Below are 55,659 nucleotides of genomic sequence, written 5' to 3' on the forward strand. Positions count from 1 at the left end.
GCCTCGGCAGCGGCGAGCGCCGCCTCGATACCAGAATCGATGACGGCCATCTCGCACCCCCTCTGACCAGCGACTTCACCGTCTTTTGGAACTTAAAGCCGACACTACCGCGAGGGTATGACAATCCCGCCAATCCGCTCTGGGCACCTTTGGGACAGCAGCCGGCCGGAGACAGCCGTCCGGGATACTCACAGTCGTGCGTTCGCCGCAGGGCCTACGGCGGCGCGAACGGTCGACGTTCGTCATCAATGTCAGTGCCGTGCTCTACCGTCATCGCCATGAGGATTTTGCATACGTCGGACTGGCATATCGGCCGGACGTTCCACGGGGTGGATCTGCAGATGGATCAGGTGCGCGTGCTCGCCGAGATTGCAGCGCTCGTAGAGAGCGAGCAAGTCGATGTTGTGGTGATTGCCGGTGATGTCTACGACCGTTCGGTGCCGAGTGCGGATGCTGTGCGTGCCTGTAACAGTGCGCTGGTGGCGATCAGAGACGCCGGTGCGATCATCGTCGCGACGTCCGGAAATCATGATTCGCCCGCCAGACTTGGCGCGGGGGCCGATTTCGCGGCGGCTGGGGGGCTGCACCTCTTTACCACCGTGGCCGGAATTGCAGAGCCGGTGCAGTTAGCTGACCAGCACGGATCGGTGCTGTTCTACGGGATTCCGTACCTTGAGCCAGACGTGTGCCGACGGGAAATGGGCGTGCCAGGCGCGCGTACACATGCGGACGTGCTGACCGCGGCGATGGAGCGAATCCGGCAGCATGCGGCGGCGCAGGAGCCGGGCGTGCGGTCGGTGGTGCTGGCGCACGCATTTGTGGTGGGTGGGGAGTCGACGGGCTCGGAGCGCTCTATCTCGGTGGGTGGTGTCGAGACTGTCGCCGCGGGAGTGTTCTCGGGCGTCGACTACGTCGCATTGGGGCATTTGCATTCGCCACAGGTGATCGATCATCCGGTGCGGTACTCGGGAAGCCCGCTGCCATATTCATTCGGTGAGCGCACGCACCGCAAAGGCGTGTGGATCGTGGATCTGGCCGCGGATGGGCTGGCAGACGTGCGCCTGGTTGAGCTGACCCCAGTGCGTGGCTTGAGCCAGCTGACAGGCACCCTCCCAGAGCTGCTTGCGGACCCAATCCACGAGTCCATCGAGGCGGACTATATTTCTGCGGTCCTGACTGATGATGTGCGGCCGGTAGACGCGATGCGGAAGTTGCAGGAGCGGTTCCCACATGCGGTCAGGGTCGAATGGGAGCGGCCTGGCGGCAATCCGGAGTTGCGGTACCGAGATCGTGTCCGAGGGCGCACGGACAGCGAGGTTGTCAGCTCGTTCCTAGCCGATGTGCGGAGCGAGGCCACCGCAGATGAGCTGAAGTTGGTTGAGGACGCGCTGTCCGCGTCGATGGCAGAGACGAGGGGCTGAGCATGCGGTTGCACAAGTTGGAGATCACCGCGTTCGGGGCCTTTGCGGGTACCGAGAAGGTCGATTTCGACGAGTTGGGCGCAGACGGCTTGTTCCTACTGCATGGGCAAACTGGTGCGGGCAAGACGACGGTGCTCGACGCTGTCGCCTACGCGCTCTACGGCACGGTGCCGGGATCCAGGCAAAGTGGTAAACGGTTGCATTCCGACCATGCTGCCCGTGATGTACGACCGCAAGTGGTGCTGGAGGCCACGCTCGGCGGACGTGATCTCCGGCTGACGCGTAGTCCGGAATTCATGCGACCGAAGCAGCGGGGTGAGGGGTTCACGCTCCAGCAGGCGAGTGGAACGCTCGAATGGCTGGACGGCAGTGGTGAGAATCTGAGCAGGCTCAATGACATTGGCGCCGAGGTGTTGCGATTGCTCGGCATGAGCGCGGAGCAGTTCTTTCAAGTGGTTCTGCTCCCGCAGGGAGAGTTCGCCAGATTCCTCAAGGCGGAGACGAAGGACCGAGCGAAACTCCTAGAGAAGCTGTTCGACACCAGCCGATTCAAGTCCGTTGAGGATTGGTTCGCGGATCGCAAGAGCGTGAGCGCTGCGGGCCTTGCGCGGCAGCGCCAGGCCATCGACTTGGAGTTGGCAGCCCTGGCGACGGCGGCCGGAGGAGATAACTTCGAGCCGACCGCAGAGCAGCCGTCCGCGTTGGGCTGGGCGGAGGCGTTGGTTGCTACTTGCGCGGCGGCGGTCGCGGCCTCGGAAGTCGTGCTGACGGCGTCTCGGGCCACGTCCAACGAGCACGCGAAAAACCTTGCGCGGTTGCAGGGCCAGGCGCGTGCGCAGCAGCGGGCGCGTGATGCCACGGCGCAGCTAGCCGCATACACGGCGTCGGCCGCGGAGCGGGTGCTGATGGCGGATGAGGCCGAGATGGCCGGCCGGGCAGAGAAGGTCGAGTGGGCGAACACGGCGTTGACGTCCTCGACGAAGTCGTGCGAGGCATTGGTTGGGCAGGTCGCGGTACTCGAGCGTGATCTCGATGGTGATGCCACCGCCGCCCCTAAATTGGCAGTTGCCCGGTCCGACCGCGGCGAGCTGAACCGTCCCTCCCTGCTGCACTCTGTTAGAGAGTGGGAGGCGGAGCTGACCCTTCTCGAACAGGCTCGCGGGCTGGAGGACGTAGTCACGCGAGATAGCCGGCTCCTCGCGGACACACGCGACAGTATCTCCACACTGACAGCGAAGGCCGATAGGAATAGGACAGAACTAGAAGCGCTTCCGGGGGAAGTTGCGACCATCGCGGCCAAGGTGGTTGCCGCGCAGGCCGCGAAAAGCGAACTCCCTGGGTTGACCATGATCTGTGACGAGGCCAAGAAGGCGGTGCGCGCGGCTCAGGACATGGTGCTGGCACAGGCAGAGCAGATCAAGTGCGACACCGCGGTGGCGACTGCGACGACGGCCTATAACGATGCTCGAGACATCGCGTTGGATCTGCGGGAGCGCCGGCTCAACGGGATGGCGGCAGAGCTTGCCGGCCAGCTGGTTGCGGGCGAGTCCTGTGCGGTGTGCGGCTCCGTCGAACACCCTGCGCCAGCGATTGCGGCCGACAATCTGGTCACCAAAGAAGCAGAGGACGCCACACAGAAGGTGGTGGTCACGACGTATGACGCGCTGGAGGGAGCTCGCGCGGCACAGGGTGCTGCGCAGCAGGCGGTGGTCCTGCACACGGCAACTTCCGGTGGGCTCGACCCTGCCTCAGCCAAGCAAGAGCTCGCGAAGGCCACCACCAGGTTGGGCGAGGCTGCGGAACTAGCTGGCACCTTGGTCGCGTCAGAGGCGAGGGCGACGACACTGCAGGTGCAGCGCGGGGAGCTGGAGAAGGACCTGGCCACCTTTGGCACCGACACGGCGCTAGCGGAGCAGAAATACGCACAGCTAGAACTTCACGTCGCCGACACGCAGCGGCAGCTCGTGGAGATTATCGGAGAGGACGCCAACGTCGCCGCCCGGTCCAGCCGGATCGCGGCGGCCCGTGACCGGGTGTCCGGGTTGGCGGAGCTGCGGGGGAAGGTCGACGCTGCTCGCGAGGCCGTCGAGAAGGACCAGGCTGTGGTTGCTGAGGCGGTCGCAGCGGCAGCTTTCGACTCGCTGGCCTCCGCATTGGCGGCGGTACGCACTACGGCCCGCCGTTCAGAGATCGCCACAGCGATCTCCGCCGCGGCCGAAGGCTCTGCGAGTGCTCGGGCGGTGCTCCAAGAACCGGAGGTTGTCGAGGTTGCAGGCCTTGATCCTGTCGGCGTTGCCGAGGCGGAAGCTGCGGCGGCGAGTGCAGCCGAGGAGTTAGAGCAGGCATTGACCGCGCACGATCAGGCTGATAATCGATCGCGTGCCGTCCTCGCAAAGTTCCACGGTCTCAAGTCCGAGGTGGCCAACCTGGCACCCATTGAGAAACGCCATGAAAGCCTTTCCGCGCTCGCCGAGGTGATGCTGGGAGACGGCCAGAACTCGCGCAGGATGTCCCTCGGGACTTACGTCCTGGCCGCGCGGCTGGAGGAGGTCGCGGTGGTGGCATCACGCCGACTGCGGGCGATGTCGGGCGGGCGCTTCGAATTCATCCACTCCGACGGCAAGGTCAAGCGAGAGCTCCGCGGGGGGCTCGCGCTGAACATCCTCGACGCCAACACCGGATCTATCCGGCCAACCAGCACCCTGTCGGGCGGCGAGACCTTCATGGCCTCGTTGTCCCTCGCGCTGGGCCTCGCGGATGTGGTCGCGGAGGAGTCGGGCGGTATCCAGCTTGAGACGCTCTTTATCGACGAGGGCTTCGGCACCCTGGACGCGGAGGCCCTGGATCTAGTGATGGGTGTCCTTGACGAGTTGCGTGCAGGCGGGCGTTCAGTGGGCATCGTCAGCCACGTTGCGGAGATGCAGCACCGCATCCCCAACCGATTATTCGTGAAGAAGGGGGAAACGGGCTCGACCCTGCACATGCACGAAGGATGATCGGAAGGTCCGCGCCCGCTGGTCGGGCGCGGACCCTAGATCATCGCCGCCAAAACGCGAGCTTGGTGATGACCGATGCGGAGTCGGGCCGCTCGTCACCTGAGTCGTCGGCATCGCTGTGATGGGCTTCGTCTCGCAATTGGGCAGCCTCGGCGAGTATGGCCTCAGATGGGTGGTCGCCAGCCTCCGACAGCAGGACGTCGGCGGACCGTTCGGCGATCTGCTCGTCCAAATAGCGGAAGAGGACCGCGATGACGGCTGCGAGAGGAACAGCGAGGAACGCGCCCACGATGCCCCAGAGGCTGCCGCCGCCGGCGACCGCGAGCAGGACGATGGCGGGGTGCAAGTTCATCGACTTGCTCTGCATCATCGGGCTAAGCACATTGCCCTCGACCTGCTGGACCACGAAGATCAGCAACAGCACGAACAGTGCGGTGGTCAACCCATTGCCGACGAGGGCGATGAGCACGGCCAGACCACCGGCGACGAACGCGCCGACGATGGGGATGAACGCTGCGAAGAACGTGATGACCGCCAGAGCGCCGGCCAGGGGCACACCGAGGAAGAACAGGCCTGCGCCGATGAACACCGCGTCGATCAGCGCCACCTGAGCCTGGGTGCGGATGAACCCGCCGAGGGTCTCCCACATGCGGGAAGCGACGGTCTCGAAATGCCGAGCGGCCGGACTGCCAGTGGTCTGGCGCAGCCAGGGCAGAAACCGGGGCCCGTCCTTGATGAAGAAGAAGACCAAGACCAGAACCAACAAGATGGTGACGATCATGGACCCCGCAGTGCTGACGCCACTGAACACGCCCGACGCCACCATCGTGGCGCTCGATTGCAACTTGCCGGTCAGGGACTGAATGGCCTGATCGATCTGCTCCGGATGGACGTTGAGCGGTGGCCCGGTGATCCACTCCTGCACCTTGTGGAGCCCCTCGACAGCCTTGTTAGCCAGTTCGCTGGACTGGTTCACGACCGAGGGCGCGATGGCCGCGATCACGCCAGCGAGCACCGCGAGGAAGCCGATCATGGTTAGGCCGGCGGCTAGGGCGGGGGGCACGCGTTTACGTTGCATCCAGCCGGCGATCGGCCACAGCACCGTGGACAGCACGATGGCCAGCAGGATCGGCAGCACCACAACCCACGCCTTGGAGACGACGATATCGAGCACCCAGATGGCGCCGACGATAAGGATCAGCCGCAGACTCCACTCTGAGAGCCATCGCCCGCCTGCTCCGATCACTTCGCCGCGGGCCCGCCGAACGGGTCCGCTGATGTCCTCTGGGATCTGGTGCATCGCCATCCTTGTGTGTGGAGAAGGTGAATTTAGCCCAATGATCGCAGAGGCGAACACAGTTCGCACTGTCGACGGTCATTGGGGGTCCCGGGTGAGCGCAGTGCGCGGTCGGCAGCGGCGCCGGAGTCTAGAAGTGCTCGGCGCTGGCCCGCTCCCAGTCCCGGCGCCAGGTGGACGGCGGATCGTTGACCAGGGCATTTTGAGGTAGCCACTCGTGCAGCTCCGCATATGTGGCTGTGCGGTGGACCGCAACCCGTCGGTTGAGCATGGCGGGAGTCAACTCGTCGAAACTGCCGAGCCCCATCGACGCGACGATCTGCCGGGCGCTTGCCACGGTCGAGCGCTGCAGGTTGTAGACGCGGCTCGCCTTGTCCGGCACATCGAGAGCGCGAGCACGACGCGGGTCCTGGGTTGTGACGCCGACCGGGCAGCGGTTGGTGTGGCAGCGCTGGGCCTGGATGCAGCCGACGGCGAACATCATCGCGCGGGCGGCCAGGGTGAAATCGGCTCCCTGGGCAATCCGCTTGACGATATCGCTCCCGATAGCGACCTTGCCGGAGGCCCCAACCTTGATGTGTTTGCGCAGGCCCGTGCCCACCAGGGCATTGTGGACCAGCATCAGGCCCTCGGTGAGCGGCATCCCCACGTGGTCCTCGAACTCCAAAGGGGCTGCGCCGGTGCCGCCCTCGGCGCCGTCAACGATGATGAAGTCTGGGCTGATCCCGGTGGCGCGGATGGCCTTGCAAATGCCGAGGAACTCCCGCCGTGCGCCCACACAGAGTTTGAAGCCGACGGGCTTGCCGCCGGAGAGCCTGCGCAGTTCGGCGATGAACTCGCAGAGCTCCCGCGGGGTGCCGAACGCGCTATGCGACGGGGGAGAGACGACAGTTTGGCCGACGGGGACGCCGCGCGTCTCCGCGATCTCGGGGCTGACCTTCGGGCCGGGCAGGACCCCGCCGAGACCCGGCTTGGCACCCTGCGAGATCTTGATAGAGACACATTTAACCTGTGCCAGCTGGGCTTTCGCGGTGAACAGATCCGGATCGAAATGGCCGTCTGCGGTGCGACAACCGAAGTAGCCGGACCCGATTTCCCAGATGAGGTCGCCGCCGTGTTTGAGGTGGTAAGGGCTGATTCCCCCCTCCCCGGTGTCATGCGCGAAGCCTCCGCGCGCCGCTCCGCTGTTGAGCGCTTCGATCGCATTGCCAGACAGGGCGCCAAAGCTCATGGCGGAGACGTTGTAGAGGGCCATGTCGTAGGGCTGAAGGCAATCGGGTCCGCCGATGCGGACTCGGGGGATGGCCTCGGGCGCTGCGCGGGCCAGCAGGGAATGCCGGAAGAATTCATATCCGACGGCGTTGACATCGCGCTCCGTGCCGAAAGGCTCCACATCTTTCAAGCCCTTGGCGCGCTCATAGACGGTGTCGCGTGTCTCACGGTCGAACGGGGTGCCGTCGGTGTTGCGCTCAATGAAGTACTGCCCGATCTCGGGGCGGATCGACTCGAGCAGGAACCGCGCATGCCCCAGCACGGGATAGTTGCGGAGGATGCTGTGTCTGCGCTGGAGCAGATCGTGGGCGCCGACAATGGCGAACGCGCACAGAGGCGCTGCGAACAGCAGCCACCACGGCGAGACCACGAACGCCAGGACCAGGGTGACAATCGTGCCCAGCCACACTGCCGCGACAGCTAGCCACCGGATCATCGCGAACCTCCTGGATTGGGATGGTTCCAGGCTCTCACGCTGACGCGGTTCACATGGCGAGATGGGGCGGTGCCACCAGTGGTTGGCGAGGATCCGCCCACGAAAGTGGGGCGCGTCGAAGGGTGGGCCTCACGCCGCGAAGGCCACTAGGTTAGCCTTCCCAAAGTTAGGTTTACCTATGAGGAGGATTCATGCGTCGCACTCCGGCTTCACGCCGTTGGCTCACCGCGCTCATCGCGCCGGTCGTCTTGGGACTCGCCGCCTGTGGCACGTCGGATGCCGGCAGCGCGGACGACAAGTCGGCAGGGGCCGAGATCGAGACTGTCAGCATCACTCATGCGCAAGGCAGCCAAACTTTCGATCGCGTGCCCAGCAAGGTCTTGGTCTTCGACTCGGGCGCGCTGGTCACCTTGAACGACCTCGGGGTGGAGATCGCCGGGGTGCCGGAGTTGAACTCGCTGCCAGAAAACCTCAGCAAGTTCGGCACCGACCAGTACGAGAAGGTCGGCACCCTCAAGGAGCCCGACTTCGAGAAGGTCAACGCATTGGCTCCGGACCTGATCATCATCGGCGGGCGTTCCGCCACTGCGTATGACGAGCTGTCGAAGATCGCCCCGACCATCGATGTCACGGTCGACAACGGCGATTTCCTGGCGAGCTTCCGCGATCGCACCGAGTCTCTGGGAAAGATCTTCGACAAGCAGGACGAGGTGGCGCAGCGACTCGACGCGCTGGACGTACAGAGCGAAACCGTGGCCGCGCTGGCCGCGGAGCGCGATGAGACCGGACTGATCGTGCTCACCACCGGCGGCAAGATCAGCGCGTATGGCCCGGGTTCGCGCTTCGGCATCATCCACGACCCGCTGGGCGTGCAGCCGGCCTCGGCGAACCTGTCCGTGGAGACCCACGGCGACTCCATCTCCTCGGAGTTCATCGCCGAGTCCAACCCCGACATCCTCTATGTGGTCGACCGCGATGCCGCGATCGGCGAGGAGGGCAAGGCCGCGGGCAGCGTGCTGGACAACGACCTCGTCGATCGGACGTCCGCCGCCAAGAACGGACGCATCGTGTTCCTCGACCCGTTCACCTGGTACATCGCGCCGACCGGGCTCAGCTCGGTTGAGGCCATGGTCCAGACCGTGGGAGACAGCCTGCAGTGATGCGCCCTGGCCCCAGCCCCGTCACCACGACGCTGAATCCGGAACCTCGGGAGGACTGCCCCGAGGAGAAGCCCGACGCTGAACGACGCGAACTTCAGCGCTCCAGCGCTATCCGGCCTTGGCATCTCGTGGTGGCGGGGCTGGTGCTGTTGGCGGGCTCGATCGCGTCGCTCTTCGTCGGTGTCAGCGCGATCAGCCCCGCAGACCTCCTGCGACTCAGTGACGACCAGGTGCAGGTGCTGCTCATCTCGCGGGTGCCGCGACTGGTGGCGATCCTGCTGGCCGGCACCGCCCTCAGCGTGGCCGGGCTGATCATGATGCACCTGGCCCGCAACAGGTTCGTCACGCCGTCCACAGCCGGCACCGCAGAGTCCGCCGGGCTGGGCATCCTGGTCGCGACGATGTTCTTCGGCTCCGAGTCGATCATGGCAAAAATGCTCATCGCCGTGGTGTTCGCGATACTGGGCACGCTGATATTCCTGCAAATCCTCAAGCGGCTCAGCTTCCAAGACATGATCGTGGTGCCGCTGGTGGGCATCATGTTCGGTGGGGTGATCACCGCCGTCACCACCTTCTTCGCCTACCGCGCGGACCTGCTCCAGACGCTGTCGACCTGGACGTCGGGCGACTTCTCCGGCGTGCTGGCCGGACGCTACGAGCTGCTGTGGGTCGCGGGCGGGCTCACCGTCATCGGCTATCTCTACGCGGACCGGTTCACGGTCGCGGGCATGGGGGAGAGCTTCGCCATCAACCTGGGCATCTCCTACAACCGCGTCATCAACCTGGGGCTGTTGCTCGTCGCGGTGATGACTGCGGTGACCGTGGTGACCGTCGGCGATATCCCGTTCCTCGGTCTGATCGTGCCGAACCTCGTCTGCATGGCGCTGGGCGACAATCTGCGCCGGGTGCTGCCGATCACGGCCCTGGCTGGCGCCTTCGTCGTGCTGATCTGCGATGTCATCGGGCGCATCATCCGATTCCCCTACGAGATCCCGGTTGGCACCGTCGTCGGCGTGCTCGGAAGCGCCATCTTCATCGTGCTCATCCTGCGTACCCGTTCTAAGGCTGCGTGAGATGACTGCCCCCGCCAAACAGGCCACGCTGGCGCCGCTCGCCGCGCAATCGCGCCGCCAACGCCGCATCCTGCTGATCCTGCTCGTCGCGGCAGTCGGCCTGGTGATCGCGTTCTGCACCTTCAAGATCACCGGCAACTGGGAGTACGCGGTCCGCCTGCGCTCGCGCAAAGTCGCGGCGATGATCGTCGTCGGTGCCGCCATCGCCTACTCCAGCGTGCTATTCCAGACGGTCACGAACAACCGCATCCTCACGCCTAGCATCATGGGCTTCGACGCGTTGTTCGTGCTGATCCAGACGGCGATCGTGTACTTCCTCGGCACGTTGACCCTCGCCCAGATCGACCCCCGGCTGATGTTCATCGGCCAGGTCCTGGTGATGGTCGTCTTCGCCAGCGCGCTGTACCGCTGGCTGTTCGGCAAGCAAAGCCAGGACCTATATGTGCTGGTGCTGGTCGGTGTCGTGTTCGGCGCCTTCTTCTCGAGCCTGTCGGCGCTGGGCGCGCGGCTGATCGACCCGAACGACTTCATCACCCTGCAGGACCGCTTCTTCGCCAGCTTCAACTCGGTGAACACTCAATTGCTGGCCTTCTCGGCGGTGGTGATGGTGGCCGTCGGGCTGTGGGGCCTGCGGCTTTTCCGCAAGCTGGACGTGATCGCGCTCGGCCGCGAGCACGCGGTGAACCTCGGCGTGGACTATCGGCGGGTGGTCAATCAGTCTCTGGTGATCATCGCGATCCTCGTGTCGATCTCGACGGCACTGGTCGGCCCCATCACCTTTCTCGGCCTGCTGGTGGCCAACCTCGCCCGTCAGATGACGGGCACGTTCCGGCACTGGATCTCGGTGCCGGCCGCGATGCTCATCGCGATCGTCACGCTGGTCGGCGGGCAGCTCATCCTCGAGCACGTGTTCGCGCTGAACACGGCGCTGAGCGTCATCATCAACTTCGTCGGCGGGGTGTACTTCATCGTCCTGCTCATCCGGGAGTCTCGCAAATGATCACCATCAGCAACACCACCAAGCGCTACGGGAAGACGGTGGTGGTCGACGACGTCTCGCTGACCATCCCGCGCGGCGGCATCACCGCGATCATCGGCGCGAACGGAGCGGGCAAGTCGACGCTCCTCTCCATCGTGGGCCGGCTCCTGCAGGCCGACGGCGGCACCGTCACCGTAGACGGGCTCGACGTGTCGAAGACCCGCAGCGAGGACCTGGCGAAGCGGCTGGCGGTGCTCCGGCAGGAAAACCACATGACGGTGCGGCTGAGGGTCCGGGAATTGGTGGCGTTCGGGCGGTTCCCGCACTCGGGCGGCCGGCTCAAGGCAGCCGACCACGCTGCGATCGAGGAGGCCATTGAGTTCTTCGAACTCGGCGAGCTCGCGGACCGGCACCTGGACCAGCTCTCCGGCGGGCAGCGGCAGCGCGCATACGTCGCGATGGTGCTCTGCCAGGACACCGACTACGTCCTGCTCGACGAGCCGCTCGCCAACCTCGACATGCGGCACTCGACACTGATGATGCGGCGGCTACGGGACCTCGCGAAGACCTTCGGCAAGACCGTAGTGCTGGTCATCCACGACATTAACTACGCGGCGTGCCACTCCGACCACATCATCGCCATGAAGAAGGGCGCGATCGTGGCTCAGGGCGACGTGCGCGAGATGATCAGCCCGGCCGTGCTGCGGGACGTGTTCGACTTGGACATCGAGGTGCACGATATCGACGGCCAGCCGATCGGCGTCTACTACGCCTGATTTCGCCGGCGCCTGTGAATTGCCATTCAGGTGTCCTGGAACGGGCACCGGGTGCACCTGTATAGGCTGCCGTATATGTCTAGTCGGAATGGCGTGGTTCGCCGCGATCTACGGTTCTTCGGGGCGGCGTCCGGCCGATGGCTGGGCGGCGCGAGCTATTTGAAGAAATGGCTTGTGCTCGGGATTCTCATCGGCGTAGTGGCGGGCTTGGGCGCCGTGGCGTTTTATTACGTGCTCTCGCATGCCACGCAGTTCCTGCTGACCGATATCGGCGGCTACGCCCCGCCCACCCCAGACGGCGAGGGCGGCAAGGCGGGCGACGGGGGATCGTTTTCCGACTTCTCCCGCCCGTGGGCGATCCCGCTCGTCGTCGCGCTCGGGGCCCTGGCATCGGCCACGCTGGTGTTCACCTTGGAGCCACAGGCGGAGGGCCACGGCACCGACGCGGCCATCGACGCAATCCACAAGAACCCGCGGCAGATCCGCGTGCGCACGGTGATTGTCAAGATCATCGCCTCGGCGCTCACCATCGGCTCGGGCGGCTCGGGCGGGCGGGAGGGGCCCACCGCGCAGATCTCGGCGGGCTTCGGGTCCCTGCTGACCCGCTTCTTCGACCTCAAGCCATCCGATGGCCGCATCGCGGTGGCCGTCGGCATCGGGTCCGGCATCGGCGCCATCTTTGGCGCGCCGCTCGGTGGCGCGGTGTTGGCGGCGTCGATCGCCTACCGCAATGACATTGACGAGCGCGCCCTCGTTCCCGGCTTCATCACCTCGATTACCGCGTACGCGGTATTCGGCTCCATTGAGGGCTATAAGCCGCTTTTCGGCTTTGCCGCCCGCGACTACCAATTCGACGACCCAGTCCAATTGGCCTGGTTCGCGGTGATCGGCATTTTGGCCGGGCTGGTTGGCATCACGTACTCCCGTACCTTCTACGGCGTCATGCATTTGACGAAGCGGCTGCCGGGAAATCGGACGGCGGGCCGGATCTTCAAGGCGACGATGGGCGGCCTGCTCGTCGGCCTGATGGCGCTGGGGATCCCCCAGGTGCTCGGCAGCGGCTACGGCTGGGCGCAGGAGGCCCTCGACCGCCAATTGCTGTTGGCGATGCCGCTGTGGCTGGTGATCATCCTGCCGCTGGCGAAGATCCTGGCGACCTCGCTGTCGATCGGCTCGGGCGGCTCGGGCGGAATCTTCGGCCCCGGCGTCGTGATTGGGGCGTTCACCGGCGGGGCCGTGTGGCGGGTACTGGAGGCGCTCGACGCGCCCGCGGTGCCGGAGAGCCCCGCGCCCTTCGTCATCGTCGGGATGATGGCCTGCTTCGGCAGCGTCGCGCGGGTGCCCCTCGCGGTGATGCTCATGGTCGCGGAGATGACGGGCAGCTACACGATCATGGTGCCCGCCATGGTGGCCGTGGGGCTGGCGTTCCTCATCGTGCGACAGGCTGGGGTGAGCATCTATGAGAAGCAGCTCGACAGCCGTGAGGACGAGTACAGCGCCCGGCTGGCGGCGGGCCTCCCGCTGCTGGACCGCGTGCGCGTGCAAGACGCGATGACGACCCCGCGGCTGGTTCTGGACCGGGACGGCACCTGCGGGGAGGCCGCCGAGCAGATGCGGGCGGCCCGGGTGCCGGGCGCGCCGGTGGTGCACCGCGGCCAACGGTTCGTCGGCTCGGTTCGGCGGGCCGAGGTGGAGGCGGCGGACCCGGCGACGGCGCTGCGCAAACTGGTGGACCCCACCGTGCCGACGGTGCCCGTCGACGACAACCTCGACGACGCTCTGGACGCGATGCACCAAGGCCACGGCTGGCTGACGGTGCTCGATGCGGACCGCCACGTGATCGGCATCCTCGCGGTGCGGGACATCGTGAACGGCTACCGTGCGGCCGTGGAACGCGACGTGAAGCGTTTCGACTCAGTCGGCTCAAATGTCGATCTGCGTGAGGTGCCGGTGACGTCCGACTCGCCCCTCGTCGGCCAGCCGCTGGGGCCGGAGTCGATACCCTCAGGGGTCATCGTGCTGACGGTGCTGCGGAACAACGAAGTGCTCCAGGGCAGTGCGCTGCTGCGGTTCGAGCAGGGCGACGTAGTCACGCTGCTCGGACAGCCCGACGAGCTGGACAAGGTGGGGCGCCAACTCGCCGGGAGCGACTAATTGAGCGGCTCGACGACAACGGCCGTGCCGTAGGCGCAGACCTCGGTGCCGGTGCCCTGGTACTCGTTGGTCTCGAAGCGGAATGCGACGACGGCGTTGCCGCCGCGCTCATGTGCCTCGGCGGCGAGGCGGGACAGGGCTTCCTGGCGGGACTCGTGCAGCAGCTTCGTGATGCCTTGCAGCTCGCCGCCGACCAGCGACTTGAAGCCCGCGCCGATGTTGGAGCCCATGTGGCGGGAGCGGACCGTGAGGCCGAAGACCTCGCCGATCGTGCGGGTGATGCGGGCGCCGGGGATGTCGTTTGTCGTCACAATGATCATGGGCATGAGAGTAGACCTGTGGGCTCCCCGCGGCAGCGTGATTGGAATGGCTATTTGTCCGCCCAGCCCGCGAATTCCAGGCCTCGGAAATCTGCGAGATCCTGGCCTTGCGTCTCCAGTTCCGACCACAGTGCAGGGCCCGCCTGCTCGGGCTCCCACAGGACCAGTCGAAGAGTGAGGGACTTCCCCTTGGTCCGAGGCCGCCACGTGCCCAGAACCTCAGCGTCGCAGGCGATTGCGCCCGGGCGGCCGAGCACAGGCCAGAGGGACTTGCGCAGGGGCTCGTCCTGCACGAGGCTCGCCCGGTCCTTAAGTTGCAGATACGGATCGTAAGGGCCCATGAGCCGGATGGCGCCTTCCGGATTTGGTCTAGAGATGAGCAGGTCTAGAGAGGATGCGAGGGCGGAGCGGACCTCGCTCTCACCGACGACCGCCACGTTGACCGTGTCCCTCGGCCAATGGGCCTTGACCTCTTTCGCCGGGCAGTCGATGAAAGCGGCCACCTGCTTGACCGTCGCCGGACCGTAGAAGCGTAAATAATTGCGGATGACATTGAGCGGCGCCAGCGCGTGCTCGGCGAGCAGTTCATAGGGACTGAATGTCCAGCCGGGAATCCGCTCAAGGACCGGGGGAGAGGTGCCGGGCTGCAGCCGCAGACCGGCGTGGAGAGCGGCCAGCCGGAACGGCATCTCATACGGGTGGGTGGCGTCGCACGGGCGGCAGAAGCGCAGATACGGCGCGGGCAAGGCGGCGGTCAGGGCGGTGGACATCGCACCCTTGACGATCGGCTCCGCGGCGATCTCCCGCATCTGATGTGCAACGTTCCGCAGTGCGGTCAAAACCGGAATGCCCGCGGCCTTGAGAGGCTTGCTCGCGTCGAAGACCCGCTTTGCGGCGTCGGGCTCTGAGAATGGGGCCGTCGCAATGGCGATGCCCGACAGTTGGGCGGTGCGGTGCGGTGCGGTACAGGTGCGGGGCGCCGCGCAGGGTCCAGGCCAGGGAAACATCCCCTGGATCTCGACAGCCGCGGATCCGCAGTGCCCACGCGGCGCCGTCGGGCCCGGTGTCCTGTACCCCGAAATCCAGGAGGTCGCAGTCTGTCGCGCTGTCAGCAATGGAGGCAGAGACGCGGCCGAGTTGCTGCGCACGCCAACGGTAGGAAAGGAGCTGTGCGCGGGAGACTTCCAACGTCATAGCGCCAGTGTAAAACCGGGTACGGGCACCGGTGGGGGCATCGGCCAGGACGGGGCACGTAGACTCTCTTAACCGTGAGCCTTACCCTCGGAATCGTAGGACTGCCCAACGTCGGCAAGTCGACCCTTTTCAACGCCCTGACCAACAACGATGTGTTGGCCGCGAACTATCCGTTCGCCACCATCGAGCCCAATGTGGGAGTCGTCGAGCTGCCTGATCCCCGGCTGAATAAGCTGGCTGAGATCTTCGGCTCCGAGCGGATCCTGCCGGCCGTCGTGTCCTTTGTGGATATCGCCGGCATCGTGAAGGGCGCCTCCGAGGGGGCAGGCCTGGGCAACAAGTTCCTCGCAAACATCCGTGAGGCGGACGCCATCTGCCAGGTGGTGCGCGTCTTCCACGACGACGACGTGATCCACGTGGATGGCCGCGTCGACGCCGCCGCCGATATGGAGATCATCGAGACTGAGCTGATCATCGCGGACCTGCAGACGCTCGAGAAGGCGCTGCCGCGGCTCGACAAGGAGTCCCGCAAGAACAAGGAGCTCAAGCCGAACTTCGAGGAGGCGCAGAAGGCGCAACTGCTCCTCGAGGACGGCAAGACCCTGTTCAGCGTGCAGGACAAGGTGAACTTCGAGCTGCTGCGGGAGCTGAGCCTGCTCACCACCAAGCCGTTCCTCTACGTGTTCAACGCCGACGAGTCCGTGCTGACCGACGACGCGAAGGTCGCCGAGCTGCGCGCCGCCGTCGCGCCGGCCGATGCCGTGTTCCTCGACGCCAAGGTCGAGCAGGAACTGCTCGAGCTGGATGAGGAGGACCGCCAGGAGATGCTCGACTCAATTGGCCAGACCGAGCCCGGCCTCGACGCGCTCGCACGGGCTGGTTTCCACACCCTGGGCCTGCAGACCTACCTGACCGCCGGGCCGAAGGAATCTCGCGCCTGGACGATCAACAAGGGCGACACCGCGCCGAAGGCCGCCGGCGTCATCCACACCGACTTCGAGCGCGGCTTCATCAAGGCCGAGATCGTGGCCTTCGATGACCTCCTCGAGGCCGGCTCCATGGCCGCCGCCAAGGCCGCCGGCAAGGTGCGCATGGAGGGCAAGGAATACGTGATGGTCGACGGCGACGTGGTGGACTTCAAGTTCAACGTGTAGATGCCGTGCGTGGTCTAGTTGCCCGTCGTCTCGGTGGGCGACTGCTAGTCTGACCAGGCAAATTCTTATAATCGAGGAGGACCCCCGTGGAATTGAGCATCGCTAAGGGCAACCAATTCGTTGAAGAAACGCAGTCTCCAGAAGGCGCCGCGGCCTGGAAGCAGCAGTTAGATGAATTCGCTCCAGGCGCGTCGGACTGGGTGGTCGGTGCGGTCTTCGGCGGCACCTACCAGCGCGAGGGGCTCGGGCTGCGCGATCGCCAGATGCTCAACATGGCGGCACTGGCAGCTACGGGGGGAACCGAACCGCAGCTGACTGGCCATATTAAGACGGCGGTTGACGTCGCCGGTATGAGCAAAGAAGAAGTCGCGGAATGCTTCGTGCACCTGATGCCTTACATCGGGGTGCCAAGAACCCTCGCGGCCATGCGCTGCATGAAAGCCGCGTTCGACGACTAATTGACTCAAAGCGGCATCCTAGCCGCCGAGACGGTGATCTCCCTCGCGCAGTATTGGTGTGGGCGGCGACGCGGTGGATTTCGAGTTCGACGCTTAGTTGGGCTCCGCGGCGGGCGTGACGAACACTCGGGGGAGCTGCCCGCTTCGGCCCGGCTATGGGCGTGACTATTAGGTGGAGCTGTTGATTGTCTAAGGCAGGTTCTTTTCCCGGCAAGCGGAGTCAGCGCAGATCTGCGGCGCGTCAACCTCAGCAGACGCCAGTCGGCTGGCGTGATCTTCATTCGAGAGGTTCCCCGACTTCGCGTCGGGTGAGCGCAGGGCCTTCCACCCCGACGAGAGAAGGGCCGTCGACCGAGAGGGCGGCTGGCAAGATCACCGTCGATGACGAGCACGCCGGCCGTAGACTGGACAAGTTTCTGCGGTCCCAACTCAAGGGCGTGCCGGCGGGACTGTTGTTCCGGCTTTTACGGCAGGGAAAATTGCGCGTCAACGGACGCAAGACGCAGCAGGACTATCGCATTCAAGACGGCGATATTATTGATGTCCCCGAGTTGCGGGTGGACGATGCCAGTGCGCCGGCGCGGAGGCTCCCATCGTCGCTGATCGAGCAGATGAGAAATGTCATTCTCTACGAAGATCAGGACCTGCTGATAATCAACAAGCCGGCCGGTGTGGCAGTCCATAAAGGCACAGATGTTCCTGGCGGCGTGATTGAGGCGCTCCGCCAACTGCGACCCGAACTGCCGGAACTAGAGCTTATCCACCGCCTCGACCGTGATACCTCCGGTGTGTTGGCCTTGGCGAAGACCCCCTCTATCCTGCGGTACCTTCACGACGTGCTGCGCGATCGGGAAGACGAGATCGAGCGGCACTACCTGGCCATTGTCGCCGGAAACTGGCTCTCGGGGGCGACGGCCTTACATGCGCCGCTGCAGCGCAGAGACACCCGGGTGGTCGTTGACGCGGGCGGCCAGCGCGCCGAGACCCACGTGTCGGTGCGGCGGCGAGTGGGGAACCGGGCCACCATCTTGAATATCCGACTGTTGACCGGCCGCAAGCATCAAATCCGTGTCCACCTGCAACATGCGGGCCACCCCATCGCTGGCGACGATCGCTACGGCGATCAGAACTTCAATAGCCGTGTGGCGAGGCTGGGCGGTGCCGGGCTCTTTCTGCATGCCGCGAAGATGGTCATCCCCATGCCCGACGGCACGGATCGAGTGGTCACGGCGCCGACGCCCATGCGGTGGGAGCAGTTGCTCAAGGCGGGGTTGTAGCCGACAGCGTCAAGCCAGGAACAGGCTCCTCGGCCAAGGCGCGTTCCTAGTCGCCGAAAATCGGCAACAGGTACGGGGAGGAAGCGTGGGTACGGGACCGGTGGTTTCCATGAGGTCGGTTCCGATCGACCTATGACGGCCAGTCGAAGTCCCTGCCCTGGCCGTAGGAGTCCCGGCGTGCTGTGTAAGCCAGGGCGGCATGGTCCCGTGCATCGTCGCCGATCAGCACCCGCAGTGGACGGTCGGGATTAGACAGGTGCGCGACCAGCGAGTCGGCCGCCAGGCGCGGGTCAGCATCCGTCGACGGTTCATCGGGATCGGCGGTCGGCCAAGGGATCTCCGTGGTGCCGAACATGGCAGTGCGGAGGTCGTCGTACTCCGGTTTCGGCGTCGCGAACGGCATGCTCGAGCCGGCCCAGTCGGTGGCGAACCCGCCGAGTTGGGCGATCGTCACCCGGATGCCGAACTGCGCGACCTCGGTGGACAACGCCTCACTGAATCCTTCGAGGGCCCACTTGCTCGCGTTGTAGAGCCCGAACATCGGCATCGAACCGATGGCGCCGACCGTCGAAATCTGCACGATGTCGTCACCACCGCTCGCCCGCAGATGCGGGATCGCGGCCCGCGAGAGCCAGAGTGCGCCGAAGAGATTCAGGTCCAGATGATCTCGGGCCTGCCGCTCGTCGACCTATTCGATAGCCCCGACGAAACCGGTGCCCGCGTTGTTGACGAGTACGTCGAGGCCGCCGAAGGACTGTGCCGCTTGATCGACCGCGGCGGTAACTGCGGCGGCGTCACGGATGTCGAGCAGGAGTTCCTGCACCGAGTCCGGATGGTCGGCGCGCAGTTCCGCCATTGCCCCAGGTCGGCGGACCGTCCCGACGACGCGATCCCCCTGAGCCAGGGCGGCCTGCGCAAACGCCCGGCCGAGTCCGCGGCCGGCACCTGTGATGAGCCACGTGCGAGTAGTGGATGATCCTTCGCTCATATCGGGATTCCCTCCAACGAGACGGTGAGTCTCGTCAGGATGCCAGAGCGGCATACTTGCCGTCAAGACGAATCGTCTCGTCTCGTACTGTTGTAGCTTGACTGTATGACCCCAACATCTTCGGTCCCCGCACGCTCAGTTGCGCCAGGCCCCGACGCTTCCCGGCGGAGCGATCGAGCCCGTCGGGCGATCCTCTCCGCGACGCGCAACCTCGTCGCCGACGTGGGATACGCCCGACTGAGCATCGAAGGAATCGCGGCTGCCGCCGGAGTTGGCAAACAAACGATCTACCGCTGGTGGCCATCGAAGGCGGCCGTGATCTTCGATGCGATCCTGGACGCCAACACTCAGGAAGAGGGCTCGGTGACGCTGCCAGACACCGGCGATCTCGAATCCGATCTTCGGCTCGTGCTCCGGGGGGCCGTCGCAGCGCTCACTGATCCAGCCAACGACCGCCTTCAGCGCGCGATCACCGCTGAGATCCAGACCGACCTCGCCGTCGCCGGTGAACTGGTGCGGAGGCTCCTTCGCCCGCAGCTCGATGCGACCGCCGCCCGCATCGCGGCCGGAATCCGGGCCGGCCAGGTGGACGAGTCCGTAGACCCGAGACTGGCGGTGGAGCTGCTGTTCGGCCCGGTCTTCCACCGCTGGCTGTTACGAACGGGTGACTTGGACAACCCGTTCGCCGATGGCGTCCTCGCCATGCTCATGACGGGCCTGCAGCCACGCTGAGCGGCAGTGCTAGGCGTCCAGGAACGTAAATCCTTCGACGAGCCGATCGCGTTCTGCAGTCTCGGTCCAGAGGCTGATTGGGTACAGAACTCGGTGGACTTCAAGTTCAACGCGTACGAATGCCTCTGACTAGGTATTTTGATCCTGTGACGAGCTAGTTGAACCGTCCCGAATCTCCAGGAGGGGTGAATGTTAAGCGACCTCCGGGAGACCCAGCGCAGTACAGACCGCCGCCGGATCGATGCCCGTGCCCGCCGGTTGTAGTAATGGCTGAGCTATTAGGGTGGTGAACGAGGGAGCAGATCAGACCCTTCCATACCCGATACAGGAGCCTTTGAGCCATGAGTTTCTCTGTCTATCTTTCCGGCGAGATCCACACCGATTGGCGTGACGAGATCCAGCGCGGCGCGGAGGCCGCCGGGCTGGACGTGGAATTCACCGCGCCGGTGACCGATCACCCTGCGAGCGACGCCGCCGGCGACCATCTAGGCGAGACCGAAAGCCAGTTCTGGCGTGATCACCAGTCCTCCAAGGTCAATGCCGTTCGCACGCGCACCCTGATCGAGAAGGCCGATTTGGTAGTGGTGCGCTTCGGGGACAAGTACAAGCAGTGGAACGCCGCCTTCGATGCCGGCTACTGCGCCGCACTGGGCAAGCCCTACCTGACCCTTCACGAGGCAGATATCGTCCATCCGCTCAAGGAGGTCGACGCCGCGGCTCAGGCCTGGTGCACGACCACCGAACAGGTGGTGGAGACCCTGCGGTACGTGCTCAAGGCGTAAATCTGTGGTCGCGGGCCGGAGGAGGTGTCCTCCAGCCCGCATGTGTTCCGGTCGCAGACTGAGCCGTGTTCGCCTGGGGGTCGGCGTCCACGCCGGGGGCTGCAGGGCTTCAAGGTGATGGTGATCTACCCGCCGAGCGCGCAGGCAGCCCCCTGAAGTACACCACGCATCCCGGGCGTGAGTGGTTCTATGTTCTCGCAGGCGCGGTCATCCTTGCACTGTCCGATCAGCGCACTGTCCTCGAAGCTGGTGAAGCTGCGGAGTTCGACACGATGACCCCGCACTTGATCGCGAACGCCCGCGAGGGTCGGCCCGCCGAGATCATTGCCCTCTACAGCGTGCAGGGCGAACGCCTCCACGTCATTGACGTCTAGGCAACCTGATTGCAATTCTGAAAGTAGGTTTGCAGTAGCGGAGGCGCGGCTGTGAAGGTTCGAATAGGAACACACATTTCGAAGGCTTCGTCATCGGCGCTGGCCCCGCGGGTCTTAGCGCCGCCCATAGGCTCGGACGTGCCCGCAGGAGTGTGCCCATACTCGACGCGGGCGAACTCCATCCGGGGGCATCTACCGCTCGGTGTGGCTCGACTCCAAAGGATGGACTCTGCGGCGGACAGGGGGGCGCGAGGACGCCCCGCCCTGCCATCGGGCCGAGATCCATGCCGAGAACCTCGATTGGCTACCGTCCGTCATTGCGGCCCTCGACTCCGAGGTGGTGATCGCTGTAGTTCCGCTGTTCAGCGTGCGAGGCTGCGGCGTACTGCGTCGAACGTCGTCTCGGGTGAGTCGTTGAAGCAGAACGGTATGCCTGGTTGGAGTGCGGCAACGGTGTTGATGGCCCGCTCGAAGACAAGCGTGTATTCGTGGGAAGTCCGCAATCCGGACCCGATCTCGACCACGTCGAAGGTGCCATCAGTGCAGATGTCTCTCACTGCCGTCTCGGCGGCGGCGGGGTCGTCCGGAAGCAGGCAAACGGTGACGTCGAATCCAGCGTTTCGCAGCACCGCTCCAGCGTCATCAAGGCGAGTGCGGAGACCGTCGGCGTCTTGACCTGGCCAAGGAGCGAAGTCGACCACCGCTGGGTCAATGCCGATCTGGAGCACCCGTGCACTCGCCATGCTGCCATGGTAGCCAGCACGATTGCCCCGTGCCCAGTGCCTCGTCTCGACGTGAACTCGAGTGCTCCGGTAGCCGGTACATCCGATAGCGAGATGGTTCTCGGTGTGACTATTAGGTGGAGCCATTGATTGTCTAAGGCAGGTTCTTTTCCCGGCAAGCGGAGTCAGTGCAGATCTGCGGCGCGTCAACCTCAGCAGACGCCAGTCGGCCGGCGTGATCTTCATTCGAGAGGTTCCCCGACTTCGCGTCGGGTGAGCGCAGGGCCTTCCACCCCGACGAGAGAAGGGCCATCGACCGGACAACCATCGTCGCTGATCGAGCAGATGAGGAATGTCATTCTCTACGAAGATCAGGACTGACTGACCGCAAGCATCAAATCCGTGTCTACCTGCAACATGCGGGCCACCCCATCGCTGGCGACAATCGCTACGGCGATCAGAACTTCAATAGCCGGGTGGCAAGGCTGGGCGGTGCCGGGCTCTTTCTGCATGCCGCGAAGATGGTCATCCCTATGCCCGACGGTCCGGATCGAGTGGTCACGGCGCCGACGCCCATGCGGTGGGAGCAGTACAGCACCACAATGTTCGCTGTGGAGTCTCTGCCCGCGGTGGTTCTCAGCAGCCAGTGGATCTCATTCGCCGCGTCGCCCGCACAATTCCCGCGATCCCGCCGACGGCCGCGCCGGCGCCGAGCACCATCAGCGCCGGCCCTAGGTAGTGCGGAAAACCCCACCCCGCACTGGTCAGGGCAGGTATCTCACTGACAAGCGTTACCGAGGGCTGCTCCCCAATCCGGTAGAGGACCGCCTGGCCGACAATCTGGTCTTTGGTGGGGAAGTCCTCGACCCAGCCTTGCGGCGAGTTGAGAGGCGGGTGGTACCGGGGAAAATTGTCCGTCTCCATTGTGTGCTCGTCCCCGGCTGCGCCAATGAATGTCAGTTCCGCATGCATCGCATGCAACATTCCATCGTTCGTGCGAACTTCGCTGGACCGCGCATCGATGACAGTGCCCGACAACCCAGATGATTGAAGGTCCTGTGCGGTAACTGCGTCACTGGACCCGATGCGGATCAGGTTCTGGCCAAACAGGAGAAGCGCCGCTGCGAAGGCGAGGCCGATTATCGATGCGGTTCGCAGTGTTCTCGCGGGGATCGGGTGGGCTGGTGCAGGCATGTACTGAGCGTAGTTACGGCGTGTCCGGGCCCGCGCAGCACGTTGGCAGCAACCTCGTTGGCCGCCGGTCGATCACGGCACGGGCATTTCGCTCAGCGTCCGCCGGGTGGTGAATCGGCGCGGCTGTCCCGACAGAGGATCGGTGAAGTCCACTTCCCGCGCGAGCAATTGGAGTGGGAGGGAATGATCGTCGGGCTTCTCGGGCAGCAGGTCGGGATACCAGCTATCGCCCAGAATTCCGACACCGAGCGCTGCCAGATGCACCCGCAGCTGGTGCATCCGTCCGGTGTGCGGGTGCAGAACGGTGTGCAGCACAGCACGCCCGGAGGCGCTCACACCGGCAGCTAGCAGCTCGATTAGGGTCTCGGAGTTGGGCTCGCGGGCATCGTCGACGATGGCCCGGAATTCGCCGCGTCGGGATTCGATGTGGTTGCGGCAGACGAGGGGAAGGTCCTGTCCGGCGAGTGCTGGCGCGTCCTGATCCCATTCGAGCGGTAGCGTCGAGACCGCCTCATAGACCTTTGTGACCTGCCGCTTCGCGAACAACGTCTGGTAAGCGCCGCGGGTCGCAGGGCGGGCCGAGAACATCACCAGACCCGCGGTGCCGCGGTCGAGTCGATGGATTGGCGTCAGGTCCGGGTTGTCGAGGCGTACCCGCAGGCGGACGAGCGCCGACTCGTGCAAGTAGCGCCCGCCGGGGATGGTCGGGAGGAAGTGTGGCTTGTCGACCACGACGAGGTCATCGTCGACGAGCAGGATCTCCTCGCGGAACGGCACCGGGATCTCGTTCGGCAGTTCGCGGTAGTACCAGAGGAACTCGTGCCCGCCGGCCTCTGTGCCTCGCGCGATCGGACGGCCGTCAATGCCGACGAACCCGCCGTCGTCGAACCGCCGGTACAGGCTGTCGGCGTCTAGGTGGTCGAACTTCGCCACGACGTACTCGGCGATCGTCGCCCATGGTCCAGACGTCGGGATGCGGAGGCGCGTCGGTCCCACCCCGTTCTTGACGGGCAACGGTGGGGGCATCGACATGACTGTCATCCTCTCATCGGCGCGAACCACCGCAGAGGGGGCGTCATCGAGGTGTTCGAATGTCTCTCGAAGCCGGTCTCAAGTGGTATCACATTGACGTTGCTTGCCGAGGCCTATGGGGTCAGCAAGCAGGAGGCGACTGTGCGAGCCATCTCGGAGGCGGCGCAGCGACGCCTGCGCGAGGGGGAGGTGCGCGAACTGTCCGCTGCTGACGTTGGCTCGTGATCTCGGAGTCGGGCCCCTCCCTGACCTGGGGTTGCTGGACTCGGCCGCCCATCGGCCGTCGGCTTCTGTTTTCGGGGACGAGGTGTACCAGTCCGTGGACGACAAGGCGGCCGTGCTGCTTGAGTCGATCGTGCGTAATCACCCGTTGGTCGACGGGAATAAGCGGCTGGGATGGCTGGCGACCGTGGTGCACTACGGGCTCAACGGAATAGATCTGGACGCGCCGGCCGACGACGCCTACGACCTCGTGATCGGGGTGGCAGAGGGCCGGATTGGATACGAGGAGGCCGCGGCGGTCCTACGCGAGTGGCGTTAGCGGTCCGTTAGAGCACGAAAGGCACCAGAGCCTTCCGCTCTGCGGGGTAGTCGGCGAACTTCTCGCGGTACCACTTGTGGGTGGCGATGGCGCGGGGGATCAGGTTGCCCGCGGTGATCAGGAAGATGACGACGCCGGCGAGGGACCAGGTCAGCAACGCGAAGCCGGCCCAGGCGATCATCTCGCCGAGATAGGCGGGACTGGTGACGTAGCGGTAGCCGCCGCCGAACGGGATCTTGTACTCCGTCGCGCCCGGGTTCGTCTTATCGCGCAGATTCCGCACGATCGACTCCGAGCTGAGGATGAGCGCGAATCCGCACAGGTAGACGACGACGCCAATGAGGAATCGGGGGTCCGTCAGCCACGAGGTCGAGTACTGGCCGAGGTAGTCGTGGCTGAAGAACGCGCCGTTGAGGTAGCCGTGCATGCAGGTCACGAGCATGCCCATACCGAGCACCGAGATGTTGAATGTGCCGCGCTTGCCGGGGACCTGGCGGATCGACAGCGGGAAGAACCAGCCGCGGTTCGCGTAGTGCAGCAGCCAGATCCCCGCCAACACCAGCGAGGTGGGCTCGAATCGGTCCGGGCCGGTGAAGAAGAAGACGAGGAAGAAGACCGTCGCGGGGATCTCCATCAGCCACCACCCCAGCTTCGGGTTCAGGTTGAGGCCGAGGTTGGTCGTGCTGAAGCGGCCGTACGAGCTCTGGGCGAAGAACCCGCCGATGATGACCAACGCGGCGAAGGCGAATGCGATGGTCAGGACGGTGTCATAGACGGTGTTGCCGGTGTACCAGTCCATCGGGATCCTTCATCAGGGGCTTAGGTCGCAGTCACGGCACGGTAGAAGACTGGAACTTGTTCTACCACAGATGTGGGCGTCCGGATCGTGTTGCCGCCTCGGCGCGGTCTCGGGAAGTGTCGGCAGCCTCCTGGTCGAGCTTCGCGCCTACCGCGGATACACGGTGTAACTGAGATGCGTCGTCCTCGGCGAGGGCTCTGCGCGGACCAGGTCAAGAGCCACTCGGCCCGGTTCGACACCCTCGAACAGGCGGATTCCCGAGCCGAACAGCACGGGTGAGAGCGCGACATGGAACTCGTCGATCAAGCCGGCATTGAGACACTGCGCAATCGTCTCCCCGCCGCCCGGGACCCGGACGTCTTGCTCGCCAGCAGCCTCGCGCGCCTGCTCAAGCGCGGACTCGATGCCGTCGCCGAGCTTGAGGTTCTCGCGGAAGAACCGCTGTGGGAATACCCACTGCTGCAACCCCATCCACTGTTGGCCCATAAGCTCGTCGGGGGATTCTGGCGCGATGAAGCCGTCGAGCGACATCGACACGCTGAAGAAGGCTTTGCCGGCCATCAGTCCTCAGTGCCCTTTCGTGCGACCTCCGCAACGTAGTCAGCCAGGTTGCCCAGGGTCTGCTGACCGCCCTCGATCGCACCGTGCTTCTCGATCGCCTCGTCGCGCAGTTCCTTGGTGGGGAACACTGTGCGCATCTCGATCCGGGTCGTCTCCCCGTGGGGCGTGAACGTGAGGACCGACTCGAACGCATTCGGGTCGCCGCGGTACTCGCCGTGGAGCATCGCGATCCGCTCTGGCGGGACTAGCTCAGTCCAGGAGATCCACTCCTCGTAGTCCGTCCCGTCCGGCCCACGCATCACGAATTCCCACACCCCGCCGACGCGGAACTCGAACGTCCGCGTGGTCGTGGTGAACCCATTCGGCCCCCACCACTGCGCCAGGTGCCGCACCTCGGTGAACGCCTGGAAGACCAGGTTCCGCGGGGCATTGATCACTCGGGAGATCACGGTCTCGCGGTCGGTGGTGTCCGCCTGCGTCGACGTTTCAGGTCCCATCGAATCCATCATCTACTCCTCTGTTCTTTCCTGTTTGAGTACTTGGACGTATGCGTCCAGCCGGTCAAAGGTCTCCTGCCAGAACTGCTCGAACCCGCCGGTCCACTCATGAACCGCTCGCAGTCCACTGGCGTCCAGGCCATACACGCGCTGCTTGCCCGCCTGGCGAACCCGCACAAGCCCGACCTCCCGGAGCACTCGCAGGTGCTTGGACGCGCCGGGTTGGGGCAGGCCCAGCTCCCGCGCCAGCTCGGTCACCGGCCGCTCGCCTGCTCGCAGCAGGGCGAGAATCTCCCGACGCCGAGGTTCGGCTATCGCGTTGAAGACATCCGAAGTCGTTGCTGCTCGTGCCATAGCATGATCATATGCCCATATCGGAATATGATTCAAGAGTCGCTTACAAACTGGGGCGGGGAGAGTCTTGATCGGTGTAACCGGCGCACCCGCGTGCGGTCGCCACGCGACTAGATAGAGGCAGGCGCCGATCGAGAGGACGGGGACGACCGGCACGCCCTTGATGGAACCGGGCACTCGGAATCCGCGTTCGAGGTCGGGCTGGCGCCGGCGCAGCAGGATCACCGCGACGGAGACAACGCTGAACGGATCTATCTCCTAGAGCGGGCGGCGAGTCGGACGATCTATCCTCCCACCTCCAGGAGAGGGTCCTGGCCAGGTGTGCACGGAAGCGGGGTGGCGCGCATCACATTGGCGGTAGCATCGGCCCCGTGACCGCTTCTGAGCCCGAACTTCGCGTCCTCGTCTACAGCAGTGACGCGCTCGCGCGCCGCAGTGTTATCGAGGCGCTGGGGCCGCGGCCGCATCCGGATTTACCGCCCATCCAGCACATCGAGGTGGCGACCGCGCCGATGGTCCTGCGGCTGCTCGACGCGGGCGGTATCGACTTGGTCATCCTGGATGGGGAGGCGTCTCCGGCCGGGGGGATGGGCATCGCGAAGCAGTTGCGGGATGAGATCGACCCCTGCCCGCCGATCCTGGTTCTCACGGCCAGGCGTGATGACGACTGGCTGGCAAGCTGGTCGCGGGCGGACGCCATAGCGTCGCGCCCTGTCGACCCGATTGATTTGGCGCGCACCGTGATAGATCTCATTAGGGCGTCTGCCCACGCCTGATTCCGGGGCGGCGGCTAGGTCGAAACCCCGCCGCGCCTGCCGAAAATGAGTACTGTGAGCCGTGCATCACACAGCAGGCTTAATGTGATGGGCATCTCGATGACGGGCGGTGGATTGCGATGAACGTGTACGCGCCGATTCTCGTCCTGGGCGCCATCGCGGCGGCCTTCGCGGTGCTCTCCGTCATCCTCGCGACGGTCGTGGGTCCGAGCCGGCGAAACAGGGCAAAGCTAGACGCCTATGAGTGCGGGATTGACCCGACACCCTTGCCGAAGGGCGGGGCCGGCGGCAGCATGGGGCCGCGGATCCCGATCAAGTTCTACCTGACCGCGATGCTGTTCATCATCTTCGACATCGAGATCGTCTTCCTCTATCCCTGGGCTGTGCACTTCGATGCCCTCGGGGTCTTCGGGTTCGCGGCGATGGCGCTGTTCATCTTCAACGTCTCGGTCGCCTACGCCTATGAGTGGCGCCGCGGAGGGATGAGCTGGGCGTAGGCCGAGGTAGGCGCATTCTGGCAGGCACACACGAAGTGGAAGGCGAGTCGAAAATGGGTCTTGAGGAGAAGCTGCCGAGCGGCTTCCTGCTCACCACGGTCGAGGGGCTGGCTGGTTATGCGCGCAAGGGCTCGCTGTGGCCCGCGACCTTCGGCCTCGCCTGTTGCGCCATCGAGATGATGGCCACCGCGGCCGGCCGCTATGACTTGGCCCGCTTCGGCATGGAGGCCTTCCGGGCCTCGCCGCGGCAGGCCGACCTGCTGATCGTCGCCGGCCGGGTCAGCCAGAAGATGGCCCCGGTGTTGCGGCAGGTGTACGACCAGATGGCGGAGCCCAAGTGGGTGCTGGCGATGGGTGTGTGCGCGTCCACCGGTGGGATGTTCAACAACTACGCCATCGTGCAGGGCGTCGACCATATCGTGCCGGTTGACATCTTCCTGCCGGGCTGCCCGCCCCGGCCGGAGGCGCTGCTGAACGCGATCTTGATGCTGCACGAGAAGATCCAGGAGACGCCGCTGGGCGTCAACCGCGAGGAGGCGGTCGCAGCCGCCGAGGCCGCAGCGCTGGGTTCGCCGACCACGTTCTCGCTGAAGGGTCAACTTCGGTGACGGGACAATCTCAGCGTGGGATGTTCGGGGTGCCCGGCACCGGGGACACCACGGGATTCGGCCGACTTGTGCGCCCGATCACGCTGCCGGGCAGCACAACCCGGCCCTTTGGTGGTTACTTCGACGAGCTGGCGGACAACCTGGCCGCGGCACTGGCGGAGCATGGCGTGGACTTCGCGGACGCAGTGGAGAAGATCGTGGTGCTACACGGCGAGATGACCATCCACCTGCACCGGGGGCAGCTGCCCGCGGTCGCCCAACGCCTGCGGGACGAGCCGGACCTGCGCTTTGAGATGTGCCTCGGCGTGAGCGGCGTGCATTACCCGGAGGACACTGGCCGCGAGTTGCACGCCGTCTACCAGCTGCTCTCGATCACCCACAACCGGCGCGTCCGGCTGGAGGTCGCAGCCCCCGACGCGGATCCGCACATCCCATCGCTGTGCCGCGTGTACCCGGCGAACGACTGGCACGAGCGAGAGACCTACGACTTCTTCGGCATCATCTTCGACGGCCACCGCTCGCTGACCCGGATCGAGATGCCCGACGACTGGGAGGGGCACCCGCAGCGCAAGGACTATCCGCTGGGCGGCATCCCCGTCGAATATAAGGGCGCGCAAATACCGCCGCCCGATGAGCGGAGGTCCTACCGATGAGCGGCCGTCACGAGAAGCCCAGCGAGGAGGGGACCGTCTACGTCGCGGGCGGCGAGGACTGGGATGAGATCGTCGCGGCGGTGCGGGAGAACCCGGAGGAGCGCATCGTCGTGAACATGGGGCCCCAGCACCCGTCCACGCACGGGGTGCTGCGCCTGATCCTGGAGCTGGAGGGGGAGACGGTCACCGAGGCGCGCTGCGGCATCGGCTACCTGCACACGGGAATCGAGAAGAACCTCGAGTACCGCAACTGGACGCAGGGCGTCACCTTTGTCACGCGGATGGACTACCTCTCGCCCTTCTTCAACGAGGTCGCCTACTGCCTGGGCGTGGAGCGGCTGCTCGGCATCACCGACGATATCCCGGAGCGCGCCAACGTCATTCGCGTGCTGCTGATGGAGCTCAACCGCATCTCGTCGCACCTGGTGGCGCTGGGCACCGGCGGCATGGAGATGGGCGCGTCGACGGCCATGATCTTCGGCTTCCGCGAGCGCGAACTGGTCCTGGATGTGTTCGAGGCGATCACCGGCCTGCGGATGAACCACGCATACATCCGGCCCGGCGGACTGGCCCAGGACATGCCCGCCGGCTCCGAGGACAAGGTTCGAGAACTCCTCGACATCATGCCCGGCCGCCTCCGTGAGCTGGACCTGCTGCTCACGGAGAACCCGATCTGGAAGGGCCGCAACGAGGGCGTCGGCTACCTCGACCTGTCCGGCTGTATGGCGCTGGGCATGACCGGGCCGGTGCTGCGCGCGACAGGTCTGCCGCACGATCTCCGGAAATCTGAGCCGTACTGCGGATACGAGAGCTACGAGTTCGACGTGGTCACCGCCGACGGCAACGACTGCTACTCCCGCTACTTGATCCGGATCCGGGAGATGACGCAGTCGCTGCGGATCGTCGAGCAGTGCCTGGACCGGCTCGAGCCCGGCCCGGTGATGATTTCGGACCAAAAGTTGGCGTGGCCGGCGGACTTGGAGATCGGGTCGGACGGCATCGGCCAATCCGCGGCGCACGTCCGCAACATCATGGACCACTCGATGGAGGGCCTGATCCACCACTTCAAGCTCGTGACCGAGGGCATTCGAGTGCCAGCCGGCCAGGTATATGTGGCGGTCGAGTCACCGCGCGGGGAGCTGGGGGTGCACATGGTCAGCGACGGCGGGACCCGTCCCTACCGAGTGCATTTCCGGGACCCGTCGTTCGCGAACCTGCAGGCCGTGGCCGCGATGTGCGAGGGCGGCATGATCGCGGACGTCATCGCCGCAGTGGCGAGCATTGACCCCGTGATGGGCGGGGTGGACCGATGACCGCCGCCAACAAGTCGGCTGAGGGGAAGGTGTGGATCGAGTTTGGCCGCCGCCCCGAGGAGCCGGACCGCCTGGTCAAGCCCGGAGCCAGGGCGTCATACCCACCCGAGGTGCTAGCGCGGCTGGAGGCCGACGCCGCAGTGGTGATCGGCCGGTATGAGGAGAGCGAAACGGCCGAGGATGACACCGTGCGCCCGGTCGGCACCGCCCGATCCGCACTGATCCCGCTGCTGCACCTGGTCCAGGCCGAGGATGGCTACATCACCCCGGCGGGCGTCGAGCTGTGCGCGCGGCTGCTCGGGCTCTCGACCGCCGAGGTCTCGGGTGTCGCCACCTTCTACACGATGTACCGCCGCAATCCGACGGGCGAGCACCACGTCGGTGTGTGCACCAATGCGCTGTGCGCGGTGATGGGCGGCGACGAGATCCTCGCCGCGCTGCGCCGCCACCTCGGGCTTGGCGGCGAAGGTGACACCGCTGACACGACGGCGGACGGCAAGATCACCCTCGAGCACATCGAATGCAACGCGGCCTGCGACTTCGCGCCGGTCATGATGGTGAACTGGGAGTTCTTCGACAACCAGACTCCCGACTCGGCACAGACCGTCGTCGACGCGCTGCGCGCCGGGGAACCAGCAGTCCCCACCCGGGGCGCGCCGATCGACGGTCTCGTCGGCAACTTCAAGGCGACGTCCCGTGTGCTGGCGGGCTTCCCCGACGAGCGGCCCGGCGTTCTAGTCGCGGGTGGCGGCGCGGGCGAGGCGGGTTTGGCCGGGTTGCGGGCCGCGCGCGAGCAGCCCGCGGGCCCAGTGCCGCTGACCCCGGTGCTCACCGCGCACTGGGACGACCCCGCGCCGTGGACCCTGGCCGGCTACCGCGAACGCGAGGGGTATCAGGGACTCGAGCGCGCCCTGGGCATGAGCGCCGACGAGGTCACCCAGGTGGTCCAGGACTCTGGGTTGCGCGGCCGCGGCGGCGCCGGCTTCCCGACGGGCCGAAAATGGTCCTTCATCCCGCAGGGGCCAGGGCCGGACGGCACCGTCAAGCCGCACTACCTGGTGGTCAACGCCGACGAGTCTGAGCCTGGCACCTGCAAGGACATCCCGCTGATGCTGGCCAGCCCGCACACCCTCGTGGAGGGCGCGATCATCGCCGCCTACGCGATCCGGGCGGACCGGGCGTTCATCTACCTGCGCGGGGAGGTCGTGCCGGTGCTGCGCCGTCTGCAGGCCGCGGTCGCGGAGGCCTACGGCGCGGGCTACCTGGGCAAGGACATCCTCGGCACGGGCTACGACCTCGAACTCGTCGTGCACGCCGGAGCGGGCGCCTATATCTGCGGCGAGGAGACGGCGCTCCTGGACTCCCTCGAAGGCAAGCGCGGCCAGCCTCGGCTGCGCCCGCCGTTTCCCGCTGTCGAGGGCCTCTACGCGTGCCCGACGGTGGTCAACAACGTCGAGTCCATCGCCAGTGTGCCGTCGATCCTGCGGGAGGGCCCCGACTGGTTCCGCACCATGGGCTCGGAGACCTCCCCCGGGTACACCATCTACTCGCTGTCCGGGCACGTGACCCGGCCCGGCCAGTACGAGGCGCCGCTCGGCATCACCCTGCGCCAACTCCTGGACTACGCCGGCGGAGTGCGGGCGGGCCATGAGCTGAAGTTCTGGACGCCCGGGGGCTCGTCCACCCCGATCTTCACCGCCGAGCACCTCGATGTGCCGCTCGACTACGAGGGGGTCGCCGCGGCCGGCTCGATGCTCGGCACCAAGGCGCTGCAGATCTTCGACGAGACGACCTGCGTGGTGCGCACCGTGCTGCGCTGGTCGGAATTCTATAAGCATGAGTCCTGCGGCAAATGCACGCCCTGCCGCGAGGGCACGTTCTGGCTGGTGCAGATCCTCGAGCGGCTGGAGGCCGGGCAGGGCACCGAAGCAGACCTTGAGAAGCTCCTCGACCTCTCGGAGAACATCCTCGGCCGTGCTTTCTGCGCGCTCGGCGACGGCGCGACCAGCCCCATCACATCCTCTATCCAATACTTCAGGGATGAGTACCTGGCCCACTTCGCGCACGGCGGCTGCCCGTTCGACCCGGCCGCGGCCACCATATTCGGAGGTGCCCGATGACCGGACAACAGAACGCGGGAACCCAGGACGCGGCCGGCCTGCCGCTGCCCACCGACCAGGTCACCTTGACCATCGATGGGACCGAGGTGACCGTGGCCAAGGGGACTCTGGTGATCCGGGCTGCCGAGCAGATGGGCATCGAGATCCCGCGGTTCTGCGACCACCCGCTGCTCGAGCCGGTGGGCGCGTGCCGCCAATGCCTGGTGGACGTCGAGGGCCAGCGCAAGCCGCTCACCTCCTGCACCACCACAGTCACGGAGGGGATGGTGGTGCGCACGCAGCACACGTCGCCCGTGGCGGACAAGGCGCAGCACGGGGTGATGGAGTTCCTGCTGATCAACCATCCGCTGGACTGCCCGATGTGCGATAAGGGCGGCGAGTGCCCCCTGCAGAACCAGGCGATGGCGCACGGGCGCCCGGAGACCCGTTTCGAGGGCGTCAAGCGCACCTTCCCCAAGCCGCTGAACATCTCCGCGCAGATTCTCCTCGACCGCGAGCGGTGTGTGCTGTGCGCGCGCTGCACGCGGTTCTCCGAGCAGATCTCGGGCGACCCGTTCATCGAGATGCTCGAGCGCGGCGCGCTACAGCAGGTGGGCATCTACGCCAAGGAGCCGTTCGAGTCGTATTTCTCCGGCAACACCATTCAGATCTGCCCGGTAGGTGCCCTGACCAGCGCCGACTACCGCTTCCGGGCCCGGCCATTCGACCTGGTGTCCAGCCCCAGCATGTGCGAGCACTGCGCGAGCGGTTGCGCCCAGCGCACCGACCATCGCCGCGGCAAGGTGATGCGCCGCCTCGCCGGCGAGGAGCCGCTGGTCAACGAGGAGTGGAATTGCGATAAGGGCCGATTCGCCTTCACCTATGCCACCGAGCGCGACCGGCTGGCCACCCCGCTGGTGCGGGGCGCGGATGGCGTCCTGGCACCGGCCTCTTGGCCGCACGCCCTGGCCGTGGCGGCGCGCGGACTGGCCCAGGCACAGGCGGGCGTGCTCGTCGGCGGCCGCTCCACCTGGGAGGACGCGTATGCCTACGGGAAGTTCGCCCGCCTCGCGCTGGGCACCAATGACATCGACTTCCGGGCCCGCGCGCACTCCGCGGAGGAGACGCGCTTCCTCGCCTCCTCGGTGGCGGGCCGGCGCTTCGAGGTCACCTACGAGAACCTCGCGGCGGCCCCCGCGGTGCTGCTGGTGGGCCTCGAGCCGGAGGAGGAGTCGCCCATCGTCTATCTGCGCTTGCGTAAGACGGCGCGGACGAAGGGGCTCAAGGTCTACTCGGTGGCTGCCTTCGCCACTCAGGGACTGACCAAGATGTCGGGCACCCTGCTGGCGAGCGCGCCCGGCGGGGAGGCGGCAGTGGTCAACTCCCTGGGGGGCGACAGCGCGCCGGGTGCCGCGCTGCGGGCGCCGGGCGCCATCATCCTGGTGGGGGAAAGGGCGGCGCTCATGCCGGGCGCGCTGTCCGCCGCCGCACGTCTCGCCGCCGATACCGGCGCGAAGCTGGGCTGGGTGCCCCGCCGTGCCGGCGACCGCGGAGCGCTCGAGGCGGGGGCGCTGCCGAACCTCCTGCCGGGCGGGCGGCCGGTGGCCGACGCCGAGGCGCGGGGACAGGCCGCGACGATGTGGAATGCGCCGACGCTGCCCGAGTCCACGGGCCGCGACACCACCCAGATGCTCGCCGCCGCACGGGCAGGGGAGCTCACAGCGTTGGTGATCGGAGGCGTGGAGCTGGAGGACTTGCCCGATCCGGAGGCTGCGCGCGAGGCCGTCCGTGCGGCCGCATTCACCGTCAGCCTGGAGCTGCGCCACAGCAGCGTCACGGATCTCGCCGATGTCGTGTTCCCGGTCGCCCCAGTGGTGTCGAAGGCGGGCACCTTCCTGGACTGGGAGGGTCGCCGGCGGCCGTTCGAGGAGGCGATCGCGGTGCCCGGGGCGATGGCGGATATGCGGGTGCTCGATTTGCTCGCGCAGGAGATGGGCGTCGCGCTCGAACTGCCCAACCTCGCGGCGGCGCGTGAGCAGCTGGCCGGACTTGCCGCGTGGGACGGTGCCCGCCCCACCCCGCCGCAGGTCGAGCCGGCCACCCCGACGCTGCCGGCGCGGGGTCAGGCGCTGCTGGCGAGTTTCCGGATGCTGCTCGACGCGGGCCGGCTGCAAGATGGCGAGCGGCACTTGGCCGCGACCGCGCGCACTCCGGTGGTCCGCCTGAGCCAGTCGACTGCCGCCGAGATCGGGGTGGCAGACGGCGACCTCGTGACGGTGGCCTCCGCGCGCGGGGCGATCACGCTGCCCCTGGTGCTGACGGACCTGCCCGATCGCGTGGTGTGGCTGCCGATGAACTCGCCTGGGGCGTCCGTGTGCCAGGAGTTGGCCGTCGAGCCCGGGGCAGTAGTCGACATCTCGCCTGCCCGGACCGCGGTGGCGGAGGAGCCGCAGTGAGGCCGGGGTTGTCCGCCTTCGGCCTGGACCCCTGGTGGCTGATCCTCGCGAAGTCCCTGGTCATCTTCGTGTTCCTACTGCTCACGACCGTCGTCGCGATCTATGTCGAGCGCAAGGTGATGGCCTGGATGCAGATGCGGGTCGGCCCCAACCGGGTCGGCCCCTATGGGCTGCTGCAGACGCTCATGGACGGCATCAAGCTGGCGCTGAAGGAAGGCATCATCCCGACGGCGGCGGACAAGCCGATCTACCTGCTGGCGCCGATCATCGCCCTGGTGCCCGCGATCATGGCCTTCGCGGTGATCCCGTTCGGCCCCTCGGTCTCGGTGTTCGGACATTGGACCCCGCTGCAGCTGACCGACTTCCCCGTCGCGGTCCTCTATCTCTTGGCGGTCGCCTCGATCGGGGTCTACGGCATCGTGCTCGCCGGCTGGTCGTCCGGCTCCACCTACCCGCTGCTCGGCGGACTGCGCTCGACCGCCCAGGTGATCTCCTACGAGATCGCGATGGGCTTGACCTTCGCCGCGGTGTTCCTGCTTGCGGGCACCATGTCCACCTCCGGCATCATCGAGGCGCAGGACAAGCTTTGGTACATCGTGCTGCTGCTGCCGGCGTTCGTGATCTACACGGTTTCGATGGTGGGGGAGACGAACCGGGCGCCGTTCGACCTGCCTGAGGCGGAGGGCGAGCTGGTTGGCGGCTTCCACACCGAGTACTCCTCCCTGCGCTTCGCGATGTTCATGATGAGCGAGTACATCAATATGATCACCGTCTCCGCGCTGGCGACGACGCTCTTCCTCGGCGGCTGGCGCGCGCCCTGGCCGCTGAGCCTCTGGGAGGGCGCGAACACCGGCTGGTGGCCCGTGCTGTGGTTCACGATCAAGGTGTGGATGTTCCTGTTCTTGTTCATCTGGCTGCGCAGCACCCTGCCGCGGCTGCGCTACGACCAGTTCATGAACCTCGGTTGGAAGGTGCTGATCCCGTCGGCGCTGGTGTGGGTGATGCTGGTCGCGACCTTCCGCACGCTGCGGAACCAGGGCCAGGACCACTGGTCTATCGCGCTCGTGATCGGCGGTCTCGTCATCGCCCTCGTGGTGGTGTTGCTGGTGTGGCGGCTGATGCTGGCCGACCGCGCCCGCGACGAGGATCGCGCGGCGGAGGAGGCCGGGGCGGGGCGGGTGCCCTTCGACCCCATGGCCGGCGGCTTCCCCGTACCGCCCATGCCAGGGCAGGCGGCACCGGAGTTCCGCCGCCCATCCACCACTGCGAAGGAGGCCGACCGTGCCTGAGTTCCTCGGCCCCCTCGCGGGGTTCGGCGTGACCATCGCGCAAATGTTCGCCAAGCCCAACACCGAGTTCTACCCGGAGGAGAAGAAGGCGCTGGCCCCGGGCTACCACGGCCGGCACCAGCTCAACCGCTATCCCGACGGCCTCGAGAAGTGCATCGGCTGCGAGTTGTGCGCGTGGGCGTGCCCGGCCGACGCAATCTTCGTCGAGGGCGCGGACAACACGGACGAGGAGCGGTACTCGCCGGGGGAGCGTTACGGCGGCGTCTACCAGATCAACTATCTGCGCTGCATCGGCTGCGGGCTGTGCGTGGAGGCGTGTCCCACCCGGGCGCTGACCATGACACAGGAATACGAGATGGTCGCCGACAACCGCGACGATCTGATCTACGAGAAGGACCGGCTGCTCGCGCCCCTAGAACCCGGCATGGCGGCGGCCCCCCATCCGCGTGCGGAGGGGATGACCGACGCCGACTACTACCTCGGGAACGTCACCGGCAATGTGATCGGCCAGATCCAGCCTGATGAGCCGGCGGAGCCTGATGAGACCGGGGAGACAGGGGATGGCGAGCGATGATCGAGGCTGCCGCGGTCCAGGCCTCCGCTGGCGAGGCGACGTTGTTCTGGGTGCTGGGCACCTTCGCGGTGATCGGCGCGCTCGGCGTGGTCAGCGCCGCCAAAGCCGTCTATTCCGCCCTGTTCCTGGCGATGACGATGATCATCCTCGCGGTGTTCTACATCGTCCAGGACGCGGTGTTCCTGGGCGTCGTGCAGATCGTGGTCTACACCGGCGCGGTGATGATGCTGTTCTTGTTCGTGCTGATGCTGGTGGGCCTGGACTCCTCTGAATCTCTCGTCGAGACCCTGCGCGGGCAGCGGGTCGCGGCGGTGCTCGTGGGCCTCGGGTTCGGGGCGCTGCTGATCGGGGGCATCGGCAACGCGGTCGCCCGATCGCAGTTCACGGGCTTGGCCGAGGCGAACGCGGGCGGCAACGTCGAGGGCCTGGCAGAGCTGATCTTCACCCGCTACGTGTGGGCCTTCGAGGTCACCGGGGCACTGCTGATCACCGCCACCGTGGGCGCTATGGTGCTAGCCCACCGCGAGCCGCTGACCAAGCGCAAGGGCCAGCGCGAGCTATCCCAGGATCGGGTGCGCGGCGGCGATCGCGTCACCACGCTGCCCACCTCCGGGGTGTACGCCCGCCACAACGCGGTCGACGTGCCGGCGTTGCTGCCCGACGGCACCTATTCGTCGCTCTCGGTGAGCCGCGCGATCCAGACCCGTGCCAGCGGCTTCCACACCGGAGTCAACGACTCCACTCCAGTGCCCAACTCGCACCCGCAGCCGGACTCCAACCCAGCCGGGGAGGCGACGCGATGAACCCCGAGTACTACCTCTACCTGTCGGGGCTGTTGTTCACGATCGGGGCGGCCGGGGTGCTGCTGCGGCGCAACGTGCTGATCGTGTTCATGTGCATCGAGCTCATGCTCAACGCCGCGAACCTGTCCTTCGTCACGTTCTCCCGCAAGCTCGGGGAGCTCGACGGCCAGGTGTTCGCGTTCTTCACGATGGTGGTCGCCGCGGCCGAGGTAGTTGTGGGCCTGGCGATCATCATGACGATCTTCCGTGCCCGACGCTCGGCCTCGGTCGACGACTCCCACCTGCTGAAGTACTGAGGGGCGGCGCAAATGAACTCAGGGGCAATGGCCGCAATCGTGTGGCTCATCCCGGCGCTGCCGCTCGCGGGCGCGCTGATCCTGCTCGTGACGGGACGGCGCGCCGACGCGTGGGGACATCTGCTCGGTAGCGCCGCGGCAATCGGCGGCTTCGGACTCGGCCTTGTCGCGTTCATCCACCTCCTCGGCCGCGATAGCGCGGACCGGGTCCTGGCTGTGCGCCTCTTCAGCTGGGTGCCCGTCGCGGACCTGCGGGTGGACTTCGGTTTCCAGCTCGACCAGCTCTCGGTGTGCTTCGTCCTGCTGATCACCGGCGTCGGCGCGCTGATCCACATCTACTCCATCGGCTACATGGCGCACGGCCCGGACCCCGCGGGGCGCGTCGGCCCGGACGCCCCTGGCCGGCGGCGGTTCTTCGGCTACCTCAACTTGTTCCTCGCCGCGATGCTCGTGCTGGTGCTCTCCGACAGTTTCCTCGGGCTCTACCTCGGCTGGGAGGGCGTGGGGCTCGCGTCGTACCTGCTGATCGGGTTCTGGCAGTACCGCCCGACGGCGGCGACGGCGGCGAAGAAGGCCTTCGTCGTCAACCGCGTCGGGGACATGGGCCTGATCATCGCGATGATGATCATGTTCGCGACTTTTGGGTCGGTCTCCTTCGCGGATGTGTTCTCGGGCGCCCCGGGTGCAGGCGAGGGCACCCTCAACGCCATTGGGCTGATGCTGCTGCTCGCCGCGTGCGCCAAATCCGCACAGGTGCCGTTGCAATCCTGGCTGGGCGATGCGATGGAAGGCCCCACGCCCGTCTCCGCGCTGATCCACGCGGCGACGATGGTCACGGCCGGCGTCTACCTGATCGTCCGCAGCAACACGATCTTCGACCTCGCGCCCGGCGCGCGTACCGGGGTGATCGTCGTCGGCGCGGTGACGATGCTGTTCGGCGCGATCATCGGCTGTGCCAAGGACGACATCAAGAAGGCACTCGCCGCCTCCACCATGAGCCAGATCGGCTATATGGTCCTGGCCGCGGGTCTGGGCCCCGTCGGCTACGCCTTCGCCATCCTGCACCTGCTCACCCACGGATTCTTCAAGGCCGGGCTCTTCCTCGGGGCCGGCTCGGTGATGCACGGCATGGACGACGAGGTGGACATGCGCCGCTACGGCGGGCTGCGCACCCTGATGCCGATCACGTTCGTCACCTTCGGCCTGGGCTACCTGGCGCTGATCGGCATCCCCCCGTTCTCTGGCTTCTTCTCCAAGGACAAGATCATCGAGGCCGCGTTCGCGCAGCCCGGGCTGACCGGGCCGGTGCTTGGTGTCGCGACCCTGCTCGGCGCTGGCCTGACCGCCTTCTACATGACCCGCGTGATGCTCATGACCTTCTTCGGACAGCGCCGCTGGGCGCAGCGGCGCAATGAGATCACCGGTGAGACCGGGATGCCCGATCCCCACGAGTCCGGCCGTTCGATGACCGTCCCGATGATCGCGCTCGCCGTCGGCTCGGTCGCGGCCGGTGGGCTGCTGACGATCGGCAATTCGCTGCAGGACTGGCTCGAGCCGGTGGTGGGCTTCCACCACGCAGAGCCGCCGATGCCCGTGTGGGCGTTGACGATCCTGACCCTGGCCGTCGTGCTTGTCGGCGTGGGCATCGCCTACCGCCAGTACGTGCTGCGGGAGATCCCGGCCGTCGCCCCGGCGGCCTCCGCGCTCACCACGGCCGCCCGGAGGGACCTGTATGGCGATGCCTTCAACGAGACGGTGTTCATGGGCTCCGGCCAGGTGCTGACGAAGTCGATGGTGGTAGTCGAGGACAAGGTCCTCGACGGCGCTGTGCGCGGTGTCGCCGCGTTGACGATTGTGTCCTCCTCGTTGCTCCGGCGACTCCAGACCGGGTACGTCCGCTCCTACGCCCTCGCCATGTTCGGCGGCGCCGTGCTGGTGCTCATCGTGATGCTGCTGGGGAGGTTCTGATGGACTTCCCCTGGTTGACCGTGTTGTGGCTGCTGCCACTGGTGGGCGCGGTGCTGGTGCTGGTCGTCCCCGCGGCCCGCGTGCAATGGGCCAAGACCCTGGCCCTCGTCGTGTCGCTGGCGGTGCTCGTCCTGGTCGCGATTGTGGCGATGCGCTTCGATATCCATGGCGAGCGGTTCCAGCTGGTCGAATCCCACGAGTGGATCCCCGCCTTCGGCACCCGCTACACGCTGGGCCTCGACGGCGTCGCACTGGTGCTGGTGGTGCTCACCGCGCTGCTGGTCCCACTTCTCCTGCTCGCCGGGTGGAACGACGACCGACTGGGCGGCCGGCCCGAAGGTCCCGGCGCCGCGGTCCGAACTGTCCAGACGGCCAACCCAACCGGGACCCTCCAGACTGCCGCCTACACGGGCAGGCGCGTCGCGCACATCTACGTCGCGCTGATCCTGATGGTCGAGTCGATGGTGCTGATGTCCTTCACCGCGCTCGACATCCTGTTGTTCTACATCTTCTTCGAGGCCATGCTGGTGCCGTTGTACTTCCTCATCGGCGGCTTCGGCCGGGCCGGTGAGCGGGTGGCGCGAGCGGGCGCGGCCGTGAAATTCCTGCTGTACAACCTCTTCGGCGGCCTGATGATGATGGCCGCAGTCATCGGGCTCTACGTCGTCACCGCGGGGGAGGACAGCCCGTTCAGCGGCGGCACGTTCGATTTCCGGGCCATCGCCGACGCCGTCTCCTCCGGCCAGCTCGTGATCAGCTCGCCCGTCGCCAACGCCCTGTTCCTCGGGTTTATGTTCGCGTTCGCCGTTAAAGCGCCCCTGTGGCCGCTGCACACCTGGCTGCCGGACGCCGCCGAGCGATCCACCCCAGCCGTCGCGGTGCTGATGATGGCAGTGGTGGACAAGGTGGGCACGTTCGCCATGCTGCGGTACTGCCTGGAGCTGTTTCCCGGCGCAACACAGACCTTCGCCCCATGGATCATCGCGCTGGCGGTGGTGGGCGTGGTCTACGGCGCGGTCCTCGCCATCGGACAGACAGATATCCTGCGGTTGATCGCGTACACCTCGATCTCGCACTTCGGCTTCATCGTGCTCGGCATCTTCGCCCTGACCAGCCAGTCGCTGGCCGGCTCCACGCTGTACATGTTCAACCACGGCATCTCGACCGCAGCGCTGTTCCTGATCGCCGGGTTCCTCGTCTCGCGCCGCGGCACCCGCGCGATCTCCGCGTTCGGCGGCGTGCAGAAGGTGGCGCCGATCATGGCTGGGACCTTCCTGGTCGCCGGCATGGCCACGCTGTCGCTGCCCGGACTCGCGCCGTTTATCAGCGAGTTCCTCGTGATGATCGGGACCTATCCGCGCTATCCAGTCGCGGCCGTGGTCTCGACGATCGCGCTGGTGCTGGCCGCGCTGTACATCCTGTGGCTCTACCAGCGGGTCATGGCCGGGCCGCTGGCTGCCGGGAACGAGGGGCTGCGGGACCTGGTGCCCCGAGAACTTGTGGTGGTCGCCCCACTCCTGGTGCTGCTGGTGGTTCTGGGCTTCTACCCCAAACCGGTGCTCGACGTGATCGATCCCGCAGTGGGCCACACGCTGAGCTCGCTCCAACTGCACGATCCGCGGCCGGCCATACCCGGCACTGGGGGAGGTGAGCACGAATGAGCACTACGCCGAGCGTCGAGTACGGGCTTTTGGCTCCGATGCTGATCATCTTCGGGGTTGCCATCGCGGGCGTCATAGTCGAGGCGGCGCTGCCCCGCTGGGCCCGTTACGGCAGCCAGATGGTGCTCAGCATCGGCGGACTGATCGCGGCGTTCATCGCCATCGTGGCACTCGCCGGGACCAACCAGTCCGCGGTGCTGGGCTCCGTGTCCATCGACGGCCCCGCGCTATTCCTGCAGGGCGTCATCGTGCTGATCTCCCTGCTGGCGATGATGCTCATCGGCCAACGGCGAATCCTGCCGACCGCGGGACTTGTGCGGGAGGTCGCCGGCAGGGGGCGTGGCGTGCGGCCCGGCGGCCGGGCGGTCGACGGCTTCGCCCCGCAGGCGTCCACGATCCCCGGCGGCGCGGACGAGCGGCTGGCCGACCTGGCCGGGCTGACGCAGACCGAGGTGTTCCCGCTCGCGATGTTCGCCATCGGCGGCATGCTGCTCTTCCCCGCGGCGGGGGACCTGCTGGTCATGTTCATCGCTCTGGAGGTGCTCTCGCTGCCGCTATATATGCTGTGCGCGCTGGCCCGGCATCGCCGGCTGATGTCCCAGGAGGCCGCGCTCAAATACTTCCTGCTCGGCGCGTTCTCCTCCGCCTTCTTCCTCTTCGGCATCGCGATGCTCTACGGATACTCGGGCACGGTCTCGCTGGCCGGCATCGGGGACACTGTCGCGGCCGGCGGGGGCGAGAAGCCGCTGGCGCTGATCGGCGCCGGGCTGCTGTCGGTGGGCCTGCTGTTCAAGATCGGGGCAATCCCGTTCCACTCGTGGGTGCCGGACGTCTATCAGGGCGCGCCCACCGCGATCACCGCCTTCATGTCCTCGGCGACGAAGGTGGCCGCGTTCGGCGCGCTGCTGCGCGTGTTCTACGTGGCGCTGCCCGGCCTGCATGTGGACTGGCGGCCGATGATGTGGGCGGTCGCGATCCTCACGATGCTCATCGGCTCGGTCCTCGCGGTCACCCAGACCGATGTGAAGCGGATGCTCGCATACTCGTCCGTCTCACACGCGGGGTTCATCCTCACCGGAGTCGTGGCGCTGAGTCGCCAGGGCCTGTCCTCGACGCTGTTCTATCTGGCGGCCTACAGTTTCAGCGCGCTCGCGGCGTTCGGCGTGGTGGGGTTGGTGCGGTCGGTCGGGGCGGACGGCACGGGGGACGTCTCGGGGGACAACTCGGCGGAGGCGAGCGACCTGGCACGCTGGGCTGGGCTGGGCCGCCGGCATCCGCTGCTCGGCACGGTATTCGCGCTGCTGCTCCTCGCCTTCGCCGGCATCCCGCTCACCAGCGGATTTGTCGCTAAGTTCGCGGTCTTCCAGGCGGCGCTGACCGCCGATGCGCTGGCCCTGGTCATCGTCGGCGTCGTCAGCAGCGGCATTGCCGCCTTCTTCTACATCCGCGTGATCGTGCTGATGTTCTTCGCGGCGGAACCCGACGATCCGCCGACTGTGGTCCGGCCAGGGATCCTCACCATGATCGCGATTGGGGTGGGGGTGGTCGTCACCGTGGTGCTGGGTGTCGCGCCGCAACCCCTGCTGGACTTGGCGGACCAGGCGGCGCAGTTCCTGAGCTAGATAGGGCGAGAATGAGCGCCTGTCATGACCTGAGTCACTCGCGAACGCATCTGGGTGGTGCCTGGACCTGCAGTGATGTCGATACTTGACAGTAGGTTACCAGCGGGTGTGTAACATGTTCCAATGTTGGCGAGCTCTGCGACATGAGAATTCTGGTGCACGGCAATGATCCTCATCGGCAACCAGCCGAGCGGGAGGCGTCCAGGCCGCCATCGCCACGTTCCCATATTTGCCAACTTGCAGGAGTGAAGTTGATGTCTCGAGCCACGGGCCGCTCAGCTCGTCCCAGATTCGGTCGCACCATCGCGCTGGCCACTGCCGCCGCGCTCGCGCTCTCGCTGGGAGTCGGCGTCGCGAACTCCACCCCCACGGCCGCCGCGGATCTGGCCCCATATCTGGACCTGCCGCTCGTCAACCGCGATGCGGTCAACGGCCCGGGCGGGGTGAACCCCGCGCTGCCCTATGACAAGGCGCAGCTCAAGGATCTGCTGGCGACGGCGGAACGCCAGGGCGTCGAGCCCACCCGCTATGCGGCGCTGCTGCTGCAGTACCGGTTGGTGGACGTGACCGAGGCCGCCGGCATCGACCTGGCGACCTGGAATCCGCGGGCGGGTGTCGAGGCGAACCGGCAGAACCTCATCGACTCCTACAGCTACTACGTGGGGCTTCAACTGGACCATCCTGAATTGCAGTGGGCCGGCATGGGCGGGCTCGTCGGCGCGGACTTCGGCGGTGGACTCATCGACTTCGAGCTGATGGCCGGCATCTACGATTTCCCAGGAATGGCGCAGACGGCCAACGCGATTGTCGGCGAGACACTCACTGTCTTGGGCCCCGACGCGGTGCAGCTCCTTCCGGAGGGATTAAGGGCTCTCGCACGCTCGGGCGCGACCATTACCCCGGAGGACCTGCATCATATTCTGGGTGAGATCTTGGTGATGCAGAAGAACATTTTTTCGGACTTGATGCCGATGCACCAAGCATATGTCTCCGAGGGCCTCCCGGCGCTGGAGCAAATGGAACGGGCCGGATTGTTTGACAAGTCAATTATGAACGCGTGGCGTGATGTCGCGTCGGGTGATCAGGACCGCATCGCCGCCGGCAACGGCGTGCTGCTCAGGCGCGAGCAGGGCGACGTCATCAAGACCCAGTGGGACGGAGTCCGCGCCTACAAGGGCGACGTGGGTGAGGCCATCACGTACATGTCGACGGTCGCAGCCTCACCCTCGGTGGCAGGCGTGGTGCCGCCGCGCTCGTATAAGCCGATCACGATTAGCGCGAAGCTGGCCGATGGCCGCACCGCCACCCTCACCACCCCGCTGCCCAGCTGGAACTGGTCGGTCTTCGAATCGCGCTGGGACTACATCTCCGCCGAACTGCTCCCCAAGTACAAGGCGATGGCGGAGAACGATTGGCCACAACTGGAGGCTGAGTTGCGCGAGCCCTACGACCAGAAGCTCGAGGGCGCACGGCCCCTGCGAAATATTCCGCAGATGCTCCAATCCGCACTAGAGGGAACGAAAGTGACGTTCGAATGAAGCGCATGACAATGGTTTTGACGGCAACCGCCGCTGCCCTCGGACTCGTCCTTGGCGCGCAGTCCATAGCGCACGCGGACCCGGTGCGGACCCCGGGCCTCGACGAGGTGTTCACGGACTACACCATCGGCACGTTCGAGAGCGGCAAGTTCGGCACGCAGGAGGAGATCTTCAACGCGTTGCAGCCGACCGACTCCTTCTACGAGGTCCCCGCGCTCACCGGCGCCGAGGCGCCCGGCACGCTCATCAAGGTCAAGCCCGCCCAGGTGATGTTCACCGGCTTCCAGCCAGGCGACCTCGATGCCTACAAGGTCATGTACGTGACCCGCGGGGTGGATGACAAGCCGGCGATCAGCACCGGCATCCTGATGATCCCCAGGGATGGCCGGGACAACTCGACGCGGCCGATCATCGGCTATCAGGAGGCCAACGACAGCGTCGGCGGCTACTGCCATCCCAGCAACCAGTGGACCGGCGCGGATCCGATGGACGGTGCGTCGTGGTCGGCACTGGGCCCGCTGGCCCTGATGTTCGACAAGGGCTACGCGGTGATGATCAGCGACGTCGGCAACGGCGGCGACATGAACCCGCACGGTGTGTTCGCGGGTAAGTTCGGCGGCCAGTCCAACCTCGACGGGCTGCGGGCCGCGCTGCAGGTGGAGGACGCGGGACTGAGCAAGGAGTCGCCGATGGCCATCTTTGGCATCGCTGGCGGCGGCGTCGGCGCGGCCGTGGCCGCGGAGATCCAGGATGAGTACGCGCCCGAGCTGAACGTGCAGTCTGCGGTGCTTGAGGGCATGGTCATCAACCAGAAGAACTTCATGGAGACTGCGGACGGCTCGGTCGGCTCCGGCTTCGCGTTCGCCAACCTGCTGGGCCTCGAGCCCTGGTACCCGGAGATGAAGATCGACGAGAAGTTGACGCCGGTGGGCAAGGAGATCGCCTCGTACTATCGCACGCAGTGCCAGACGCCGGCGTACTTCACGATGCCGTTCGTCCCGCTGAACACGCTGTTCATCGACGGCCAGAGCCCCGCGGACATCCCGGACTTCCAGCCCGCCTTCGACGACAACAAACTGGGCAAGCGCTCGCCGCGTGCGAAGGTCCTCGTCACCTCCTGTGGGGCCGACGACTCGCCGATGTCCCTGGTGCCTGCCCAGGACTCCCGCGATCTGGTCGACACCTACCGGTCCGGTGGCACCGACGTGACATACGCGCCGAGCGATTGCTCGATGACGAAGGCCATCACCGACGCGTATGGCTGGGGCACCGACCTGTTCGGCATGCAGACCATCGATTGGTTGGACTCGACGCTGCGGTGATCGGATCCCGTTGACCTAGCGGTCCGGCAAGCAGGGGTGCCAAGGTGCCGAAGGACCCGAATCTCAGCGCGCGGAGGTTCGGGTCCTTCGGTATCTTGGTGCTAATTATGAGAATCCACGCGGAGTCATTTGTACGCTGGCGAGGCCGATTGGTCGGGCGGCCCCTGCTAGACCTCGCCTACCGGGTGGCTGTCGGCGTCGTCGGCGCGGCGGTGTTGATCGTGGGCATCGTGACGATCCCGTATCCCGGCCCGGGCTGGCTGATCGTCTTCGCGGGCCTGGGGATCCTGGCGAGCGAGTTCGCGTGGGCCAAGCGGCTGCTGCAATACGCCCGGGGCAAGTACGACGCGTTCATGGCCTGGTTTCTTCAGCAGGGCCAAGTGGTGCAAGGGGCGGGACTGGTCTTCACCTGCGCGGTGGTGCTCGGCACGTTGTGGGTGCTGGGCGGGGTCGGTATGGCGGCGGGCTGGTTCGGGCTCGAGCAGGATTGGCTGGCCGGCCCGTTCGGGTGATCGGTGCGCCGGGCAATGGCTCCCGCCCGTGGCGATGGCGCGTATAGGCTTTCAGCCATGACCGCATCGCCGCCTCCCCTCGCGCTATCGGACACCGAGTTGGCGCACCTGCGCCGCTGTGTGGCGTTGGCCGCGCAGGCCCTCGACGCCGGCGACGAGCCGTTCGGCTCGGTGCTGGTGGGGGCAGACGGCACGGTGCTCGCGGAGGACCGCAATCGGATCGCCGGCGGGGACAGCACCCGGCACCCGGAGTTCGAGCTCGCGCGGTGGGCGGCGGCGAACATGGCTCCGGAGGCGCGCGCGGCGGCCACCGTCTTCACCTCCGGGGAGCACTGCGCGATGTGCGCGGCCGCGCACGGGTGGGTGGGCCTCGGGCGCATCGTGTACGCCTGCTCGTCGGCGCAGCTGGCGGGCTGGCTCGCGGATCTGGGCGTGCCGCCGCTGCCGGTAAGCACCCTGCCGATCAACGCCGTCGCGCCGGGCGTCATCGTGGTGGGCCCAGTGCCGGAGTTCGAGGACGCGATCCACGCGCTGCACATCCGCCGGCACCGCCCCTCCTAGATCCCATCTAGTCAGGCCTGTAATGAGCAATCGCAAGTTTGTGGTGGCGCGCTCTGGGGCCGGGCGATTCACTCGCGGAGAATGGTGGCGGCCCCAGGATTACGATTGTGCCGGTCGCTGCCGCCGCTTGGCGGACCCTGTCGAAATCGACGGGTGGCGGGGGTTGGCCGTCGACTGCCGGCGTGCTCGCGATTCGGTAGAACGACTCCCCGCCGCCGGGGGTCTGAAGACACAACATCCTTGCCCTGCGCGAGGTGACCAGGAACGCGTGCGGCACGCCGCGGGGTATAACCGCGCTCCCGCCTGCATGCAGGGTGCGTTGTTGTCCATCCAGCGCAAGCAGTATCTCGCCCTCGAGCATGTAGAAGGTCTCTTCTGCATGGGGGTGCTGATGCAGTGGAGTTGCCTTGCCTTGGTCGAGGGCGTCCTCGAATAGTAGGAACGCACCGCCGGTGTCGCTCTCGGTGGCCTTCCAGGTGTGTACCCCGCCGCCGCTAAACCAGCGGCGCTCACCCTCGTCGCAGTCTCGCACTGTGCTGGTCAATGTAGTCATGATGACCTTGTCAATTATGTTACTTGAGTACCATCATGATACTAAGGTACCGTAAGTGGCATGTCAACGCCTTATGAGCGATCTGGACGCACCCAGCAGAAGTTGCGGACTCGAAACCACCTCATCGCCGTGGCCCGGGAATTGGTGGCAAGGGGAGGGGCATCGCCGACGGTTGAGGAGGCTGCCGCAGCGGCGGCGATCTCCCGCACGACTGCCTACCGCTATTTTCCCAATCAGAAGGCGCTGCTCCTGGCCGCGCACCCAGAGACGGACACCACCTCCCTCCTGGGCCCAGACGCGTCCGACGATCCCGAGACGCGGCTGAGGTCGGCCGTCGACGCGTTCACGCGATTGATCGCCGAGACCGAGAATCAGCAGCGAACAATGCTTCGGCTCTCGCTGGATCCGGATGCCGGGCCCGCTGATCTGCCGCTCCGCAAGGGCCGGGCGATCGGGTGGTTCGAGGATGCGCTCTCGCCGCTGTTGGGCGAGTTCACTGCAACCGAGGTCCATCGGCTCGCGGTCGCGATTCGTAGTGCTGTGGGCATCGAAGCGCTCGTCTGGCTGACCGATATTGCGGGTCTGAGTCGGGCGGAGGCCGCGGAGCTCATGCAGTGGTCGGCAATGGCGATGCTTCATCACGCGCTCGCGGGCGGAGGCATCGTGAGCGGAACGAGCGAGGCGCAGGGTCTGCCCAAGATCGGGGCTCCGGCGACGCGGGCTCTCGGGGCGATCGGGGTGACCACTCTCGACGGCGTCACCAGGCACACGAGCGCGGAGTTGCTGGCGCTGCACGGCGTGGGGCCCAAGGCTATTCGTATTCTGGGCGAGGAATTGGCGCGCCGGGGCAAGACCTTTCGGGCGGACGGGGCACAGTAGTCCCATGCGACCGTTGATTCCCGACTACCTGGCCGATGTGCTCAGCAGCTGCGCCGAGGACGACTCCGGCGCCCTCGCCACCTACATCCCCGAGCTGGCGCGCGCGGACCCCAACAGATTCGGCGTGGCCCTGTCCACCGTGGACGGCGCCGTCTACTGCACCGGCGACAGCGACACTGAGTTCACCATCCAATCCATCTCGAAGCCCTTCGTCTACGCGCTTGCGTTGCAGGACAGGGGATTCGACGCGGTCCTCGACAAGATCGATGTGGAGCCTTCCGGCGACCCCTACAACGAGCTTTCGCTTGAGGGGAGCACCGGCAGGCCGCTGAATCCCATGATCAACGCCGGCGCGTTGGCCACGCACGCGTTGATCGAGCCCGACGGCGACGTCCAAGCGCGGGTCGAGCGCATCGTGTCCGGGCTCTCCGCCTTCGCCGGCCGCGAGTTGACGATCGACGAGGCCGCCTTTGAGTCGGAGGTGGGCACCGCCTACCGCAACCGGGCACTGGCGAACATGCTGCGCAGCTATGACAACCTCGTGTTCGAGCCTCTCGATGTGGTCCGCGGTTACACCCGCCAGTGCTCGGTTCTGGTGACCACCCGCGACCTCGCGGTGATGGCGGCGACGCTGGCCAACGGGGGCGTCTCGCCCGTGACGGGGGAGCACGTGATCAGCCCTCGCATTGTGCGCCAGGTCCTCAGCGTCATGACCACGTGCGGGATGTATGACTCGGCAGGGGACTGGCTCTCGACTGTCGGCATCCCGGCCAAGAGCGGGGTCTCCGGCGGCATCCTGGGGGTGCTGCCCGGGCAGTCGGGCCTGGCGACGTTCTCGCCGCGCCTAGACGGGCACGGGAACAGCGTCCGTGGGGTCCGGGCCTTCGAGCGTTTCTCCGATCAGATGGGACTGCACCTCATGGAGGTGGCGCCGCCGGCGCGCGGGGTGATCCGCGCGGAGCGGGAGGTCCGGATGGCCGACGGCGGGCTGGCGGACGTGTTCTCCCTGCAAGGGGCGATCCGGTTCGCTGGCGCGGAGCGCGTCGTCCGCACCCTGGCCGAGGACACGCACCTCGCACCGCACGTGGTCTTCGACGTCACATACGTGTTCTCCGTCAACCGCGTCGCGGGCGCCATGCTGCGGGAGGTCGCCCAACGGATCATTGCCGACGGACACATCGTGACGATTGTCGATCCCGAGGAGATTTTGAGCATCACACCGGATGGTGGCCCGCTGCGACTGACCCGCACTGTCACGGAGGCGTTGGGCAACAAGGTGTAGGCGCAGACCGGTGAGCGCACCTATTCGGATCGATCGACGCGAATAGGTGCGCTCACCGGAGGCGTGGCGGGGGCTACAGGCCGGGGCGCTTGCCGATGGTCAAGGTGACCTCCTCGCTATGCGCGAAGAAGTCATTGCCCTTGTCGTCGACGATGATGAACGCGGGGAAGTTCTCCACGTCGATCTTCCACACCGCCTCCATGCCGAGCTCCTCGTACTCGATGACCTCGACGTGCTTGATGCAGTCGAGCGCCAGGCGGGCCGCGGGGCCGCCGATCGAGCCGAGGTAGAACCCGCCGTGCGTGTTGCACGCGTCGGTGACCTGCTTGGAGCGGTTGCCCTTGGCGAGCATCACCATCGAGCCCCCCGCAGCCTGGAACTGGTCCACATAGGCGTCCATCCGGCCGGCGGTGGTGGGGCCGAAGGAGCCCGACGCCATGCCGTCGGGCGTCTTCGCTGGACCGGCGTAGTAGACGGGGTGGTCCTTGAGATACTGCGGCATCTCGCCGCCGCCGTCGAGGAGCTCCTTGATCTTGGCGTGCGCGATGTCGCGGGCGACGACGAGCGGGCCGGTCAGGGACAGCCGGGTGCTGATGGTGTGCTTGGACAGCTCGGCGAGGATCTCCGGCATCGGCCGGGTGAGGTCGATCTGTACTGCGGCGTTCTTGCCCGTTGAGGAGACACCGTCGGTGTCCGCGTCGAGCTGCGCGTCGGTGACCTCGGGCAGGAAGCGGCCGGGGTTGAACTCGAGCTGCTCCAGGAAAACGCCGTCCTTGGTGATCTTGGCCTTGGCCTGGCGGTCCGCGGAGCAGGACACCGCGATCGCGACTGGCAGCGACGCCCCGTGGCGGGGCAGGCGCACCACACGCACGTCGTGGCAGAAGTACTTGCCGCCGAACTGCGCGCCGATGCCGATCTTCTGGGTGAGCTCGAAGACTTTCTGCTCCAGCTCCAGGTCGCGGAACCCGCGGCCGGTGATCGCGCCCTCGGTGGGCAGCTCGTCGAGGTAGTGCGCCGACGCGTACTTCGCCGTCTTGAGCGCGAACTCGGCGGATGTGCCGCCGACGACGATCGCCAGGTGGTACGGCGGGCAGGCCGCGGTGCCGATGGCGCGGATCTTGGCCTCGAGGAACTGCATCATCGAGTCCGGGTTCAGGATGGCCTTGGTCTCCTGGAACAGGTAGGACTTGTTGGCGCTGCCGCCGCCCTTGGCCATGAACAGGAACTTGTACGCGTCCTCGTGGCCCTTGGCCGTGTCGGAGTACAGCTCGATCTGCGCCGGCAGGTTGGAGCCAGTGTTCTTCTCCTCCCACATGGTGATGGGGGCGTTCTGCGAGTAGCGCAGGTTCAGCTTGGTGAACGCGTCGTACACGCCGCGGGAGATGACCTGCTCGTCGTCGCCCTCGGTGAGCACATGCTGTCCACGCTTGCCCATCACGATCGCGGTGCCGGTGTCCTGGCACATCGGCAGCACGCCGGCCGCCGCGATGTTCGCATTCTTGAGTAGGTCCAGCGCAACGAACTTGTCGTTGTTCGACGCCTCGGGGTCCTCGAGGATCTTCGCGAGCTGCGTGAGGTGGTCCGCGCGCAAGTAGTGCGAGATGTCATGCAGCGCAGTTTCGGTCAGCAGCCGCATCGCCTCGGGGGCGACGGACAAGAACTCCCGCCCATCCGGGCCCTCGACGGTGGACACCCCCTCCGTGGTGAGCAGCCGGTACTCGGTGGCGTCTGCACCGATCGGAAGCAAGTCCTCATAGAGGAAGTCAGCCATTTTCTCTCCTGAACAGGGGTGTGCGTACGACACATCAAGGTTAGACCGGCACGAATTCGGCCAGTGCGCCGGTGCGCCGAGGGCCTGGCGATCACACCGCAGAGGACGTCGATTCGGCGACCTGAGAGTCCCCTAAGCAACTGTCCTCGAACGTGGCGTTCAGAGATGGACGGCAGTACAGTGAAATGCATGTGGTCAGCTTTGGCGTTCGCGGCACCCCGCGCTGCCGCGTTGGCGGGGAGGGATGTGCGCGGATGACGGCTCCGACTGTGGACGGCTTAGCGCCGGTGGGGGTGCACTCGTGGCGATCGAATGCGTGGATCGACGTCTCAGTGGTCGTGGTGGTGCTTGTGGCCACCAACCTCATCGCGCATTTCACCACGGTGTGGGCCTCCATCGCGAGCGTGCCCATCGCCGCCGCACTGCTGCTCGGACTCATGAAGGCCCGTGGCCTGGCGTGGTCTGAGCTGGGCCTATCGCCCCGGCATTGGCGCAAGGGGACGCTGTACTCGTTGGCCGCCGTGGGTGTGGTGCTGACAGTGGTGGCGATTGGCGCGCTGTTGCCGATCACCCGCGGCTTCTTCCTGGCGGACCGCTACGCGACGCTCTCCGGCGCCCTCATCGCGGCAATGATTATCATCCCGCTGCAGACCGTGATCCCGGAGGAGTTGGCATTCCGTGGGGTGCTCGACGGCGCGCTCAGCCGGGCGACGGGCATGCGCGGCGCGCTGGCGGCCGGGTCCCTGTTCTTCGGCCTGTGGCACATCAGCTCGTCGCTGGGGCTGACCCAGGGCAACAAGGGTTTGCTTGAGGTGTTCGGCGGTGGACTGCTCGGCCAGATTGTCGGGATCGCCGGCGCCGTGCTGGCCACTACGGCCGCCGGGCTGGTGTTCACGTGGCTGCGCCGGCGCAGCCAGAGCCTGCTGGCCCCGATCGCGCTGCACTGGTCGCTTAACGGCGCGGGGGCGCTGGCCGCCGCACTGGTATGGCACGCCTCGATGGGCTGACCGACAGGGCTTCGGCAACCAAGGTTCGGGTGCTCGAGAACGTAGGACGCCCACCACGATTGCGGTGGACGTCCTACGTGCGGGGCTACTGACTAGGAACCAGTGGCGGAACCGAGGGCGGCGCTGCCGACCTCGGCGAGGCTGCCCAGGCTGCCCGAGCCCTCGGCGGCGGGGCCGCCCAGGCTGCCGGACAGGAAGCTCGCGACAATCTCGTTAAGGGCACCATTCTCGCCGAGCGCGGCAACCAAGTTGGCGGTGCCGTCGGCCATGTCACCCGAACCGCTCATGATGTCGGCGGAGCCGCTGAAGAAGTCGCTGAAGCCGACGATGGTCTCGAGGAGGGCGATCATCTGGGTGATGTCCATGGTGGTTCCTTTTTCTCTGAAATCGCGTATGAAAGACGATGGCGTGACGCCGTCGTCGCAGAGCCTAGCTTAGGCTTCCCTAAGTTCATATACCTAGTGGATATAGCAAGTAGATGAATTCGTGAGAGCCCCGGGTGTGCGCCACTCAGCGGTAGCGCTCTCCCAGCCATTTTTTCGGCTGTGAGGATTGGCACGTTCCGAGCAGAACGTGTGTATCATAACGCGGCGTGCGCGGGGCAGGGCGCACGGGGCGAGGCGGAGCGGCGCTTTCCGGGGGCGGGCGAGATTGGTGGATGCGTGGCGCCTATCAGCCCGGTAGTCGATAGGGTGGCGGCCATGGACTTCTTATACAACGTAGTGGTGCTTGTCCACCTGCTTGGTATGGCTGCAGTCGTCGGGGCATACCTCACGACGATCAAGGCGCCCAGGGTGACCGAGACGATGGTCTGGGGCGCGCGGATCGTGCTCCTGGCCGGCATCATCGTCGTCGGCATGGCCGAGAGCATCGACAGCCTGGGCAAGGACCCCCTCATGGCGAAGATCGCCGTGAAGCTGGTCATCGCGCTAGCGGTGGTGGCGCTGGCCGAGATCGCCCGGGCACGTCAGAAGCGCGACGAGCCGGTACCCAACCTCGTGCGCGCAGCGGGCACTTTGGCGATTACCAATGTGGTCATCGCGGTGCTCTGGACCTAGCCCCCGCTCCCTCGTCCGCCAGTGCGGGCGAGGAGACCTGTACGACGCACCGGCGCCGCCTGGAGTTCCAGGCGGCGCCGGCATCGTCTGCGGGTCGCGCCTACTCCGTGACGACGATCTTGCCGGCGGCACCCTTCTCCGCATCCGACATGATGTGGGAGACAAAGGAATACGATCCAGGCTCGGTGAACTCCAGCTCGACGAAGCCGCCTTGGGCCGGGGTGAGGTCGAGAGCCTGGCTGGCACCGTGCAGCGCATTATCGGGCCGCAGCAGGTAGGCGCCCTCCTTGTAGACAGTGTCGAACTGGGCGCCCACCACGTGGAAGGACGTCGTCAAGTTCGGGCCGACATCGAGGAGCCAGATCCGGATCCGATCGCCCACCTTCGCGGTGAGCGGCCGGTAGAGGTACTGGTTCGCGTAGCCGTTGAACATCACCAGGTCGGGAGTCTTGGCTGCCACCTTGTCCGCGTCGATCTCGCCGCGCTGCGGGCCTAGGTAAGCCTCGGACTGCTGGAGCAGGTACTCGGCGTCGACGGGTGCCAGGCCGGGCGGGTCGATGATCACCGCGCCGAACATCCCCGCGGCGATGTGCACGGACATGGGCTTGGTCGAGCAGTGGTAGAGCCAGATGCCGGTGTGCTCGGCGCGGAACGTGTAGACCAGGGATTCGCCGGGGTTGATGGTGCGCATGTTGGTGTCTGGGTTGACCATGCCCGCGTGGAAATCGATCGAATGGCCCATGGTGCCGTTGTTCACGAGGGTCACCTCGAAGACGTCGCCGAGCTCGCCGCGCAAAGTGGGGCCCCCTGCCGCCCCGTTATAGGTCCACAGGACCTGTTCAAGGCCAGGCGCGAACTCGCCCGGCACCTCGGTGATGTCAAAGGTGTACTGGTGCGTCGTGCCGCCCGGCGCCGGGGCCAGCGCGGCGTCGCGGGCCTGGAACTCCGGGGCGGGCGCCGAGTTTAGCGCGGTCGTGACGGCGTGGCTGTTGATGCTGTCCGCCCCGGTCGCGCTGTGGTGGGGCCCCGGTGCGGCAGCCGAGTTGGCCGGGTCCTGCCCTTCCGCACGGACCTGGAAGACCATGCCTTGCTGGCGGTGGCCCACGATGGAGCACCAGCCATCGACATCGCGGCCGATCACCCCGGCATCGAGCTGCCGGGACTGGCCCGGTCCGAGCCGCCCGGTGCTCTGGCCGGTCTCGAGGACCAGGTCGTGGACCTGGTCGTCCGCATTGGTCACGTTGATGACGAGTCTGTTGCCCACGGGCACCTCGATCTCGGCGGGCATGAACCGCATGTCTTTCGCGACGACGTCGACCTGGGTGGTCTCGCCGGTGGCGACCGCACCGTTGGCAGCATCTAGTGGGGCAGGCGCGCTGATCGCGGTGCCCAGGGCTGCGACGAGGGCCAGGCAGGCGAGGGCGGCGGTGGCCTGGAGTGCTGGGGACCGGCGGGCGGGCGCTGGATCGGCGGGAGCGGCCATCATCGGTGTCGGGATGGGCGTGGACATTGACGCCGGGCCCGTGGGTTTCGGGGCAACGGCCGCCCTGCGCGCCGCCAGGGTGGCGCGGGCGCTGCGGATCATGATCGGCAGAAATGCCACAAATGCGACCATGACGAGGGCGGAGACGCCGACGCGGGTCCAACTCGGCAGAGGCAGCAGCCACATCAGGAGGCCGCCGTTGATGACGACGATGCGCCAGGTGGCCCAGCGGTCCATCTCGCGCACGCCCACCGCGATGACCGCGGCTTGGCCCCCCATCAGGTTCGGCAGGAGTTGGGTCATTATGCCCAGCAGCAGCTGGGCGGCGAAGCCCACGATGAAGGGGACCGTCAGGGGGGCAAGGCGCTCAGGGAGAAGCGGGCCGGTGGCCAGGACTGTCGTGAGGGCGGTGAGGGAGCCGAGGAGCCAGAGCAGTGCGGCGGTGACGGACATCGCGGCGTACCCGCGCGGCAGGTGCTGGGGCAGATCCCGCAGGGCCAGTCTCATCATTGGCAGGGCCACGAGTAGCCAGCCC

The 55,659-nt window shown here is 66.4% G+C and carries 54 protein-coding genes and 2 pseudogenes (1 of these 56 only partly in view); 39 read left to right on the plus strand and 17 right to left on the minus strand.

What is annotated here, in order from left to right:
• Positions 1-278 precede the first annotated feature (278 nt).
• Together TBIF_RS04815 and TBIF_RS04820 are read left to right on the plus strand one after the other, a co-directional pair.
• Complete coding sequence (locus tag TBIF_RS04815) at positions 279-1,421, plus strand: exonuclease SbcCD subunit D (protein WP_024793727.1); 1,143 nt, start codon at positions 279-281, stop codon at positions 1,419-1,421.
• A 2-nt stretch (positions 1,422-1,423) separates the two neighbouring features.
• Positions 1,424-4,417: an AAA family ATPase gene (locus tag TBIF_RS04820; RefSeq protein WP_024793728.1), complete on the plus strand. Its 2,994-nt coding sequence runs from the start codon at positions 1,424-1,426 to the stop codon at positions 4,415-4,417.
• Between the two features lie 40 nt (positions 4,418-4,457).
• Here TBIF_RS04820 and TBIF_RS04825 read toward each other — a convergent pair whose 3' ends face one another.
• Together TBIF_RS04825 and TBIF_RS04830 are read right to left on the minus strand one after the other, a co-directional pair.
• On the minus strand, positions 4,458-5,717 hold the full coding sequence (locus TBIF_RS04825; protein ID WP_084611538.1) for an AI-2E family transporter: 1,260 nt from the start codon (positions 5,715-5,717) through the stop codon (positions 4,458-4,460).
• A gap of 127 nt (positions 5,718-5,844) precedes the next feature.
• Positions 5,845-7,422 (minus strand): FMN-binding glutamate synthase family protein, encoded by a 1,578-nt coding sequence (locus tag TBIF_RS04830; protein WP_024793730.1) that lies wholly within the window; start codon positions 7,420-7,422, stop codon positions 5,845-5,847.
• Between the two features lie 191 nt (positions 7,423-7,613).
• Between TBIF_RS04830 and TBIF_RS04835 the strand changes: the two genes are divergently transcribed.
• The 6 genes and pseudogenes from TBIF_RS04835 (at position 7,614) to TBIF_RS26140 (ending at position 13,564) form a co-directional block, all read left to right on the plus strand.
• Positions 7,614-8,582 carry a siderophore ABC transporter substrate-binding protein gene (locus TBIF_RS04835; RefSeq protein WP_024793731.1) on the plus strand — a complete coding sequence of 323 codons (969 nt, stop codon included), beginning with the start codon at positions 7,614-7,616 and terminating at the stop codon, positions 8,580-8,582.
• Positions 8,582-9,655, plus strand: a complete 1,074-nt coding sequence (locus tag TBIF_RS04840; RefSeq protein ID WP_084611552.1) for an ABC transporter permease — start codon at positions 8,582-8,584, stop codon at positions 9,653-9,655. The genes TBIF_RS04835 and TBIF_RS04840 overlap by 1 nt, the downstream gene beginning before the upstream one ends.
• Position 9,656: 1 nt before the next feature.
• On the plus strand, positions 9,657-10,655 hold the full coding sequence (locus tag TBIF_RS04845) for an iron chelate uptake ABC transporter family permease subunit (protein WP_084611539.1): 999 nt from the start codon (positions 9,657-9,659) through the stop codon (positions 10,653-10,655).
• A complete protein-coding gene (locus tag TBIF_RS04850; protein WP_024793734.1) occupies positions 10,652-11,410 on the plus strand; it encodes an iron ABC transporter ATP-binding protein in 759 nt (252 codons plus the stop codon). The genes TBIF_RS04845 and TBIF_RS04850 overlap by 4 nt, the downstream gene beginning before the upstream one ends.
• Positions 11,411-11,485: 75 nt before the next feature.
• Positions 11,486-12,931: pseudogene (locus TBIF_RS22870) on the plus strand (chloride channel protein); the annotation flags it as partial.
• Positions 12,932-12,961: 30 nt separating this feature from the next.
• Entirely contained in the window at positions 12,962-13,564 is a 603-nt protein-coding gene (locus TBIF_RS26140; RefSeq protein ID WP_235174517.1) for a CBS domain-containing protein, read from the plus strand.
• On the opposite strand, the gene TBIF_RS04860 is transcribed toward TBIF_RS26140, so the two are convergent.
• Both TBIF_RS04860 and TBIF_RS22875 read right to left on the minus strand, forming a co-directional pair.
• A complete protein-coding gene (locus TBIF_RS04860) occupies positions 13,561-13,884 on the minus strand; it encodes a YbjQ family protein (protein WP_024793736.1) in 324 nt (107 codons plus the stop codon). The two genes, TBIF_RS26140 and TBIF_RS04860, sit on opposite strands and share 4 nt — an antisense overlap.
• 50 nt (positions 13,885-13,934) lie before the next feature.
• A complete protein-coding gene (locus tag TBIF_RS22875) occupies positions 13,935-14,891 on the minus strand; it encodes a DNA glycosylase AlkZ-like family protein (RefSeq protein WP_235174500.1) in 957 nt (318 codons plus the stop codon).
• 261 nt (positions 14,892-15,152) lie between these two features.
• Here TBIF_RS22875 and ychF point away from each other — a divergent pair, with 261 nt between their 5' ends.
• The 3 genes from ychF to TBIF_RS04880 all read left to right on the plus strand — a co-directional run bounded on the left by ychF (position 15,153) and on the right by TBIF_RS04880 (position 17,967).
• Positions 15,153-16,232 (plus strand): redox-regulated ATPase YchF, encoded by a 1,080-nt coding sequence (ychF, locus tag TBIF_RS04870; protein ID WP_024793737.1) that lies wholly within the window; start codon positions 15,153-15,155, stop codon positions 16,230-16,232.
• 86 nt (positions 16,233-16,318) lie between these two features.
• Positions 16,319-16,690, plus strand: coding sequence for a carboxymuconolactone decarboxylase family protein (locus tag TBIF_RS04875; RefSeq protein ID WP_024793738.1), 372 nt, complete (start codon positions 16,319-16,321; stop codon positions 16,688-16,690).
• Between the two features lie 308 nt (positions 16,691-16,998).
• The gene (locus TBIF_RS04880; RefSeq protein ID WP_024793739.1) at positions 16,999-17,967 is read left to right on the plus strand and encodes an RluA family pseudouridine synthase; all 969 of its coding nucleotides are present in this window, start codon (positions 16,999-17,001) and stop codon (positions 17,965-17,967) included.
• A 130-nt stretch (positions 17,968-18,097) separates the two neighbouring features.
• Here TBIF_RS04880 and TBIF_RS26145 read toward each other — a convergent pair.
• Positions 18,098-19,009 (minus strand): annotated as a pseudogene (locus TBIF_RS26145) (SDR family NAD(P)-dependent oxidoreductase).
• A 51-nt stretch (positions 19,010-19,060) separates the two neighbouring features.
• Between TBIF_RS26145 and TBIF_RS04890 the strand changes: the two are divergent.
• The 4 genes from TBIF_RS04890 (at position 19,061) to TBIF_RS24800 (ending at position 21,187) form a co-directional block, all read left to right on the plus strand.
• A complete protein-coding gene (locus TBIF_RS04890; RefSeq protein WP_024793740.1) occupies positions 19,061-19,687 on the plus strand; it encodes a TetR/AcrR family transcriptional regulator in 627 nt (208 codons plus the stop codon).
• Between the two features lie 341 nt (positions 19,688-20,028).
• Complete coding sequence (locus TBIF_RS04895) at positions 20,029-20,469, plus strand: YtoQ family protein (RefSeq protein WP_024793741.1); 441 nt, start codon at positions 20,029-20,031, stop codon at positions 20,467-20,469.
• Between the two features lie 65 nt (positions 20,470-20,534).
• Positions 20,535-20,843 carry a cupin domain-containing protein gene (locus TBIF_RS26420; RefSeq protein WP_051461356.1) on the plus strand — a complete coding sequence of 103 codons (309 nt, stop codon included), beginning with the start codon at positions 20,535-20,537 and terminating at the stop codon, positions 20,841-20,843.
• A gap of 92 nt (positions 20,844-20,935) precedes the next feature.
• Complete coding sequence (locus tag TBIF_RS24800; RefSeq protein WP_084611541.1) at positions 20,936-21,187, plus strand: NAD(P)-binding protein; 252 nt, start codon at positions 20,936-20,938, stop codon at positions 21,185-21,187.
• A gap of 18 nt (positions 21,188-21,205) precedes the next feature.
• Here TBIF_RS24800 and TBIF_RS04905 read toward each other — a convergent pair whose 3' ends face one another.
• From TBIF_RS04905 to TBIF_RS04925, 4 genes are all read right to left on the minus strand, one after another.
• On the minus strand, positions 21,206-21,586 hold the full coding sequence (locus TBIF_RS04905) for a hypothetical protein (RefSeq protein ID WP_024793742.1): 381 nt from the start codon (positions 21,584-21,586) through the stop codon (positions 21,206-21,208).
• Between the two features lie 350 nt (positions 21,587-21,936).
• Positions 21,937-22,077 carry a hypothetical protein gene (locus tag TBIF_RS25620; protein WP_158506314.1) on the minus strand — a complete coding sequence of 47 codons (141 nt, stop codon included), beginning with the start codon at positions 22,075-22,077 and terminating at the stop codon, positions 21,937-21,939.
• A gap of 124 nt (positions 22,078-22,201) precedes the next feature.
• The gene (locus TBIF_RS25290; protein WP_148302164.1) at positions 22,202-22,759 is read right to left on the minus strand and encodes a hypothetical protein; all 558 of its coding nucleotides are present in this window, start codon (positions 22,757-22,759) and stop codon (positions 22,202-22,204) included.
• A 72-nt stretch (positions 22,760-22,831) separates the two neighbouring features.
• Positions 22,832-23,791 (minus strand): pseudouridine synthase, encoded by a 960-nt coding sequence (locus TBIF_RS04925; protein ID WP_200182793.1) that lies wholly within the window; start codon positions 23,789-23,791, stop codon positions 22,832-22,834.
• Between the two features lie 93 nt (positions 23,792-23,884).
• Here TBIF_RS04925 and TBIF_RS26425 point away from each other — a divergent pair, with 93 nt between their 5' ends.
• Positions 23,885-24,016, plus strand: coding sequence for a hypothetical protein (locus tag TBIF_RS26425; protein WP_268746895.1), 132 nt, complete (start codon positions 23,885-23,887; stop codon positions 24,014-24,016).
• A 31-nt stretch (positions 24,017-24,047) separates the two neighbouring features.
• On the plus strand, positions 24,048-24,332 hold the full coding sequence (locus TBIF_RS22895; protein WP_307810588.1) for a type II toxin-antitoxin system death-on-curing family toxin: 285 nt from the start codon (positions 24,048-24,050) through the stop codon (positions 24,330-24,332).
• Between the two features lie 7 nt (positions 24,333-24,339).
• On the opposite strand, the gene TBIF_RS04940 is transcribed toward TBIF_RS22895, so the two are convergent.
• The 4 genes from TBIF_RS04940 to TBIF_RS04955 form a co-directional block, all read right to left on the minus strand.
• Positions 24,340-25,131, minus strand: coding sequence for a phosphatidylethanolamine N-methyltransferase family domain-containing protein (locus tag TBIF_RS04940; RefSeq protein ID WP_024793746.1), 792 nt, complete (start codon positions 25,129-25,131; stop codon positions 24,340-24,342).
• A 147-nt stretch (positions 25,132-25,278) separates the two neighbouring features.
• Entirely contained in the window at positions 25,279-25,692 is a 414-nt protein-coding gene (locus TBIF_RS04945; RefSeq protein WP_024793747.1) for a dihydrofolate reductase family protein, read from the minus strand.
• A complete protein-coding gene (locus TBIF_RS04950) occupies positions 25,692-26,189 on the minus strand; it encodes an SRPBCC domain-containing protein (RefSeq protein ID WP_038169907.1) in 498 nt (165 codons plus the stop codon). Before TBIF_RS04950 ends, TBIF_RS04945 begins: the two co-directional genes overlap by 1 nt.
• Positions 26,190-26,201: 12 nt before the next feature.
• Positions 26,202-26,543: an ArsR/SmtB family transcription factor gene (locus tag TBIF_RS04955; protein WP_024793749.1), complete on the minus strand. Its 342-nt coding sequence runs from the start codon at positions 26,541-26,543 to the stop codon at positions 26,202-26,204.
• A gap of 371 nt (positions 26,544-26,914) precedes the next feature.
• On the opposite strand from TBIF_RS04955, the gene TBIF_RS04960 reads away from it, so the two are divergent.
• The 18 genes from TBIF_RS04960 (at position 26,915) to TBIF_RS05045 (ending at position 47,091) form a co-directional block, all read left to right on the plus strand.
• Positions 26,915-27,319 carry a DNA-binding transcriptional response regulator gene (locus TBIF_RS04960; RefSeq protein ID WP_024793750.1) on the plus strand — a complete coding sequence of 135 codons (405 nt, stop codon included), beginning with the start codon at positions 26,915-26,917 and terminating at the stop codon, positions 27,317-27,319.
• 119 nt (positions 27,320-27,438) lie between these two features.
• The gene (locus TBIF_RS04965) at positions 27,439-27,816 is read left to right on the plus strand and encodes an NADH-quinone oxidoreductase subunit A (protein WP_024793751.1); all 378 of its coding nucleotides are present in this window, start codon (positions 27,439-27,441) and stop codon (positions 27,814-27,816) included.
• A gap of 53 nt (positions 27,817-27,869) precedes the next feature.
• Positions 27,870-28,424 (plus strand): NuoB/complex I 20 kDa subunit family protein, encoded by a 555-nt coding sequence (locus TBIF_RS04970; RefSeq protein WP_024793752.1) that lies wholly within the window; start codon positions 27,870-27,872, stop codon positions 28,422-28,424.
• A complete protein-coding gene (locus TBIF_RS04975; RefSeq protein WP_051461359.1) occupies positions 28,421-29,077 on the plus strand; it encodes an NADH-quinone oxidoreductase subunit C in 657 nt (218 codons plus the stop codon). The genes TBIF_RS04970 and TBIF_RS04975 overlap by 4 nt, the downstream gene beginning before the upstream one ends.
• Positions 29,074-30,390 carry an NADH-quinone oxidoreductase subunit D gene (locus TBIF_RS04980; RefSeq protein WP_024793754.1) on the plus strand — a complete coding sequence of 439 codons (1,317 nt, stop codon included), beginning with the start codon at positions 29,074-29,076 and terminating at the stop codon, positions 30,388-30,390. Before TBIF_RS04975 ends, TBIF_RS04980 begins: the two co-directional genes overlap by 4 nt.
• Positions 30,387-32,510 (plus strand): NADH-quinone oxidoreductase subunit NuoF, encoded by a 2,124-nt coding sequence (nuoF, locus tag TBIF_RS24810; protein ID WP_084611543.1) that lies wholly within the window; start codon positions 30,387-30,389, stop codon positions 32,508-32,510. Before TBIF_RS04980 ends, nuoF begins: the two co-directional genes overlap by 4 nt.
• Positions 32,507-34,945: an NADH-quinone oxidoreductase subunit G gene (locus TBIF_RS04990; RefSeq protein WP_024793756.1), complete on the plus strand. Its 2,439-nt coding sequence runs from the start codon at positions 32,507-32,509 to the stop codon at positions 34,943-34,945. The genes nuoF and TBIF_RS04990 overlap by 4 nt, the downstream gene beginning before the upstream one ends.
• On the plus strand, positions 34,942-36,234 hold the full coding sequence (gene nuoH, locus TBIF_RS04995; RefSeq protein ID WP_038169849.1) for an NADH-quinone oxidoreductase subunit NuoH: 1,293 nt from the start codon (positions 34,942-34,944) through the stop codon (positions 36,232-36,234). The genes TBIF_RS04990 and nuoH overlap by 4 nt, the downstream gene beginning before the upstream one ends.
• Positions 36,227-36,808: an NADH-quinone oxidoreductase subunit NuoI gene (gene nuoI, locus TBIF_RS05000; protein WP_024793758.1), complete on the plus strand. Its 582-nt coding sequence runs from the start codon at positions 36,227-36,229 to the stop codon at positions 36,806-36,808. The genes nuoH and nuoI overlap by 8 nt, the downstream gene beginning before the upstream one ends.
• Positions 36,805-37,611: an NADH-quinone oxidoreductase subunit J gene (locus TBIF_RS05005; protein ID WP_024793759.1), complete on the plus strand. Its 807-nt coding sequence runs from the start codon at positions 36,805-36,807 to the stop codon at positions 37,609-37,611. Before nuoI ends, TBIF_RS05005 begins: the two co-directional genes overlap by 4 nt.
• Entirely contained in the window at positions 37,608-37,907 is a 300-nt protein-coding gene (gene nuoK / locus TBIF_RS05010) for an NADH-quinone oxidoreductase subunit NuoK (RefSeq protein ID WP_024793760.1), read from the plus strand. The genes TBIF_RS05005 and nuoK overlap by 4 nt, the downstream gene beginning before the upstream one ends.
• A gap of 12 nt (positions 37,908-37,919) precedes the next feature.
• The gene (gene nuoL, locus TBIF_RS05015) at positions 37,920-39,875 is read left to right on the plus strand and encodes an NADH-quinone oxidoreductase subunit L (RefSeq protein WP_024793761.1); all 1,956 of its coding nucleotides are present in this window, start codon (positions 37,920-37,922) and stop codon (positions 39,873-39,875) included.
• Positions 39,875-41,536: an NADH-quinone oxidoreductase subunit M gene (locus TBIF_RS05020; RefSeq protein ID WP_038169854.1), complete on the plus strand. Its 1,662-nt coding sequence runs from the start codon at positions 39,875-39,877 to the stop codon at positions 41,534-41,536. The genes nuoL and TBIF_RS05020 overlap by 1 nt, the downstream gene beginning before the upstream one ends.
• Positions 41,533-43,158, plus strand: a complete 1,626-nt coding sequence (nuoN, locus tag TBIF_RS05025; RefSeq protein ID WP_024793763.1) for an NADH-quinone oxidoreductase subunit NuoN — start codon at positions 41,533-41,535, stop codon at positions 43,156-43,158. Before TBIF_RS05020 ends, nuoN begins: the two co-directional genes overlap by 4 nt.
• A gap of 254 nt (positions 43,159-43,412) precedes the next feature.
• Positions 43,413-44,696, plus strand: coding sequence for a hypothetical protein (locus tag TBIF_RS05030; RefSeq protein WP_024793764.1), 1,284 nt, complete (start codon positions 43,413-43,415; stop codon positions 44,694-44,696).
• A gap of 5 nt (positions 44,697-44,701) precedes the next feature.
• On the plus strand, positions 44,702-46,018 hold the full coding sequence (locus TBIF_RS05035) for a lipase family protein (protein WP_024793765.1): 1,317 nt from the start codon (positions 44,702-44,704) through the stop codon (positions 46,016-46,018).
• A 107-nt stretch (positions 46,019-46,125) separates the two neighbouring features.
• Positions 46,126-46,530 (plus strand): TIGR02611 family protein, encoded by a 405-nt coding sequence (locus TBIF_RS05040; RefSeq protein WP_024793766.1) that lies wholly within the window; start codon positions 46,126-46,128, stop codon positions 46,528-46,530.
• Positions 46,531-46,587: 57 nt separating this feature from the next.
• The gene (locus TBIF_RS05045; RefSeq protein WP_024793767.1) at positions 46,588-47,091 is read left to right on the plus strand and encodes a nucleoside deaminase; all 504 of its coding nucleotides are present in this window, start codon (positions 46,588-46,590) and stop codon (positions 47,089-47,091) included.
• Between the two features lie 7 nt (positions 47,092-47,098).
• On the opposite strand, the gene TBIF_RS26575 is transcribed toward TBIF_RS05045, so the two are convergent.
• The gene (locus TBIF_RS26575) at positions 47,099-47,644 is read right to left on the minus strand and encodes a quercetin 2,3-dioxygenase (RefSeq protein WP_084611544.1); all 546 of its coding nucleotides are present in this window, start codon (positions 47,642-47,644) and stop codon (positions 47,099-47,101) included.
• A 60-nt stretch (positions 47,645-47,704) separates the two neighbouring features.
• Between TBIF_RS26575 and TBIF_RS26580 the strand changes: the two genes are divergently transcribed.
• Together TBIF_RS26580 and TBIF_RS05060 are read left to right on the plus strand one after the other, a co-directional pair.
• Positions 47,705-48,523 carry a TetR family transcriptional regulator gene (locus TBIF_RS26580; RefSeq protein WP_024793768.1) on the plus strand — a complete coding sequence of 273 codons (819 nt, stop codon included), beginning with the start codon at positions 47,705-47,707 and terminating at the stop codon, positions 48,521-48,523.
• Between the two features lie 4 nt (positions 48,524-48,527).
• Positions 48,528-49,805 carry a glutaminase gene (locus TBIF_RS05060; protein ID WP_024793769.1) on the plus strand — a complete coding sequence of 426 codons (1,278 nt, stop codon included), beginning with the start codon at positions 48,528-48,530 and terminating at the stop codon, positions 49,803-49,805.
• Positions 49,806-49,878: 73 nt separating this feature from the next.
• On the opposite strand, the gene TBIF_RS05065 is transcribed toward TBIF_RS05060, so the two are convergent.
• Positions 49,879-51,576 (minus strand): fumarate hydratase, encoded by a 1,698-nt coding sequence (locus TBIF_RS05065; RefSeq protein WP_024793770.1) that lies wholly within the window; start codon positions 51,574-51,576, stop codon positions 49,879-49,881.
• 254 nt (positions 51,577-51,830) lie between these two features.
• On the opposite strand from TBIF_RS05065, the gene TBIF_RS05070 reads away from it, so the two are divergent.
• Entirely contained in the window at positions 51,831-52,583 is a 753-nt protein-coding gene (locus tag TBIF_RS05070; RefSeq protein WP_024793771.1) for a CPBP family intramembrane glutamic endopeptidase, read from the plus strand.
• 92 nt (positions 52,584-52,675) lie between these two features.
• Here TBIF_RS05070 and TBIF_RS05075 read toward each other — a convergent pair whose 3' ends face one another.
• Positions 52,676-52,948: a hypothetical protein gene (locus TBIF_RS05075; protein WP_024793772.1), complete on the minus strand. Its 273-nt coding sequence runs from the start codon at positions 52,946-52,948 to the stop codon at positions 52,676-52,678.
• A 336-nt stretch (positions 52,949-53,284) separates the two neighbouring features.
• Between TBIF_RS05075 and TBIF_RS05080 the strand changes: the two genes are divergently transcribed.
• Positions 53,285-53,641: a hypothetical protein gene (locus TBIF_RS05080; protein WP_024793773.1), complete on the plus strand. Its 357-nt coding sequence runs from the start codon at positions 53,285-53,287 to the stop codon at positions 53,639-53,641.
• A gap of 100 nt (positions 53,642-53,741) precedes the next feature.
• On the opposite strand, the gene TBIF_RS05085 is transcribed toward TBIF_RS05080, so the two are convergent.
• A protein-coding gene (locus TBIF_RS05085; protein ID WP_024793774.1) for a multicopper oxidase domain-containing protein crosses the window boundary here: on the minus strand, positions 53,742-55,659 show its 3' portion. Its footprint extends 740 nt past the window's final position; the window shows 1,918 of its 2,658 coding nt (coding positions 741-2,658); its start codon lies beyond the right edge, outside the window — the gene reads right to left on this strand; it ends in the stop codon at positions 53,742-53,744.

Origin of the sequence: Tomitella biformata AHU 1821, from assembly GCF_000524475.1 — a bacterium.
GTDB lineage: Bacteria > Actinomycetota > Actinomycetes > Mycobacteriales > Mycobacteriaceae > Tomitella > Tomitella biformata.

Bases quoted from the DNA above. Each gene is read 5' to 3' on its own strand.
- TBIF_RS04850 (WP_024793734.1), top strand. From the start codon at position 10,652: ATGATCACCATCAGCAACACCACCAAGCGCTACGGGAAGACGGTGGTG.
- TBIF_RS04825 (WP_084611538.1), bottom strand. From the start codon at position 5,717: ATGCACCAGATCCCAGAGGACATCAGCGGACCCGTTCGGCGGGCCCGC.
- TBIF_RS04895 (WP_024793741.1), top strand. From the start codon at position 20,029: ATGAGTTTCTCTGTCTATCTTTCCGGCGAGATCCACACCGATTGGCGT.
- TBIF_RS04965 (WP_024793751.1), top strand. From the start codon at position 27,439: ATGAACGTGTACGCGCCGATTCTCGTCCTGGGCGCCATCGCGGCGGCC.
- TBIF_RS05005 (WP_024793759.1), top strand. From the start codon at position 36,805: ATGATCGAGGCTGCCGCGGTCCAGGCCTCCGCTGGCGAGGCGACGTTG.
- nuoN (WP_024793763.1), top strand. From the start codon at position 41,533: ATGAGCACTACGCCGAGCGTCGAGTACGGGCTTTTGGCTCCGATGCTG.
- TBIF_RS25290 (WP_148302164.1), bottom strand. From the start codon at position 22,759: ATGCCTGCACCAGCCCACCCGATCCCCGCGAGAACACTGCGAACCGCA.
- TBIF_RS26580 (WP_024793768.1), top strand. From the start codon at position 47,705: ATGTCAACGCCTTATGAGCGATCTGGACGCACCCAGCAGAAGTTGCGG.
- TBIF_RS04970 (WP_024793752.1), top strand. From the start codon at position 27,870: ATGGGTCTTGAGGAGAAGCTGCCGAGCGGCTTCCTGCTCACCACGGTC.
- TBIF_RS05035 (WP_024793765.1), top strand. From the start codon at position 44,702: ATGACAATGGTTTTGACGGCAACCGCCGCTGCCCTCGGACTCGTCCTT.
- TBIF_RS05030 (WP_024793764.1), top strand. From the start codon at position 43,413: ATGTCTCGAGCCACGGGCCGCTCAGCTCGTCCCAGATTCGGTCGCACC.
- TBIF_RS04955 (WP_024793749.1), bottom strand. From the start codon at position 26,543: ATGGCACGAGCAGCAACGACTTCGGATGTCTTCAACGCGATAGCCGAA.
- TBIF_RS04830 (WP_024793730.1), bottom strand. From the start codon at position 7,422: ATGATCCGGTGGCTAGCTGTCGCGGCAGTGTGGCTGGGCACGATTGTC.
- TBIF_RS05060 (WP_024793769.1), top strand. From the start codon at position 48,528: ATGCGACCGTTGATTCCCGACTACCTGGCCGATGTGCTCAGCAGCTGC.
- TBIF_RS05080 (WP_024793773.1), top strand. From the start codon at position 53,285: ATGGACTTCTTATACAACGTAGTGGTGCTTGTCCACCTGCTTGGTATG.
- TBIF_RS05040 (WP_024793766.1), top strand. From the start codon at position 46,126: ATGAGAATCCACGCGGAGTCATTTGTACGCTGGCGAGGCCGATTGGTC.
- TBIF_RS04905 (WP_024793742.1), bottom strand. From the start codon at position 21,586: ATGGCGAGTGCACGGGTGCTCCAGATCGGCATTGACCCAGCGGTGGTC.
- TBIF_RS05065 (WP_024793770.1), bottom strand. From the start codon at position 51,576: ATGGCTGACTTCCTCTATGAGGACTTGCTTCCGATCGGTGCAGACGCC.
- TBIF_RS04815 (WP_024793727.1), top strand. From the start codon at position 279: ATGAGGATTTTGCATACGTCGGACTGGCATATCGGCCGGACGTTCCAC.
- TBIF_RS26575 (WP_084611544.1), bottom strand. From the start codon at position 47,644: ATGACTACATTGACCAGCACAGTGCGAGACTGCGACGAGGGTGAGCGC.
- TBIF_RS04950 (WP_038169907.1), bottom strand. From the start codon at position 26,189: ATGGGACCTGAAACGTCGACGCAGGCGGACACCACCGACCGCGAGACC.
- TBIF_RS05045 (WP_024793767.1), top strand. From the start codon at position 46,588: ATGACCGCATCGCCGCCTCCCCTCGCGCTATCGGACACCGAGTTGGCG.
- TBIF_RS25620 (WP_158506314.1), bottom strand. From the start codon at position 22,077: ATGCAGAAAGAGCCCGGCACCGCCCAGCCTTGCCACCCGGCTATTGAA.
- TBIF_RS22875 (WP_235174500.1), bottom strand. From the start codon at position 14,891: ATGTTTCCCTGGCCTGGACCCTGCGCGGCGCCCCGCACCTGTACCGCA.
- nuoK (WP_024793760.1), top strand. From the start codon at position 37,608: ATGAACCCCGAGTACTACCTCTACCTGTCGGGGCTGTTGTTCACGATC.
- TBIF_RS05075 (WP_024793772.1), bottom strand. From the start codon at position 52,948: ATGGACATCACCCAGATGATCGCCCTCCTCGAGACCATCGTCGGCTTC.
- TBIF_RS04990 (WP_024793756.1), top strand. From the start codon at position 32,507: ATGACCGGACAACAGAACGCGGGAACCCAGGACGCGGCCGGCCTGCCG.
- nuoL (WP_024793761.1), top strand. From the start codon at position 37,920: ATGAACTCAGGGGCAATGGCCGCAATCGTGTGGCTCATCCCGGCGCTG.
- TBIF_RS04890 (WP_024793740.1), top strand. From the start codon at position 19,061: ATGACCCCAACATCTTCGGTCCCCGCACGCTCAGTTGCGCCAGGCCCC.
- nuoF (WP_084611543.1), top strand. From the start codon at position 30,387: ATGACCGCCGCCAACAAGTCGGCTGAGGGGAAGGTGTGGATCGAGTTT.
- TBIF_RS04980 (WP_024793754.1), top strand. From the start codon at position 29,074: ATGAGCGGCCGTCACGAGAAGCCCAGCGAGGAGGGGACCGTCTACGTC.
- TBIF_RS04835 (WP_024793731.1), top strand. From the start codon at position 7,614: ATGCGTCGCACTCCGGCTTCACGCCGTTGGCTCACCGCGCTCATCGCG.
- TBIF_RS05020 (WP_038169854.1), top strand. From the start codon at position 39,875: ATGGACTTCCCCTGGTTGACCGTGTTGTGGCTGCTGCCACTGGTGGGC.
- TBIF_RS04945 (WP_024793747.1), bottom strand. From the start codon at position 25,692: ATGGCCGGCAAAGCCTTCTTCAGCGTGTCGATGTCGCTCGACGGCTTC.
- TBIF_RS04860 (WP_024793736.1), bottom strand. From the start codon at position 13,884: ATGATCATTGTGACGACAAACGACATCCCCGGCGCCCGCATCACCCGC.
- TBIF_RS04925 (WP_200182793.1), bottom strand. From the start codon at position 23,791: ATGTCGATGCCCCCACCGTTGCCCGTCAAGAACGGGGTGGGACCGACG.
- TBIF_RS05070 (WP_024793771.1), top strand. From the start codon at position 51,831: ATGACGGCTCCGACTGTGGACGGCTTAGCGCCGGTGGGGGTGCACTCG.
- TBIF_RS04940 (WP_024793746.1), bottom strand. From the start codon at position 25,131: ATGGACTGGTACACCGGCAACACCGTCTATGACACCGTCCTGACCATC.
- TBIF_RS04820 (WP_024793728.1), top strand. From the start codon at position 1,424: ATGCGGTTGCACAAGTTGGAGATCACCGCGTTCGGGGCCTTTGCGGGT.
- TBIF_RS04845 (WP_084611539.1), top strand. From the start codon at position 9,657: ATGACTGCCCCCGCCAAACAGGCCACGCTGGCGCCGCTCGCCGCGCAA.
- TBIF_RS04840 (WP_084611552.1), top strand. From the start codon at position 8,582: ATGCGCCCTGGCCCCAGCCCCGTCACCACGACGCTGAATCCGGAACCT.
- TBIF_RS26140 (WP_235174517.1), top strand. From the start codon at position 12,962: ATGACGACCCCGCGGCTGGTTCTGGACCGGGACGGCACCTGCGGGGAG.